This window comes from Spirosoma gilvum (assembly GCF_054776815.1).
Map to the genome: position 1 here is coordinate 1 of NZ_BAAHBH010000015.1, position 57671 is coordinate 57671.

Genomic DNA, 57671 nt, shown 5'->3' on the forward strand with positions numbered 1-57671 from the left:
TGGGGTTCTGAGACAGGCTGGTGTAGCTGTTGGGCCCACTCCAGCTGTAGCTGGTGCCTCCGCTGGCCGTCAGGTTGATGCTTGAGCCTTCACACACGGTGGTAGCTAACGCTCCCGCACTGGCTACCGGCAAGGCATTGCCAATGACTATCTGATCATCCGAGCTACTACAGTTACCACTGGTCACTGTCACCGAGTAGGTACTAGCCGTTGTCCCAGCGGTCACGCTTATGCTAGGTGTATTTGCCCCCGTACTCCACTGGTAAGTGGCGCCAGCTATAGATGGATTAACACTCAGGGTTACCTGACCGTCTACGCACACGCTTGTAGGGGAAGGTGTTATGTCAACTGCTAATTGATTAACATCAACGGAAACTACATTGGAGACTACAGAGGAACACCCTCCGCCAGGCGCACTGACTATAACTTGATAATAGACTGTTCCTACAGCATTAGTTGGAGCCGTGTAAGTAGCACTGGTGGCGCCTGTTATATTAGAGAATGGACCTGTTGGGGAAGTAGAGTTTTGCCATTGATAAGTATTATTACCATTTGATGAGACCGTTAAACTAGCTACCCCGTTTAAACAGACAGTTTGGCTTGTCGGCTGAGCGGCTATGCTTGGTGGAGCTGCTGCATCAATCACTACGCAGGCAGGTCCTTTACTATTTCCACAATTATCTACAATACTTGCACAAATCGTTACCGAGCTGGGTAATGTTCCAGGAGGATAATTTACTGTATAATCACCAGTAGTAGTATTAAACGACACGTTAGACGCCATGCCCGCTGGCAAGATGCTTATTCCGGTCGCTGAGTAACTTGAGGGAACTGCAGTCCCTGAAACTGGTTGTGTTACTTGATTGAAAAAATTAGCGGAATAACTATTAACTCCACTTAAGCATAAGCTAGCCTTAAAGTCTCTTAGATCAGGTAGTTCAAACGAAACTTGGCTTTGAGGGTCGTTTTGTTTATAAACCTGTTCGCTTTCACTTCCCTGCTCAACGTTACATTGTAGATAAGTAACATTATTATTATCTGTTCCAAATACATTAAATACTTCCCTTTGAAGCAGCTCATCATTAATGATCAAGCGCACAGTACCACTACATCCAGGATATATGAAACTAAATAATTTAACAGGTATGTTCGCAGGAAAGACAACCCCCTCATCGGTTTCCACACTACCATTAAAAGATAAAAAATGAAGGGCGATTCCGTTTAAAGCCGGTATAGCTCGTGGATGGCTACTGTCCAAAACCGTGTTTTCTTGCCAACTACTCGTTCCAATAATCCCTCCAACAAATGATAAATTTCTTATTTTTGTGTCAACTGCGGATGGATTTTGATCTGGCAGAATTATACCAATTCCAAATTGATTTAATCGGTGAACTCCCAGTCCAACAGAGGGTATATAATAAACGGAAATCCGTTTAGTTACTGGATCATAATCTAATTTTAGGTTAACTGTTAAAGATGAACTGAAGCATGGAGTAGTAGATTGCGCCCAACAACCTACATTTACCATTGTCGATACACCTAAAAATAAGAGTATGATTTTTAAGCCCTTAAGACTTTTAGATACAATAGATGTCGTTCTCATAAAAGTGTGCTTTTAAGGTGTAGGTAGCTGCTGAGGGTTTACGAAATTGGGAAAATTTTCATTTTTAGGATGGGCGATAAGCATATTTAAGATGTCGATTGAATCAGAATTTGTGCCGACATATATTGTCGTTCCACTCATATCTACATCCCCATCAAAGTAGCCTTTTAATACGTAGTTGCTTGCGTTATCGAGATTCGGGTTGGAGGTAAGAATAGGATTAATTTGATACCCTAATGGATTACTCACCATTGCAGCTACCCTCTGTGCATCACTCTGATTACCTACGTAAATGACATTTTTATCTGCATTCGCATTTCCCCCCCAAAGTGCGTAATAAGGAGAGTTGGGTATTCTATATCGCTCATTGTCTTTATATAAGGGGTGGTCTAAATCAAAGATGTCGGAAGGGGTGAGCGTACGAAAGTCAACTAATACCTGCCCATTCCCTAGGTTTCGCATGGTATTAGTCATGACACCCAAGTGATTCCGATGCCGGACGGCCACGTAATAATTACCGGGGGGCACATTTGAAAAATTTAGTCCGGGTTGCCCATCAGAGTCAATGACCGTACCATTTCTTCTAACAAGGCCTGACCTCGTGTATTGAACAATTTTAGATTCGTCTCGGAGCTCGACAAATACCCAGTCCACAACCGCTTCCTCGCCTGTAAATGCACTAGTAAACGATGAAGGAATTGTCTGGAATTCAGGGTTATTTATATGGTCAAATATGGACCCATAGTATGGGCTTTCATATGGGTCATTTAACGGAATAAGTTGCTTTACTCGTAGGTCGTCCCTCATTAAGGGCTCCCCAGACCCGTTAGTAGCCCCTAGGTTTTTTATAATTGCGCCCTGTAAATACACTTTCAAGGCGAGTCGGCCTACACCACAGTTTGTTTGGACCGTTATGGTTAGGCTAGTACTACTACTGCCCGCGCATTGGCTGTTCTTGACAGTAACCGTATAGGTGCTGGTAGCCGTAGGGCTTACCGTGATAGAACTGGCGGTGGAGCTAATGGGACCACCTGGCCCACTCCAGGTAAAGGTGTTGGTGCCAACACCACCCGTCACTACTGCCGTTAGGGTCACGCTCGTACCCGGACAGATCGTCGCCGATGGGCCAGCCGTAAGGGTAGCAGGTAGTGGGTTGTTAGGCGCATTGACCGTCGTAGAACCCGAAGCCGGACAGCTGACCGCACTCACGGCCGTCACCGAATAGGTCCCTCCAGCTAAGCCCGTCAAGGTAATCGTCCCCCCGTTACTGCTCTGCAAGCTGGAGGTGGAAACCGGACCACCGCTAATGCCATAACTAATGGTATACGACTGGGTATTGGCTAACCCATTGAGTAGAATCTGACCATCCGATACATTACAGAAACTCACAGGCGTCGGCGTCAACGATAACGAAAGGGGGCTGCCCACCGTCAGCGTTGTTGTGGCCGGACAGGCTCCACTGGCACTCACCGTATAGGTGAAAGAACCTGCCTGGGGTGTATTGACTACAACAGTACTGGTACTGGACGGCTGAATATTTTGCCCTGACCACGTGTAGGGACCACTGCCTCCACTCACCGTCAAACTCACGGGACTGCCCTGGCAGACCGTCGGAGGTGACGTAATCGTTAGTGATGGAGAGACCGTAATGGTCTGGCTAGTACTACTACTGCCCGCGCATTGGCTGTTCTTGACAGTAACCGTATAGGTGCTGGTAGCCGTAGGGCTTACCGTGATAGAACTGGCGGTGGAGCTAATGGGACCACCTGGCCCACTCCAGGTAAAGGTGTTGGTGCCAACACCACCCGTCACTACTGCCGTTAGGGTCACGCTCGTACCCGGACAGATCGTCGCCGATGGGCCAGCCGTAAGGGTAGCAGGTAGTGGGTTGTTAGGCGCATTGACCGTCGTAGAACCCGAAGCCGGACAGCTGACCGCACTCACGGCCGTCACCGAATAGGTCCCTCCAGCTAAGCCCGTCAAGGTAATCGTCCCCCCGTTACTGCTCTGCAAGCTGGAGGTGGAAACCGGACCACCGCTAATGCCATAACTAATGGTATACGACTGGGTATTGGCTAACCCATTGAGTAGAATCTGACCATCCGATACATTACAGAAACTCACAGGCGTCGGCGTCAACGATAACGAAAGGGGGCTGCCCACCGTCAGCGTTGTTGTGGCCGGACAGGCTCCACTGGCACTCACCGTATAGGTGAAAGAACCTGCCTGGGGTGTATTGACTACAACAGTACTGGTACTGGACGGCTGAATATTTTGCCCTGACCACGTGTAGGGACCACTGCCTCCACTCACCGTCAAACTCACGGGACTGCCCTGGCAGACCGTCGGAGGTGACGTAATCGTTAGTGATGGAGAGACCGTAATGGTCTGAGATTGTACAGCGCTACAACCATTTGCACTAAGTGCCGTAACTGAATAAATGCCAGGTGTTAAATTAGGGATCGTGAAGCTACTCTTGTTATTGGTAATGCTTCCACTACTAGGCCCACTATAGGCGATGGTGTAGTTCCCCCCTGGCGTGACTGTCCCTGTCAGTTGACCGCTACCAAACCCGCAGCTAGGTGTAGGTGGCGAAAGGGTTAAGGTAACCTGGTTGACCGTAATAGTAATGCTTTCGGCGGCAGTACACGCCCCTTGCCCAGCAGTTACTTCATATACGTAAGTACCTGATGAGGTCGGCGTTACGCTAATCATATTACCGCTAGTAGAAGGCGGAACGCCTGGCCCAGTCCAAAAATACGGCCCAGAACCCCCAGTGACCGATAAGGATACTGGGCTGCCAGCACAAACCGTTGTAGAGGGCGCGGCCGTGATCGTTAATGAACCCGGTTGGTCCTTAATTGTAACAGGCTTCATTGTACTACACCCCCCCGCGCTGGTGGCAGTCACCTGGTAATTTCCCGCCGCTAAGTTGGGAAATGAGAAAGTAGTACTAGTGGTGGCTATCCCCCCACTACTAGGCCCATTATAAGTGATTGTGTAGGCTCCCCCTGGTGTGACCGTGCCGGATATCTGGCCGGTAGATTGCCCACAAATAGGGGGTGGAGTAGATTCTACTAACAAAGACGGAACGTCAACTAAGGTGATGTTTGCCGAACCAGGCTCAGAAATGCACCCCCCGGCAGAACTAACTCGGATATTCGTATAAGACCCCGCAGCTAGCCCGGTTAATACAAGGGCCGCCGGACTCGCCGAAGTAGACGTAACGGCGGTGCTAACCGTAGAACCATTCAGTGTATACGAAACCGTGTAACTTGTGTTAGCCGTAAAACCGGTTGTCCCTCCCGTTATGGTTAAGCTTCCCCCCGAACTATTGGTACAAGAAACGGGGTTGGTCGCAATCAAAAGGTTTGTTTCGCAGCATGGTTTTTTAGTATAAAAATCTAAACCAGCTGCGGCACCTGCGAACTGACGGTCATGTGTATACGCATTTAAAATAACGGGCCCTGAAGTCAGTGAACCAGACCCACCAGGTGTACACGTAGGTGAGACTTCAGTAAATGAGCTAGCAACTGGAGAACTAGCCCGGGTAACAAAAGCTCGCGTATTATCAAAACCCGTTGACTGATCGGTTCCATTAGCATTATGTTGCAGTACAATCTTATCGTTGTTTGTTGCAGCACCCGTTCGTTTTATTTCCCATACCTTCTTTAGCCCCCTTACTGGCTCTGTCCCATTGAATGGTAGCACCCGAACATCACGTTTGAGATTAACTTCTTCCGGGATTGTTGTTGAAATCTTGGCGGGTGTGTAACTTAAGGGATTGTTTACATCACCAAATCCAACAGGAAATATCCACCCCCCCGGGCCGACTGGTATGGCTGTTTTGCTTACGTAGCCTGTATTATTGGTGATAAAAAAGGAATTATCATCAAAACCACTTTGCGTTGCCGACGCACTAAAGACTACGTTGTGTTGATTTAGCGTAACATGATTATTCGTAATTGATCCTCCTGTAGGATTCGTCGTATGCAATGAAGCAAAACTGAAATTTTTATTAATGTAGAAATCGGCAAAGCCATTTATGGTTATAGCCATTCCATAAGCCAAATCGACTAATTCGATTCCATTTGGATTTTCGTGGCTTATATTAACGTCAAAGGTAACTCTGTTTCCATCCAGTTGTGTGGGTTGGGAGGCGCCTCCTAACAAGTGGTTAACGGCCCCGATATGCAGCGTACCACTCCCCGTTATTTTTGCTTGGGGGTGGACGATAATCTTTTTCGCATATATCCACAAATCACCGTTGATTACGATATAGGGATTACCCGATACTGGATCAGGTCCAAAAATGACAGTCTCGGCGATGACTACTTCCCCGCTATGACTACCTCCCGTAATATTGATTGAAGCAGCTGGTTGTTGCGCAAAGGCCGCTTTGCCCCCAAAAAGGGCGCAAAACCAGATCAACCAACTAATAAGTTGAGTACATATCGTTTTCATAAAATACCAGTTAACAGAAACCTTAGCACATCAGCTTCTTAGGAGCAGGGAAGTAATTCAGCCGGTTCAGTCTTCGATTAGGTCAGTAGGGCTATTCTTTCATATTGCTCAACAGCCAACTTGTTTTGCTTTAATCTGCGGCAGGCGCTACTGAATGAAAAGTGGTTTTCCGAATTGCTTTGACGGCTACGGGTCTGGCGCGATTCGGCGGCCCGGGTTTAGCGTAAACGACTGCTTTTAACGCTTCCAGCTCTGATCGCAAGGAAGCAGTTTCAATGGCTTGTTGCTTGAGGATTTGGTTTTGGCTGCTTAAGCTACTAACCTGCTTTTTTAGCTCTTCTACTTCGGTGGCCAGCGCCTGAGTGGCACTCACGTTCAACATGGAAATCGCATCGTAGTCCACCGAGCGTACATCCTCGTGCTCTTTGCCATAGACAAATACTTTACCCTTGAAATCAGTGGTCGTGTTCACTGCAAACCGTTTATCGTCTATTCGTTCAGCTCGTTGGTAAAGTACTGTGCCATCTTGCAGAATCAATTCTATTTTGTCGTCGGTCTTTAAATTGTGAGGCTTGTCAAGGGTAATTACCTGGCTATTTGGCTGCTGTTTTTCAATTAGTGTGCTAAGACTATAAATATCCGGCAGGAAGCCTTTCGACTTCTTGACAGCCGTTGGAAGTACACGTTCAATTTGCTGAGCTATGACTTTTTTATGGACATCTGACCCATAAAGATCTTTATCTTTGTAGGTATAGTTTGTGATCTGAATCTGCTTTAGTAAATCTAAATCGTTATTAGCGTTTGATTGACTAATGACATTCTTAACACGCTCGTCAGAGGTGGTTTGAAAAGCCACATTAGCATACAAAGCTTGGGTTGCCACTATGTTGCCATTTGCATGAATGGCAACATTCAATGTAGTACTTGAAGGGCCTACTGCAATACCAGCTCCCGGATCAGGGCCGAATTTTGTACCTTGATTTAAAGTCCGGGCGCTAGTTGAAGCAATGTATAAACGGGCAGGAAATGGCTCTGCTGGTGGTCCGTCAGCTATTGATACGCTGCCATCCTCCGCTATAAATATTCCTTTGCTATTGCCGCTTACCTGCCATGCCGAACGTGATTCTAAAGTCGTTCCATTACCGCTATATTCCCAATAAATCCTTCCTAGCGGATTCATGCTAGAAGCCGTCTGTCCAAAAACACTAAAGCTTCCTAAGATATCATCTGCAGCTAAATTTGCGGGGGCAGTCAACGTTCCTCTTGAAGATCTCATTAGAAAAGCGGGGGCAGGCCCAATCCCATTGTTATAAGATATAATAGCAACATCGTCAGCCCCTTGGGGCTCATTATTTGTACCTCCAATACCTACATTATCATTAACTATACTCAGCCTAGGCGATATCACTTGTCCACCTGTAGGAGTAGCAATCGGAGAATTAATTGAAACGAACCCATCTTTAGATACCCGAATACGCTCCCGGTTATTTGTCCCTATTATAAAATCCTTATAATCAAACGTTCCAAGCCAATTGTTGCCCAAAGGAATAGCTGTTCCTGTACTACTCGTACTTCCAGGAGGAGTAGGAATGTTACCAGTTGAAGGGTTAGTGTTAATATTACCTCCAGTTAACCAATAACATTGCCAATTCGGATTTCCTGGGGTACCGATATTCATCGATAAACATTTCTTGAGATTATCATATACGATCAACCCAGTTGCTGGATTTGAAATACTTCCCGGATTGTCCATTCGTGGTACTAAGACCCCTCTGGTTGGAGACTCTACTTCTAACATAGCCGAGGCATCTGGAATTGGTGAAGCAGATAGCGAGCTGGGAGTAGCAATCTTTACTTGAGCAATCGATTCAAACGTATAAAAGACGGAAAAGACTAACACGCCCAAAGCCCAAGTAATTAGTTTTCGATATAGTAAAGAGTTATTCATAACTAATTATGATTTATTACTGCAAAGTAGGAGTAAAAATAACTTAAATAGAAAGATTGTTTTTTTTGAGTTGTATCAAATAAGTTAGTATAAATCGAAGCTATATAATTATTGGATATGGAAGCGACTAGTTAGCAAAAACTATTCCAAGTTAAAGTAGAAATATACAAATAGGTCTTTATCAATCAAAATAGAACTTTCTCTGAAATATTAACCATTAATCATATAAAAAATTAACTTTAAAATTATTCTACTATTACTCTATAGCAATAACTATTCCATTATCAAAGTACCAATACGCAAGAAAAATTTAATTTTAATTAAAAATTTATTTTTCGGTATAGTATCTCCTAATTAATATAGCATTTATTTACACAATACACTTGCAAGTTGCTGGAAAGTAATTTTTATATTTATTTACAAAATCAAACAACTTAAAACATCAAGTAGTATATATGATATATTTTTTATATATTTTCAATTAGTTTAATTAGGTAGTTTATAAGAATAAACTATTGTAAACTTATTATATATCATTTTTTATAATAAAGTAGGGCATTCCCATTTCATTTTTAATAGCATTGATAGAATAAGTCTTTGATTATCAGATTACTATGCGTCTTTAAATTTATTAATTCATAGCCTAAAAGCCTTCTTTTTTGATTTTCTAAAAATTAAAAAGCCTATATACGATCCTTCGTATATAGGCTTTTTGCTAGCTTGAAAAACACAACTGTAAATGTCATCTAGTTAATCAATAAAAAACCTAGCTATTATAGCTAGGTTTTTTATTGATTAACTAGATGACATTTATTTATTAAACAATTTAAATTTTACCCAAAAATCTACCACATAAAAAATTTAAAAAACATTTGCGACTAACTATATATTCAACAAATCTTTATTAGGCAATAACAACTAGTGGATTATATAGAAAACTACGTTTTTAATATATATTTTCTTTAAGGATAATCTTTTATCTAGAATTAGTGAGTGTTTCAATTTAAAAAATTCATCCTGGAAGCTAAATCTAGCATTGACATCAAAACAAACTAAATTAGGCCAGATTACTCACGACAATACCTGTATTAATTAATACCCTAACCGTCAATACAATCTGCATAGGAATGATATTAAAAGTCAAGTGTTTGTCTCTTTAAGAAGTTGTAGCAAGTAAAACCTGCTACAACTATCGATCTTTCCTCTTATATATAATCCTGCCTTAGCAGATTATACTTTACCTTGTTTGATATTGACCATATTCAAACTTAACTTATGAGCGTAGTTTGCCGCTCAGAAACGTTACAGAAGGGTATGTTTAGTTAACTGACAAGTAAATTTGTATGATTGAGCTGTTAAACAGAAAATGCTAACGTTTATAAGTACAAATGCGCTATTTAGACGTTAACTGTTTGAAAGTACGTTTAAATTAGTGGTCCTGAATTCCGTACAAAGCAGATCTCTAAGGCTAGTAACTGATTGAATTGCCATTAAGAGCCACTATCGACATCAGCCGTTTATTATTTTGCTCAAAATGGGTAGTTAATAGGTACATCGTTTACAATTCTATCAATAACTAGGTTAGGACCACCGATTCGGCAAGAGCATGTTGTCTACAAAAACAATCCTTGGAGTCTGCGTACTTACGATTGAACTGGCAGACCAGCGTTTTTCAGAGAAGGCGTACTGTTAAATGATAGTCAACAGGCCACGTCTGCCCGATATAGCTCCGGGGCCAGGTACTGGTAAAGCCCACATCTACTATCGAGTCGGCGACCATTGGAAATAGCGATATAGTGTAAAGGTCCAGCGTGGGATGGTGTACCTTTAAGCCCAAAGCTGGTGGTAATTTTGCCAGAAATACTTCACGGCAGTAGCTTCTTTAACCATCTAGCAAATCGTTGCGGGATAAACTTGATAAGCCGAACGGCCAATCTGCCTTATGTACGTTAAGTACCGGTTCACCACAGTGAATGGGTATGATCTGATCTAGGCTTTTGTGGCTGCATGTACTATTGATACTCTATGCGCTGTGCCAGCAATAAGCGCGTTACCCGGCGGGGAGAAAGCAACCATTCCACGATTGAAAAGTCAGAATGATCAACGAATTGAACTGATTTCTGTTGCTTAAAATCGGTGTTGTAGAACTCGACGTATTGTGGCTAAACTGATAGGGGAAGCCAAAATGGTTAGGCGCCACCAGTAGTGACCAATCCTGAAATTATCTGGTTAGAACCCATTCTGCTGAGCCGCACTTTCGGAAAAATAGGCCATCATGCCGCAGCGCTATGCGCTGCAGTCAACCCAGTCTGCACCCGGCTTTAATACCTACTCGGATGGGGTTAGCTAATACGTATCAATTGAGGGAAAGGAACTGATCAACCTATTGCCAATCAAACCACGCATGAGACTACTATTCCATAGTTATAAGGTATAGCCCCCTCGTGGCCGCTTGAAGGCGAAATAAGAGGACAGAAGACCATTCTTAAACTTGGAAGAGGCTTTACTGAGATCTTCAACAGAGACGCCTGATAACCTATTGACGTATATGCCATACGGTTGCGCAATCCTTGCCCCAGCAGCCTGGTCCTCCCTGGGTTATAAAACCCCATACAGTTTGATCGGACGGCCACCGCAAGCCTAAAAGCTAAAACTAGCCTATTCAATGTGGAGCTAATCTGGACATTGACCATCTTTGCTAATTATTCCCTTTCTGAACGGTTTAAAGGAAGAGGTATTGATAATCCCCAGAAAACAGGCAGCCCCTAAGTTAGTTCTGTTTCCATTCCGTCCCGTCATCCTGTTTTTGGATACGGTCGGACGAAATCCAAATAAATTTGAGCGATGAGGGACTACGACTGGGCAAGTAAATTGTAATTATACGATTAGCTACATGATACGTCCCCGTTGACAAAATATCATTGCCTAGTAAAACATCGGCCCGTTTATCGGGATAAAAGCGGACAAAATCATAACAATTCAGTTGTAACTGTTTTCTACATTCCACTTCGGATGCAAATTTTGCTCGCCGATACTGAGTTACTTCGTTAAATATAGAAAACTCGTCTTGGTTTCGACACTTGCAAAGGGTGAACCAACAAAGTAGCAGTAGGCTAAGCAGGAAACTTTTTTTAATATAAAAGAGAGGCTGGTTGGGTTGCATAACGATCATTATCTCACCTGATGGGCATAACTATATCCCTAGTTCTTACATTGACTGTAGGCTAATTAGTCGTTTTGTACAGATTGGCTAGTAAGGTTAAGGGTTTATTGAGATCCCCTGTCGTTTCAAAAAAGGCTCAAATGTTAGGTGGGCTTACATGAAGGGAATAACATGAAATTTTAAGGGCTGAATTACCTGGTGAGTAACTGCCGCTTGAGGTGATAAATCCAATACCTGCCATTGCATTTTTCAAATTTGAGTGCTATACACACTAACTCTATACCAGTATTGCCAATGAATGTACACGTCCGATTCATCGAGAGCCTATTCATGCAAGGTTATGGATTCGTTAGTTAACCCTCAGTTTGTTGATGATAAGGCTGATACAGACTAAAACTCGTACTTTATAATCCTTTCACCCAACCCATGTTCTCTTAACCATGTGAATTTCAGTTCTAACTGCTTTAAAGACAGCTAGCAATCTTTCAAGGAAGCCTGTGACCTTCAATAAGGTAGTCACTTATAAAATCACGAATTGAACAAGTGTAGTTTATTTATCGAATCGAAAGCTCGCTTCCGCAAAATTGATTAAGATAAGGTTTAAACAAAGGCTTAAGTGGGGGTCTATTGCGTAAATACCCATTTAAGCCTTTGTACCGGCACCGCTGCGAATGAACTACACCCTTTGTATTTGAATTATTTCCCCTTTAGGCGTAGTAATAACACTATATTTAACTTGATTAACTTCAATATAAAGCAGGTAACAAACTGTATATGAATAAACGGTTTGCTGATCACCTTTAATAAACTTCCAGTTTGGAAACTGTTGCGTTAAAGAAGTTGCTGTGAGGGGCAAGACTTGGCTAATTGCAACCGATTGGAAGTCAGGATGAAGAAAGGTGTAGGCATGTTGCAAAGTTCCTTCTTGACTAAAAATGAGTAAATAGTGCCCTCCCCTACCCGTTAACGTTAATTCGTATGTTTTTTGCCCACTATTACTTTTTTCTTCGATAGAGGATTTTACAGGACCAATGCTTATTTCTACTAAATCCGGGCGCTCAGCCAAGTACTGTTGAATTGTAAGTGGTAAGTCGGATCTAGAAATACGCTTTACGGATTCAACCTGATAGGGTTTCTGTTCAATAAACTGGCCTGAGCCGTCAAAATACGCTACTATTTTCATGTGACTTCTCGTCGTATCAATATCCGCAAGATCCACCCGGTAATTAGCCGGTCGCCCTGGAGTATTTTCTTGATAAATATGCCCAATGAGAAGATCGTTATGATTTGCTTTGGCCCACGCAATGATATCCTCCTGGGCAATTCCCGTTGGAGAAAGGGACATGTCCTGCAGTAGTTTGCCTCCTTTCTCAATTACCGCTAATTTTTGCTCGTGCTTGACGACAAAGCGGGCTTTCCAAAGTTGGTCCTTACTGAGCGTAGTAAATTCAATTTGACTAGCGTCCGGATAAGCCCTCCGAAGCGACTGCTGAACGGTTTGGGGCACTTCCTGCTCTAGTTCAATTGGTTCAATTGGCTGCTCAGAAGGTCGGCAGCAAATGCCGACAAACAACCAAAGAAGACATAACCCAAGACTAAGATTTTTTTTCATAGCGATTTGACGTTATTAGATGAATAGCTTCAAACGAGTAAAGATTAGTATCACTCTACCATGCATATTCTGCACGTATTAAAAATAAGTTGACGCTAATATGATGGCGGGCTTTTCTGACTGAATGTCCGTTTATATTCACCAAACGGTAACAAAGAATCACTCAGCGGTTTTAGCCAATGATTAAAATGCTCGATTACTTATTGCCAACAAACCTTTTTTAAACGGTAGGATTCATCAGTGGCTTGTCGGGAAAATCTACGAGAAGTCGAATGATTACGTTCCTATCTTAGACTGACACACAAGCCAGTACCGTTAAGCAGATTTGTACCTTTTCTGAATTGTTCAAAAACCCTAATCTGTATACAGAAGCGTACATCATCGTCATAAATCCAATTTGCCACTACCTGGGTTAGTCCAGAGCAGAAACCAATGTTCTGCAATTAAGCTGCATCATGGAATGGGTTAAGAGCAGGCATTGGTAGGGCCAACTGGTTGACAGATGTTAGTCTGTATCAGGGGCTTACTAAGTCAGACCTGCAGGTCTGACTTCAATTCCTGTCACGATCCCGTTGAGGTTGGATCGGCAATTTTACCAACGAATAAGATTGTACCCGATGTTTTTTCGTGAATGAGGAAGACAAATGGCCGGTTACAAATAACCGGTAAAGGGCCTGAGTTAAACTTTACAGCACCCGTAGTAACCGCAGCGGCTTCGGTTCCCTGCTCATCAATGGCTAGGAATGTATTTTGCTTCACAAAGTCAAGCATCAAGCCACCTTCAGCATTAATTTTTGTAAAATCAGCGGCACCGCTAAAGGCGGTAGGCATACCCAAGGCCGATAAGGCGTTGTTTAGCTTAATTTCATAGTTCATCGTAAACCTAGGGAGGCCAATGTCCATGGTCGCTTCCCTCATAAGCTGTTGGAGTTGCATCCATTCATCGTGACTTAGGCTATTGACTAATTCATCCACCGTAATGGTCTCTGCTGGTAGTAAGACTGTCATGGCAAATTTTTCGGAGCCGTATGGTAATTCAAACGCAGTATAGGTTGGCCGGTATGCGCGGTTGATTGCGGTATTGAGTCGCATCATGCGAACGGTTTTTGTACTGCCCGAAGAAAGTTTAAATGATTCATTGGTTGTTTTATCGGCATCGAATCTAGTTTTCCAATCGCCTTTGAAATACAGCGCGTTCAGCAGAAACATAATCTGGTTGGGCTGAATCTGGTTGAGCACTTTTGGAATTTTGCCATTTGTTTTTTGGCTGGCCCACCCATTGATCTTGCTCAGTGTGGCCGGATCATTGAAGTCTTGGGCTGACACTTCAGCTTGAAACGATTGGCTTATTAGATCCTGATATATGGGCTCGATTGAAAATGAGTTTTGATACCATACCGAGTTTGCCAAATTCAGCGTTACATTTTTATCAACGCCAGGCAAGTTTTCCATCAGGTTTCGGTAAGTTCTGTTCGTTTCCTCTAAAGATAACGTGTCCAAGCTGAGTGTCTTTTGTATTTCCCGTGCTGTTTGTCCATTCGCCCCGTTCAACATCATTCCCAATGCCATGTGCAGGCTGAGCGGAGAAATAAAAACGTTTTTATCCTGTCCTTCCTTCGGAACAACGTTTTTAAAAACATCAAATGCAAATTGCGTCGTTTGTTTCGCAAAAGCTGCCGGTACCCGAAAGTCACTGGCTACATTTCGCTCAAGGTTTACAGTGGCGTTTTTGCAACTAACACCCGTTACTAAAACGCCAATCAATACGGTCGCTACCATCGAGACAAGAGACGTTTTCATGTTTTTGGTTTTAAGCTTCAGAATAAGATAGTCCCATTCATATGTTTACCACACTCACATTCATTCACATTGGGTAAAGCCCCTGATGCTTCATAGCCAATCAGTAGGGTCTTAAATCCATTAATTAGTTTCCCCTTACCGTAATTAACCCTAATCTTAAGATCATCTATTTTATTAACCAGGCTGACTAGCTTACCCCGTGTCTGGCACGCTTCACTCTTCAATAAATCCATACGGTCAATAGCGATTAGAATGTCTTTATCTGGCAATTTGACGACTGGGTGATCATAAATTTTATGAATTTATGATCAATAAAAAGACGCAATCCTAAACCCTTTAACGCTATAAGTCTACTAATACGTATTCATTCCTAATAGGAACGTTTTTTAATCATGACCCCAGCAGTCTACAAACGGTTGGAAATCCATAAAAACTTTTTTCCCCTTTCAGAGTAGGTAATCTCAGATTTGTATGGATTGGCCCAGGAACAAACCTGGTCTTAACTGCAGAAAAAGCACCTACCACGGCGCAGGGTGGCCTTTTCAGAATATACAAAGCCCGTTTAAAAGTGTCATAACTTCCTAGTCTAAGGGTCTACTTTTCGCTGGCAATCAACGACTGGCAATACGTTCAAAATCAAACTTGGCCCTATGTTGGTGCGTTAAAATCGTTTGGCATACTGGCTTTGTTTAAGAAATTCAGTGGCCGATTGAATGTGAAGCATATCATATATAGCTTGCTGCTTATCCGTTAGTTGGTTATAATACGCCTCCGCAATGCGATAACCCACAAAATAGCCCATGTCAGTAGGGTAGTTATACTGGTTCGGTCTAGGGCCCTGATACAACCACTGGGTTATATCCTGCCCCATCATATCATTCTTAAAGCTGCCCCAGATAGCGGCTTCATACGCCATACCAAACGTATACACATAGGAGTTAGTGACTACCTTCCCAGTCGCTAACTTAGCTATAAACTCAGCAACACCTTCCTGGAGAGCAGCGTGCAGCAACGTTTTTTCAGCCCTATATTCTTGTTGTTGATGAGCCATTTCATGCGCTACAATTACGTCCAAATCGGATGGTTTATGCATGATATTAGCTGTATAGGGATTAATGCCATTGATAACCATGTTGTCATTGTTAGAAAATAGTTCTAGGCCGATATAGACGCCCTGAGGGTAGGCCTTTCCACCGCTACTGAACGCACCCACCCCAAAATACACAACTGGGAACTGGGCATCTTTGTATACGGTTTTTAAGCGGCGTAGACTGGCTAGTATTGCAGGTTGTTGCTGGATCACGGCTTGTTTTGCAGTTAGTCGAATTGACTCGTAGAAGGATCGAACTTGCGTCGTGGTTTGATTCAATCGATTCCCGTCAACCTTTCCGTCAGCAAATGCTCTTCGTAAGACGACACTACCTTTGTCTATATAGTGCTCCTGATAATATTCTGCTGGATTGCTGGTTGAAGGTGCTGTTTGAAACGTTTCCCAAAATAGGTCTGCATCATAAGTCGATAAATAAACGGCGTCTGGTTCATTTACTCGCCCTTCATAGGCTTCTCTTTGATCAGCTCTAATCAGAATGCGTTCGCAACTGAATACCCCAATCAGCAAGCTTAAGAATATATATAATTTGCACATATAGGTTAGAAAATAATACTAAACAGTATCCCGTTGAACGCTTGTTGTTGATACATCGGATTAGCACCTAACTGGGTAAACATCCATTGGTAGGTAAACGCCCAGTTCGGTTTGTGAGCCGAAGTTGTTTCTAGCGATAAAGTATTGGTCAGGGTCCGTAAGGTTAAGCCTACATACGGATCGGCCCCGCTGTAAGTGCCCCCAAGAGCGCCTGTCAATAGGGGAAGACTTACTTGCTCAGCAAATCGAAAAGAGCGGCCAAACAAAATGATAGGCCGGTGATAGTCCGCCACTGGCAAAACCTCAAGTAGCACATTGCCCCCCAAATGCTGACCTCGATTAGGAGTGAATTTGAACTGATCGTAGTGAATATGCAACCCGAATCGGGATTGCCAGCCAAGTTGGAAAGCAGGAGAAAGTGCGTAAAGTTTTTGGTAGGCGACTCTACCCTCAGTGACTCGCTGAAAAAATCGGCCAGCAGTTGGCAACTGGCCCCAACCTACCGTAATACTTAGCCTACTTATTTGGTTTTCAGTCCAGCCAAGCCGTTGGAACGAAACACCAGTCGCTGGGATCACGTATCGAAAATCTGACGTAGTCGGATCGCGAAAGGTAACAATACCAACGTAAGTGCCCGTATAAAAAACGCGACTCTGTGCCTGAGTGGCAAACGAAATAATAAATAATAGCTGTATGTGCCAGCGTCTAAGGAAGCAGGAGATATTAACAATAGAAGTAGATCGGTATACGAAATAGTCCATACCTAGGAAAGTCAGTATAAGCAGTATAAAATTGATATGGAAACTAGTATAGAGTTCATGTGAGAGCATTACCCCTACTTAGACATCCTCTGATCGAAGCTACACGTACACGACGAATCCAGTCCTTAAATAATTACCCTTATTTCTCAGTACTCAACAAGGGCAACTGACGAATCCGGTGGCCAGTCGCCGCAAAATAAGCGTTAGCTAAGGCCGGTGCGACTGGGGGGACTCCCGGCTCACCGATCCCTCTGGGAGGCTCCTTACTAGCCACCATAAACACGTTTATTTGGGGACTGTCCTTGATCCGTAACAGGGGATAATCGGCGAAGCTATGTTGTTGAACTTTTCCGTCGTCTACGGTAATTTTGGCTTTTAAGCCCACAGTAAGTCCATCCCAGATGGCCCCCTCCACCTGAGCACGTACCCGGCTGGGATTCACCACCAAGCCGCAATCTACAGCGCTGGTAACGGATACGACCTGGATAATTCCGGGCGAAGGAACGGCTATTTCAACAACTGTAGCGACGGGAACCTTGTAAGTAACGTGAAAAGCCAGTCCCCGATACAGTCCTCTCGAGGCTGGCTTATTCCAGTGTGCTTTCTCGGCCACTAGTTCCAGTACCGCTCGCAGGCGGGGATAACTTGCCAGCAGCTGCCAACGTAATTGATAAGGATCTAGGCCCATCGTCCAGGCGATCTCATCCAAAAAGCATTCATTCGCAAACGCATTTAAAGAATCGTAGGTACCTCGCCACCAAGAAATTGGGAGAGGGGTATTGCTCATGCAATAATCAACCCGAATGTGCTCAATAGCATAGGAAATATCACTAGCCCCTAACATAACCGTTTCGTCCAGGCCCGCTTGGTTGATCCAATCGGCATGCGATGTTCCCAGTTCGGCCCATCGTTGCTTGATAACGGAAGGTGCCACAACGCGGTGCCACCAACCCGTTATCGACTGTTGATCTCCAAGACTCGCTTGAAGGTGATGCAAACTACCTGGGCGGTAATAATCTTGTTGAAAATCATCCGATCGCGTCCATACTAACTGAATTGTGCCGCCAACCTGCTGGGCAATGGCAATTGCTTCTCGCGCATAATCAATTTCCAACCGTCGGCCGAAGCCTCCTCCCAGTAGCGTAACATTTACCTCAACGGCCTCGGGCCCTAACCCAGTCATAGCAACGGCGAGGGCATGAACTAACTGAGGATTTTGTGTGGGTACCCAAATTCGACAATGATCTGCCGCTAATTGGACTGTACAATTTTGAGGCTCCATTGTCGCATGGGCAACAAAGGCGACTTGGTAGGTCGCCTCAATCAATTTAGCCGGGGGCGCTAGCGCCCTAGTAATATCGCCCCGTTCCAAGGCCACTAACCCCGCGCCCTCCGCATCCCGGCGAAACTGGTCGAATATACCCGATGTAGTTAGCTGACTATGGGGGCCTGAGTCCCACTGTAGAGCCAGCTTTTCCCGACCTTGAATCGCGGCCCAGGTGGAATTGGCAATCACGGCCACGCCCCGCTCCACTGGTACGACGGCTTGCACCCCGGGGTAGTCCAATGCCAGTTTTGGGTCATACATCAGTAACTTACCCGCTAAAGTTGGTGAACGTGCGATCACGGCAAAACGCATCCCAGGTAGGCGAATGTCCAGTCCATAAACAGCCCGACCAGTACAAATGGCAGGCAAATCAGTTGAGGACAATGATTTCCCTATTAGAGTGAAGTCAGAATTGGCTTTCAAAACAACCGTGGGCGGAACGGGTAGTCGCGCAGCCCTCATAACCAATTGTCCATACGTTCGCATTCGCCCAGTGGCCGGATGACTAACCGAACTTTTCTGGGCCCGGCATTCGGCTGGATCTACCTGCCAAAGTTGAGCACCAGCAGCAATTAACATCGCTTTGGCGGTAGCTCCAGCCTGGCGTAACGGGAGCCAGGCCGTTCGCACGCTTGAGCTACCCCCTGTGCCTTGGTAACCATACGCCTCGTTGAAGGGTGCTTGTTGAATGTCTACCCTAGTCCAATCGGCCTCGAGTTCATCGGCTAATAGCATGGGTAAGGCCGTGCGAACCCCCTGCCCCATCTCCGCCTTATGAACCCATAAGGTGATCCGATTATCCGTCCCAATTTGAATAAATACATTTGGCGCAAAAACAGTCGTCGACGCTGGTTTCTCCAAGGGATATGCTTTGGCCGTAGCGTCAACGCCTAAGATTAGGCCGGCGGTGCTGGCACTAGTCAGTCGCAAAAACGTTCGTCGGTCAATTTTTTGAATGTTTGTCATTATTCTTTTCTTCGGTCAACATAAAGGTGTATTTTTCATGGTGCCGTTCGAATGAGGATTTCTGGAATTAAACGCATCTACATTTGAAACAGGCAACCCTAGTCAAAACTTGAATCTAACCAGCATGCGCTGGTTGCCATGATGCGGCATTGTCAGCACATGCTGGTAATTTATCCATCTTGAGCGATGAGGAGTTGCTACATTGAAAGCATTTAGCTTTACGATATACGCATCCGTTTATAAAATCTAATCCGCTGAAAATCGAAAGTATAGCAGCGTTTTTTTCGTATTCTTGCTGATGCAGCAACGTATTGCGTACGAGTCCCTAACCCTAATTGTCACGTTAGCCTAAGTACCATCGCCTAGCTTGTTCGTAAGTCCCGGAATGAATAAATCTAGGCTTGTGAAATTTGGGCAGATGAGCTTTCAAATTGTAAGGGTGTAAATCAGTCCTGAAGGGTATATTAACGTACTTGAGTAGGTTTACACAAACGATTAGGAAAGGGAACAATTTCCGACAAATAGTCTCTTCACGGCAACTGACACCCTCAGTGTCAGTTGCCAACTTTTTACTCTAGTCCCTCTGCTTGATCCGGTCAACTTGGTTTGAAAAATGCTCGCTTTACGGTTTGACGTCAAGTAAACAAAGGGACGGCCCACTGGTGCGGTGTGAATGGAGAGAAGCAGGCAGCCACTGCATCCATTTAGTAAATGGATTGTCACCGCTAGGTGTAGATGCCTGTAAAAGTCCTATAATTTCAGATACTACCAGCCGAACTGGTGAACTTTTCCGCCGCTGAGGGAAAGGCTTCACCGCAACTTAGAACCGGCATTGCTTGGTTAAAAGAGAGTCAAAGTAAATAGTGAATGTCAGGGGCACATACAGGTACTAGCTTACTCAAATCGTAGTAGTTAACTCCCAACTCAGCCAGTGGCATTTGTATCCTTTATGGGTATCGCCTTGTACAGATCAATAATTAATACGGTTTCTATGTTCTAGCTACCGAATCCTTTTTTCATCATGCCAGCAGCAGGTTGAGAATCGCTCTTCAGGATACGGCAACATCGCAGTAAGATCCATCTGCACTTCTAATTAGAGCACTGAATGGCGATTTGATCGGCTCGCTGAAGTCCTCATATTTAAGTGTATTTTATAACTAAAACACGCACAGTTTCCGTAGGGTCAGGCGATCCGGCTGCTATACAATCTTCTCCCCTAGGACGGCCGATACCGACAACTACAAGGGAACCGTGAGCCATAACTATTTCGGAACGGTTTGTACAAGGACCCCTGTGAATTGCAAACACCAACATTAGTGTCAAGCACAACTCAGTGATATTAATCAACTATCCAAGCCAAAATAAGAACTGTTGGGTTGATTGGTGGTGCCATGGCAGAGCTATTTTTCGTTTAGTAGCTATTAAAGTGATACACGTCTACCAACTTAATAACGATGAGAAAAGAAAGCTCCCTTGACTTAACTTTTTTGCTACTAAAACAGCCTTTTGAAGCAGAGCGGTGCTTTACTAGAAGCTTTTTTTAAACATGAATATACTCTTTGTCAATTGGTTATAGAAAAAATCGCTGGAAAATTAATAGTAAAACTTCCCCAAATAAGCCTGAGTTAGCGGGCGATCTCACGACGGCGGCAAAATAGTAAACCATAAACAACTGAGTTCTCATTGGAGGGCTACCCGCTTTTACATTACTACCAAGTATGGCAAATTAATCCTGAGGCGACTATCTGAATGAATGCTAATTATTTATATAACTGATTGTAAATATGTTCTATTTTCACAAAGACCGGGAACTTTATCACCAGCACCAAACCCTTACTACTAAATATTATGTAATTCCATTCATTGATGCGTATAAGCAAATTTTACCCGATATGCAGGTTTTGGAAGTGGGCTCTGGAGAGGGTGGCGTTTTGAAGGCTTTTATAGATAAAGGCTGTATTGGCGTGGGAGTTGAACCGGATACTCATAAAATTGAGTTAGCCTGTAAGATGATGGCTCCTGAAATTTATGACGGCCGAGCACAGTTTTTTGTTAACAACATCTATGATACAGCTATAAAAAGCGGCTTTCGATCTCGCTTTGATCTAATTGTCCTTAAAGATGTCATCGAACATATTTATGACCAAGAAAAATGTTTGGCTTTGCTGAAGACATTTTTGAAGCCAAATGGCCTTATTTACCTAGGATTCCCGCCCTGGCAAATGCCCTTCGGCGGTCATCAGCAAATCTGCCAGAGTAAGTTTTTGTCCCGGCTTCCTTATTTTCATCTCCTTCCAAGAGCTTGCTATGTTGGCATCCTTCAGGGGTTTGGTCAATCGCCCAAAGGATTACTAGAGATTCGGGATACGGGCCTTTCTATTGAACATTTTGAGCGAATCGTGTTTCAGTCGGGGTACGCCGTGACAGCCAAGCAATTTTTTTTTATTAACCCAATTTATGAGTTCAAATTCAACTTAAAACCGCGTCTCTTACACCCACTTTTAACTAAACTTCCATACCTACGCAACTTCGTTACAACCTGTGCTTATTACCTAATTGCACCTACGTAACTCTGTACAGTCAAGAAAAACTATCAGTTGCGTTACTACATATATCTTCCTAACTAAAGAAAGCCAGTTTTTCCGGTACAAACGGTCCTGATTAACGGTCGGTGATGCGTGCATTTGCGAAATAATACCTGTCAACGCAATTAGTCAAAACCTGCTCGACCGTATCCCAGGCGTTTGATTATCTTCAAGCGATTCACGTGCCCCTTTGTCTTCCCATTACTCCACTCTGAACTAAACGCTTGCTCGACGGCCACCTAATCTTAGCGCAAACCTCGGACATAATTCGTAAAGTAATGGTTTACAGGTGATCTTTTCGGGCAAGCTACTTCGGGCAGCACACACTCCATAAAGTTTAATTCCTGGAACGTGTTGTGAGCAAACTGTTAGTAACTACCACCCTGCTGAATTAACAACGATTAAAATTTACAGAGAAGGCCGTCTCGCTGAATCCAAATACCGATACGGTCTATTAGGCAATTAACTAACTGTTGACCAAGTTAGCTTCTCCAGTTGTACTTATGGGAATGCGCAATGGACCTCCTCCTAACTTACTGCTGGCGGCAATATTGATCCTGTCAATAAGCCCTTTGTGGATTCTTACTGGCCTCCTCCTAAAAGCTTTAGGCTTGAGCCTTTACTGGATAAGTACCTGCACATTGATCACAGTCGTGAGTTGTTTAAGTTGCCGTAGGATAATGATGGATTTGGCTTTTGAAAGGGGATATCCCTTATGGGTGGCCGTTCCCTTAATTGTATTAGGCACTTTGTCCGTCGAGATATTCTTATTGATACCAAGTGCGCTGTTATACATCGTAGTTGTCAGCTTTTGCAATTGGTTAATTTATCAAGTCTGCTTAGCTCAATTTGGCTTATCCCCTCCTACACTGCATCGAAACAAACTGGATTGGCCGTTGACGATTCGGACAATCCGTGTAGAAATGGGGATAACTTATGTTCACCTGCACCCTATTAGTTGGAAGGTGGTTGGCCCAGTCACAGGGAGGATTCATCAGGCGGGTAGGACCACGCATTAAACTTCTTAACCCATTCTGGGTCACCCTTGGCCATAACGAATGACCGCCTTCGGTCAACCTGTCGCCCTACTCAGAGCATAACGCTGCCTGTTAATCCGTCGCGGATTAACAGGCAGCGTTATAACTTTAATTTACCCACTATTGACTTCACCCCGCCAATGGGTTAGTAACCGCCCCGGGGGTCCCACCAGAAAGGGGAAGAAGACGAGGGTATTATCACGACTAGTACAACCAATAGGGGGTTAAGATAGATTAGAATGTATCTAAAAAAGGACAATTACCAACTACTAACCATATTTTGTTCATGAATACTCCTTGACGGTACCGGTTCTAAACGACTTGACGGTAAGTAATAATGCATCAGTTGCCTAGTCGATGCAACGTGAGAAGATACTAGTCATTCCCGTCAACTTTTAGGGAGTCCACCTGAGTTCACTACGTAGTCATGAGAAATCCCACCCTAAAAATGGTAAAGCAACGAACAATATTCCTGTGGTTTTCAATTGACTAACGCGCTAAATTTAGTGGGGCCGTCAGGGGTTTTGGACGGCTAGATTATTGACATTTAGTTCGGTTTGCGGAATGGGCCAGATATAGACCGAGGCCGTTACGGGTACAGCCTGTATCGTTCCTTTGGCAGGAAGCGGCTGGTTGGTACGCAGCAGATCGTTTGACCGGAACCCTTCGCCCAGCAATTCGATTCGTCGTTCGAGCAAAATTGCGTTTACCAGGCCCGCACTGTTGGCCAAGCCCGCTTCTGTATACACATCAGATCCAGTCGAGCGCCCGCGTACTGCATTCAGTAAGGCCAGCGCCTGCGCATCTACGCCTGCGGTTGTTAACCGAGCTTTGGCTTCGGCCAGATTCAGCAGCACTTCGGCGTAGCGGATAACGGGTACCCAGTCGGTATGCTGGGGACCGGTTGGGAACTTGGTTAGCCGTAAGCGTCCCTGATCACTGGCAAAGTCACTGCGAATCATACCTCGCCGGGCATCGGTAGCCGTAAAGGCGGCGTTACCGACAATTCCTGTCGGGTTGAGCCGATAATCACCGATACCAATTACGGCTAGATAGTAACTTGCCAGGCCATTCTGCACACCAGGCAGGTCGTTGCTGCTCATCGGAAGCGAAAAAATCGATTCAGTAGTGGTATAGGGCGTATTGAACACGGCGAGCACATTGGCCTGTAACTGGTGAGCGACACCCGTCGTTGCCCGGTACGGCGCTGTTGTCGATACAATTTTGTTGGCTTCCGTTACAACCTCGGCCCAGCGGCCCATGTTTAGATAGGCGCGGGTCTTCAGAGCGATCGCTGTATTTTTATGCGCCCGTGTGGTATTTAATGCGGCACTGGCGTAGGTTGCGGGTAGGTTTTGCTCAGCAAAGTTCAAATCTTCCAGCACCTGCGCATATACCTGGGCTACCGTTGCCCGTGCCAGATTATTGTTACCAATCGTGGTCTCTGCCTGTAAACGAAGGGGCAAACCCGGGCTGGCTCCCGCATCTTTGGTGAATGGCTGGGCAAATAACTGCACCAGTTGCAGGTACGTTAATCCCCGAAGTAACCGGGCCTCAGCCCGGTACTGAGTGGCCAGCGTTGCGTCGATCACACCGGGATTGGCATCCAGCCCTGCCATGAATAGGTTCATCCGGTTAACGGCTAAATAGGCCGCATTCCAGAGGTTGGTTGGCTCATTGGAGAGCGAGTTTTGCGTGTGGTTCCAGGCTCCCAGTGCCGTCACGCCGTTATTGGTTACGTTCAAAAATTCTTCGCCCCGCACGTCGATGTAAATCGGATAGCGTCCACCCAGAAATTGCCCCGCTTTAACACTCAGGTATAGCCCGTTAAGTTGAGCTACTATCCGTTCAGGCGTCTTAAACGCTTCTGTGTCAATCAATGCTGTAATGGGCTGTGGGTTTAGTAAGGCCTGCTCATCACAGGCCGTCAGCGCAATGCAAAGCATCGCTGTCGCTAAGGCCGATTTTAAGAGCCTCCGTCGGCTTGGTTGTTTATAGGGGAATGACAAAAAATGCATATTCTATCACTAGTTAAGAAAGTACACGGATCGGTTTAGAAATTTATACCGACGCCCACAGTATAAGTGCGCGCCTGCGGGGTTGAATTCCGGTCGACGCCCGGCGAAATATTCGTATCGCGGTTAGTCGAAATTTCCGGATCGGAGCCCGTGTAATTGGTAAGGATGAAAGCGTTCTGAACCTGGGCGTACAAACGTAGCGAGGTAATGTTTGCCCGGCGCAGCCAATCATTACGCAACGTATAGGCCAGTGACAGATTACGACCACGCAGGAAGTTTCCATTTTCAACATTTTCCGAAATTGGGTTAGCCGAACCGTTGGACACGTTGTCGTTCAGCACCGGACGCGGTATATTCGTTACGTCGCCCACTTTCTGCCAACGGTTCAGCATATCGGTATGGTTATTCCAGGGGCGCTGATCGCGCAGACCAGCTTTAGTACCGTTGTAAATCACGTTACCACCCGAATATTGTAGGAAGATACCTACCTCCAGATTGCCATATTTAAACGTATTGTCGAGACCACCGAACCAGGTGGGCAGGGCGTTGCCGATGACGACCCGGTCGCTACCCGTAATGGCCGGAGCTACGCCCCCGTCCGATACGTAGGTCCAACGCTGGGCCGGAGCTGCCGCATGATTATACTGCACTTCACGGCCGGCCGCATTGATAAAAATTCGTTGCCCATTGGCTGGATTCACACCGTTGGTCCGGATGGCGAAGATACTTCCGATGGATTCACCCACGCGGATGATATTCGAGCTTTCCAGTCCCCCCGTAAACCCAAAAATGTCGGCGTTGTTGTTGGCCAACGCTAATACAGTCGTGGAAGCCGTCGTCAAATTAAAGTTCGTCGTCCAGTTGAATTTTCCCTTCGTTATGTTGTTGGTGGTAATGGCAAGCTCAATACCTTTGCTTTCCAGGGCACCTACGTTGGTAGCGATGCTGTTACCTGGAATTCCGCGCGAAGGGGCCGTCGGTTCGGGTAATACCAAGTCGTTCAGATTTTTCTGAAAATAGGTGAATTCACCAGAAATGCGGTCCCCCCATAAGCCAAAGGCAAAGCCAAGGTCGAGGTTATTGCTGATTTCCCACCGTAAATTCGGATTGCCTGCCTGACCGAACGTAAAGGCAGATACGTCGCTGTACAAGCCCCCATTGTATAAGCTAAAGGAAGCAAAACTGCCAATCCCTGTGTTCCCTACCTGCCCATAACTGGCGCGTAGTTTAAATTCATTGACGACTTTGCCAAGTGATGACTTTTGCCAGAACGCTTCTTCCGAAAGTCGGTATCCAACCGAGCCTCCCAGAAAGTTCCCCCACTTGTTACCTGGCGCATAGGCCGAATAGCCGTCGCGACGGAAATTAAAGTTGAGCAGGTATTTTTTGTCGAAATCGTAGTTCAGCCGGGCGTAGTAGGAGGACAATCCTGCTTCCGTCTGGAAGTTTCCGGCCGGCGGGTTATTGGTGGTGAAGTTACCCTGATACGTAGCAAAGAAGGGGTCCGTTACGCCTTGCCGGGAACCACCCCAGCTATTAAAGGTAAATTTTTGCCGTTCAGTGCCCACAACAGTCTGGAACGAATGCTTACCAAAACCGAAGTCGTAGGTAAAGTAATTCTGCCAGTTGGCGAGTTGAATGTTGGAGTAAATATTGAAGGCCTGCCCGCCCGCGGTGCCGCCTTCTCCGTGAAGCCCGTTCCGAAAATCAATGTCTTCAACCGTCGTCCGATCCATGCCATAGGATGTACGGAACGTCAATCCTTTCAAGAGGAACACATCGGCAAATATGTTACCAATAATGTGGTTGTTCTCCGAGGTGAATTTGCTCAGATCCAGGTCAGGCAGCGGGTTGTAATACCCGCCCGGACCTTGCAGGTTTTTACCCAGACCGAGGTTATTGCTGGCCCGGTTAATATTGTAGGAACCGTCAGGATTATACGGCGATACGTTCGGAGCCAGTACTAGTGGCAAACGACCCAGACCGCCCGTGCTGAATGCTCCGGTCGTACCGGTGTTGGGTGAGCGGTTGAAACTGTTAGCGATGGTAATATTCGATCCCAGGCGAATCGCTTTATTCAACTGATGGGAAATGTTCATCCGACCCGTCATCCGCTGGAAATCGTTTTTCTTAATCATGCCCTGTTGGTTGGTATAGCCAACCGAGAATGCATAACGCGTATCCTTAGTACCTCCATTGACATTGAGGCTATGGTTCTGCTGGACGCCCGTCCGGTAGATGTAATCATACCAGTCGGTGTCCACAATGCTGCCATCGGAATTGATAGTTGGGAAAAACTGGTCGGCCAGCCCAGCGTTGCGGGCGGCTTCGTTTTTGATGTCCATAAACTGCTGGGCGTTCAGCATGTTGAACAACCGGAATGGCTGCGTAGCGCCCACCCAGCCGTCGTAGCTGACCTGGGCCTTGCCTTCTTTTCCTTTCTTGGTCGTAATCAGGATGACGCCCGCCGCCGCCCTAGACCCATAAATTGCAGTAGCGCCGGCATCTTTCAGGATTTCGAGCGATTCGATATCATTCGGGTTAATATCGCCCAGTGCATTACTCACCGTAAAACCACCCGATGATACGTTACCCGAGTTGATGGGCAATCCATCGATAACAATAAGTGGTGAAGATGAGCCGCTGATGGATGAAACGCCCCGGATTCGGATAACCGGTGCGTTGTTGAGTACGCCGTTGGGCGTTGTAATATTAACCCCAGCCGCCCGGCCCTGAAGTGCCTGGTCGAAGCTCTGTACGGGTTTGTTGGCAATATCCTGGCCTGATACCGACGAAACGGCACCTGTGATTGTTTTCTTGCTCTGGGAACCATACCCCACAACGACCACCTCGGAGAGGTCAGACGCACCGTTTTGGAGCTTTACGTTGAGCAACGTTCGATTGTCAATTGCTACTTCCTGCCTTGTAAAACCGATGAAACTAAATACCAGCGTACTAGTTGCCGATGCGCTTATCTGATAATTCCCGTTGACATCAGTGGTTGTACCACGCGTCGTTCCCTTTACCTGTACACTCACGCCCGGAAGCGGTGAGCCGTCGTCTGACGAAGTGACCCGGCCTTTTACGGCAATGTCCTGCGCTAAAACGGGTAAGCCGACCATTAGTAAAAGTAGCCAAATGCCTGATAAAGTTTTTCTCATTTGTAGGTTAAGAATTAGACGTTTTTAAGATTTATTTCCATTAACTTTTTGTTGAACACGGCTGAAAAGAACGGACGATGATTCGACGGCCAGTTTGCCCAATTTAGTTAGTAGCCAACTGATCATGAATTGGAGCTAGTTAACTCGCTATTGCCTGTTCGAATACGATACGTGATTAGCCAAGCAATAGCCCATGCTATTCAACAGCACGGCCTGAGCACGAGGGCTGCTGGCAATAGATGTTTTAGTTTTGCATAACCTAAAAACCAACCCTGACTCTAAGTGATCTAAGCCCAGTACCCGTTTAACACGCATTTAGCTGACTGGTCGTGCGTAGCCTGCAGTTCCAGCTCCCGAATGCCGACTCGAACTTTGTTGCTAGTAGCTCGGAGAGGAAACCAGGCCAGCATCCACTTTAGAAGATTGCTTTTTGGCTTCTCGTAAGGACAACTTAGTCACCCTACTAGCGGGTGTGGGTAAGCACGCTGAATCGACCAGTTCTCAAACGCCATTATCCAGTCGTAGCGCGTGTAATCAAGCTCATTTTTGGTTAGGCCCCAGCCTATATCCTTTTACCTACCGCATTCCTTACATTGCGAATAGCTAGTTTAGCTCAGTCAGCTTGTGGCTGACAAAACGGATTAACAAACAATTCGCTCTATTGCCAATCCATCGTGAAAGGAGCCTGGTTTAGGAAAGAAAAGTCAGCGTTACGATGAATCGTGTGAGGCACTCAACCCCATTGAGGTGGGGCGATATCTAGTTTTCGATTGTACCATTAACAGCGACTCACTTAGAAGTCCTCTTTTATTATCATAAAACAGATTTATTTATGGCTAAAAGACATGCTCTGCCTAAAGAATTAGTTGTAGAAACAACTGATTCTTAGGTAGTGAAGTAAATCAATGCGAAGTTCTTGGAAATGGATTTGGGCGTGAAAAGAGATTAATAGATACTGAGTGGGTAAATAACATGGTTGAGTGGGAGGAGCAACTATTAAGGGGAGAGAACTTCTAGGCAACTATCAACCAAAAACAGATTACTTAGGCTGGCCCGGTTTAGCCCAACCATCAGATCGAAATGTTTTGAGTTACCGGTCGAGAATTGATCGCATTTATCTCCGAGAGGCTAATGTTGCCCAGCAACGACCCGATCACCGAAGCAAGGCCGCCGCTTCCAATTACAATTGATCCAGCTGTATACGAACAATTCCGACTGAGCCCTTCTACGGAGTGAAATACGCTATTTACAAGGAGTTTGGCGCACAATTGCGACCAACAGGACTCTGCTCCGGTGGCCCGGCAGGAACGCATTGGCATAGGAATAGTCGGCCTGGCTTGTATATCAGCTGGGTCATACTTTGCTGAAGGTGATAGTCAGCTAAGGTTTGGCGGAACGCTTAGTCTATGTATGCCCGCCCCGCTCCGACCGGGTTGAGGGAGTAATGAACACTACCAACTAAGACGAATTGATTCAAGTTAATCGCATTACGTAACGTGCTATCAGCGGTTGGCCATACAGCACTCCTGATCAGACGCATGGCTGATGCATAAGCGTGTGAAAGGGGATAAAAAATACCGTTCGCGGTGCTATATGGCTAAGAAAAACGTGAGGATTGGGACAACTCACCGAGTACAGATATAACATTGCATACTCGGCGGATAATAAAAAAACTACCTGATAAACTTGCTCTACTAGTAATTGCAGCTGTTTATAGACTAACAATAGACTTATTGTGGCGGCTTAAAGTTGGAATATGAAACTTTAAATTACCGATTTGAAGACGGAGCACCAGTGGCGATCTACCCCTAGCTGAAAAACGAACAATAAACTACTGCTTGAAAAACCTATCTAGACTTATTTGATCCCTCCTTCGAGCAACGACAGGATGATTGTCCTCAGCAACCTTGCTTGAACGTCCTTTTTTAGATCTGCCGCAGTTTAGGCTGTCCGGCCTTGTTGAGTCGCTGAAATATTCCCGGTTGGGAACTTGGCGAAGCGCTTCGTTTTTACGGCTTCTTCCTACTTTCAGAAGCAGTTGGGTAAAGATTGTTTTTGGCCTGGATTCAGCTACGTTAAGCAACTCAACCGTTTGCCAAACCTGGACCATCGCCCCCTTCATTTTAATTCAATTACTCGTTAGATTTCCTTATCCTAGCGATGCGTCTCTTTACAGCCTACGTTTAACTCATTAGTAATCCAGACTACGTGAATTTTTGGACTATAGCGAGGAGCCAGGGCGATACTCCAGTTCATGTAGTAACAATGCTTGCTGCCTAAGGACGAAGAATTTTACTCATCTAACATGTATCCATTAAAAGTCAATCCTATCGAAAACCATAGCCTAGTGACATCCCAAACCAACTCGGTTGTAAGCCTTCACTGGTTATAAAAGGAGAATAATAGATGCGAAAATGAACACCTTTTTCCGTTGGTTTTAAGCGCATGCCCACATTGCCAACTCCGCCAAATAGGCCAATTCCTTTTATCGTTTGTCTGTCACCAGTTAGTGGGCTTGTACCGGTAACGGTAACGTAGACTGGGGTAAAGCCAATCCCGGCTTCAAAGGCGACCCGGTTACTACCCACCACATAGTTGATCATAACCGGGAAAGTCACCAGCCCGGCTGAGCCCACGTTACTCGATGCACGAATCCCACCAATCCCGGCCCGGATACCCAATCCCGTCAAACCTGGTTTAAAGCGGGTGTCGTAGTTTAGTGAAACGCCAAGTCCGCTTCCTAAGCCTTCTAGATAAATTGCTTTAGCTGCTTTGTCGATAGGGGCCTCCTGAGCCTTTATTTGCAGAGTGCCAATAAAAAATACACATAGTAAAAAAATCTTTTTCATGAGTTGTAATCATTTAATGTTAATACTTAATGGATCCCAAGGTTGCTCCTAGTTAATGAAGCCCGAATACAGATGTGCTCCCCTTGTCATTTCACCAAGAACCGATTTGGCCATAACTCTTCGAGCTTACAGTACCATAAGCCGAGGGTAGAAGGGTAGGGTGCCTCCAGGTTTTGCTTATTTATGGTGGACTTTCTAGCCAGGATAACATCAGGATTACACCATCCAATAGGCGAATGGTAATTATCCTATTGTTACCCGTTGGCTTAGGTCCCTCCTACAAGGTGAGAGCACCCGTACTACGCCAAATTTCTCTGTCATTAATCTAGGGGCTAAATTGCTTGGACTCTAGGCTTTAGCGTTAAAGGTTCCGTGGACAGCATGGAAGCTACAACCTATTGATAGGTTGTCTACTTTTTTCCCATTTGTCATTGAGTACTAGTATTAATGACAATCGATGAATACGATCGGGAGGCAGCATTGTTTTATCAATCTGACAGGGGCTCATGGCTAGTGGTAGGCATCCCGGCAGGGTGAATTGTTGACGCATTGCCGTTGAAGTTAAGTAGACTGATACGTCGGCGTATTGAGTGGCGCTTTGCTAAAAAACGATCCCCAGTTTCAGGCCCAAGGCAAGGCTAAGTCGAGGAAATGTGCTGCTTCGAATATAAAAAAAGCTGTTTGTTCCATTGGTATAATTACCATCGGGTAAGAGCACAGGATCGGCCAGAATCATTTGCCAACCAATTCCCGTAAACCAATCCAGGATGAAGCGCTCCCTGGTACCCAAAAGATGCTGATGACCAATTTTAAAGTGGCTTCCGTACCGAATGATAGGAATCGACACCGAAAACGGTCCGTAAGGATGGCAAATTTGGTTCAAACAGTTTTGGCCGCCGGTTGAACTTGATTTCTCCAAGAGTACGTGTTTATAAAATACGTCAATGGCTAGGTAGCCTCCCTTTAGCTGGGGATATGCCCGTTTGTAGTAGCGCCATTCTGCCTGGCTCAGCAGAACTTGCTGAGCATCGTATGATTTTCCCCCGTACCCCGCATTGAGTTGAATAGTTTGATGAGTTCCCAGCCTCCGTTCAACGGCCAATTGATAGAATAAAGACCCAGGAAAAGGGGACGTACGGATTGGAAGGGTGGTCTTTAGTGCCCAGTGTCGCTCTAGTTGACTATAGGGGGGTCTACTAGCCGTTGAATTAGTCAGGAGACTCTGAGCTTGGCCAATCAGCCTTCCAGAAGCCAACAGGACAACAAACCACATCTTCCAAAAATTAGTTACTAGACCCAGCATCCCTTTTCAAAAGTTAGTTACTCTTGGCTGAAATAATCCGAAGTATTCACCATATTGAATAAGACTTTACCTATTTTTTTAGTGCGAGAAAACTAACACGCTCTCCATACTCATTAAATGTATCTATGGTAAGCTGACGGCCATCTGCCGTACCTACCTGAGTGGAACCCTCCCACAACGTGAGGGCATTGCCACTGCCTCGCACTTCCAATTCCTCGTAGGTTGATACATCATCGGGCTCACCAGTAATTTGTAAAATAAAAGTCAAATCCACCCGTTGAGGACGCGTGGAGCGCCTGACTTTAAGATCCATCGAAACTTTTTCTCCACTAGCATTGGTAATGGGCAACAAAACTACTTGATTTGACTGTTCCCATCGGTTGACCGCGTAAGTGCCGATCACATCATTTGTCGAATCATAAGGCTGAACATCATTTTCCTTCTTACAGGCCGTCAGGGCTACTAGTAGGAACCAAAGCAGAGCAACTTGTTTTTTCATGGCTGTTGAGTTTTAGTATCACGTAGTTTTATGTATTACTCCCTAAACCAAGATTGGATATAAGGGGGTTATACCTAAATACTCAATAGTCAAAATTTATAGCTGATACGTTGATTTTTGTAACTGAATGGTATTCGCTCTTTTTAAACTTGAATCGGTGAAACCAATCTATAAAGCCTCACTATAAATCGATTGGAGTGGTTCAACCAAGCCTATACGCTTAGTAAAGCAGGGTGGTTCCAATAGCTAAATCACTCAAACCAAACACTCTCTTGTATAAACATACGCCGTTTTAATTGACTCGTAAAGCCCTGTTCACTACACTACACCAATCAGTTGGATTCGTCCTATTGATCGTGAGCACATGAGACCAGGCAAGTGATGCTGAGTAGTACTTTAATCATAAGTTTTCTTCCCCTACAATTCACCACCTTGTCCAATCGTAATGACAATGTTATGCATCGGTTGACTGCAGGACTACAATCCCCTACTGCTGGCTTTTTTACCCCCAATACAATACCCTTTCATAGCATTATATAGCCGTTAACTTAATTTTTTACGCGTTCTTGCTAGGAATCCACTTTTTTTAACGGGGAAAAGGACAGCTTAAAACCAGGTCCTAGAGTCTGTGGACATTCATAGTAACAATATCATGCTTGAAGCCAAATAGACCATTGCTAAAAAACTGTCGGCTGTCTTTTCGTACCGAGTTGCCACTCGGCGATACTGTTTCAACTTATTGAAATAGCGTTCTACCTTGTTGCGATCAGCATACAAATTCCCATCGATTTGGCGTTGCGCCACCCGATTAAGTTTTGAGGGAATGATCGCATCACAACCGTTATGGGCCAAGCCTTCCAGCAACCAATCTGCATCATATGCCTTATCTGCAATCACACCAAAGGTCTCACAATCAGCCAGTAGGGTGGCGGCATACGGTGCATCACCGGCTTGTCCAGGACTTAGCTCAATGCGTATCGGATTGCCCAATGCATCCACCAGGGCATGAATTTTGGTGGTCAAGCCAGCTCTTGAGCGGCCTAATGCTTGCTGCTCAGGGCTACTTTTTTTTGCCCGGCGGCCTGTTGATGGGCTCGCACCGTCGTCGAGTCGATCATCACCCAATCCAGGTCAGGCTCTTGCAGAGCGTCAAAGACCTGTTTCCACACCCCACCTTGCGCCCAGCGACGAAATCGCCGGTAGTTGCTGTTCCAATTGCCGAAGCGTTCAGGCAAGTCCCGCCAGGGCGCACCGGAACGGGCGATCCATAGCACGGCATTGATAAACAGACGATTATCGGCTGCTTTTCGACCCGCCGAGCCAGCTTGTGCCGGTAAAAAAGGAGCGATTTTGGCCCATTCCTGATCAGTCATCTCATAGCGTCTCATGCCACAAAGATCGTACGATTGGGTAAGTTTATCCTAATTGTCCACAGACTCTAGAAATCTTTTGATTCCGATTGAAATCAGTAGTAACCTCCAGACTTGATTTTACCTAGTTTGTCAGCATTCGGAATTGAGTCGTTGAGTTACCTTAATCCAAAGTTAGACATTCCCTAGTTGCCAGTTTATCAACATCTCAATTACGGTTAACCTCAGTAGGTAATGATTGTAAAGAATAATAACCCGGTTGCACCTCAAGCTACCCATTCGGGTCTTCAATTTGAACGCATTATTTTCTTTAGCGATGCCGTCTTTGCTATTGCCATTACGCTCTTAGTCATTGAAATTAAAGTGCCAGAAATCGGTCAACACACGCATTCTACGGGCTTTGCTTCAAACGGTGAACTTCAACAACACTGGCCACAGGAATTAAGAAAATTAGCGCCTAAACTGATTGGCTTCATTTCTAGCTTTTTAGTGATTGGCCAATACTGGCTAAATCACCATCGTAATTTTGGTTTTATTAATCGGTTCGATCGGGGGCTTCTATGGTTGAATCTACTTTTACTGATGGGAATCGCGTTTATTCCGTTTACTACCGGCTTATATTCAGAATACCCTTATTGGCCTATCTCCTCAATGTGGTATACGGCCAATATTTCGATCGTAGGGATAGCCCAGTGGATTTTATGGCGTTACGCTATAAAAAATAATCGCTTGATCGACCCTTCAACGAACCCTCATTTAGTAGCACAAATTTCATTGGGCCATTTAGGTGTCCCCATCGCTTTTTCATTAGCCTTTTTGGGGGGGGTAGCGGGTATTTCCTTTTCGATAGGCTATACTTGGTTTATCATACCGCTATTGATCCGGTATGCTCGCAGGCGTTATGACCGGAAAACCAAGGAACCATACTTTGCCGCTTAATCGTAGTTCAAGTAACGCTAGGGAACTTAATAAAGGGGTGGGCTAATTTCCTTACTGCATCCAAAGCATACGGCTTGTTTGATTATTGTCGTAAAAGCGTCCCAGATGACTAGTTTTTGCATGAAGAATCAACGGAATCCCAGGGTCAACAATGCCATTTTAGGACCGGCAGGCCAATGCGGATTACCCGTAAACTCCAGTATAGAAGCCGGATCACTTGGAACCGGCCACTCCTAAATCCCTTAACCTGTACGGCTAATTTTACTTTACTCCAATACGAATTTCAACTAATTTGAGTTGGGGTAAGACTTTGAGCAGGGGCAGCGTGGCCAATCGATACGGTTAAGGGTTAACCAACTCTCAAATTGCTTTTTGAATCCGTTTGGCTTTTTACAAAACCATGTTTCGTTTGTGATGGCTTGCGTTGATCAATAAAAGTTCATTTTGATTTTCTAGTCAAAAGTCAATCCATGCCTTCCGCCCTCGTCCCGGTTTACTAAGTAAGCCGGGGATGCCCTGGATGTTGTATCCGGAAAGCCGCCTATGGACGATCACCTCACTTAAGTTAATAAGTCCTGCGCTTTCTTTGGACTTACGTCCTGGGCGTTTACTAATACCAGTTGGCAGCGCCTGAGTATCGCCTGTTTTTTTGATTCAAAAATATTTTACTGATTCCGCTTTTGCATTATTATCCAATCGGGGTGTATTTACTCCTACCTTTTAGCCAGTCTGTAAAAAACCCAATAGTGTCAGTCAGCACTAAAAAGTTGCATCACCCTCGATTTAACCGTCCGTAAGTTCATTTGCAAGGTGGTTATAAGTCGATTTTACCAGCTGCTGTAATTGCTCTGCCAGCAGTTGAGCCGCTTCTTTTCGCGGCTTTAACTGTTTTGTACACAAATTTGTAAGAAATGCAGCGACCTGCTGATCGATTGGTTTTGTGGTGGAAATTAAAAAGCTGGCCTCCTGTAATAGCCCATAACAGTCACTATCAGGCAGTCCACAGAATAGTATGGGTGAACCGGAGCAAATGGCACTAACCGCTTTGGAAGGAACGGCAATGTGCGTCCATTGGGGAAGTAGGGTTACTAATTGCAAGTCCAGATAATGCAATTGGTTACGCGGAATTTGCTTCAGTAGGGTGATGCCAACCCGGCCCGTTGCCAGACGAATGATCTCATCCGCTTTTTGCCCGTATAGGGCTAATATTAATTGTTGACGACTAGGATCAAAGTGGTTTATGACGCTTTTTAAAAAATCAGCGGAATGAGGTTGGCCGACATTACCCGCGTAGCCAATATAAATACAATTAGCCCTTTCTCGCCAAGGTGGCAAATGGGGGTCTCGTTCCTGATGCATAAAGACGCCACACGGTAAAAGGAGCGTAGGTAAATTGGGTTGCTGATACAGCTGACGAACGTGATAAGCCTGACTAGGACCCAGTGAAATTAATAACGCAGGGGCATACCGATACGTTTGTTGGATAACCATTCGGTAAATCGGGTGCTCATGTTTTATTTTCCCTTCAGCGGCAAACCCTTCAGGGAATAAATCCATTGACCATAACCAATAGGGTATGCGCTTCCGCCGAAGTAGCCAAGATACCCAGAACGGTAGCAGGGGAGGACTAGTCATGAACAGTAAGGGTCCCTGCCGGACCTGAAGGGCTTTTCGTACGAGTAAATACCCCTCCCCAAAACCAGCCACGAGTCTTAAAATCTTATTTTTGCCCGTATAAATTGCTTTAACGGGGTAAGTATGGCCGACTGGTCGACGAAGTGCCCCGCCCCCATCAGAAGTCCGGTCAATGTGCACAATTTGCACCGGTAATTGGCAGTCATTAATCAGATAGTTCGCTAAATCCCAAGCAGATTCCCCTGTTATACCGGGATTCGGCGGATAATGGCGGTTGATAATGGTGAGTATCATGGAAGAAGCGGCTGAGTCTTTAATACAGCTATGCATTTTGCCTAAGATAAGCGTCACGCAGAGCCCGGTTCTTGCTGAATCAAGCGACGAAATGTAACCAGGCGGGTAAGCTATACCTTTTAGAAAAAGCAAGTATCCATTTGAGCCCGAATCGAACATGCCAGCGTATGAAGGGAGTAAATACGTAGACTATTCACGCGAACCAGTGGCTCAAGTTGAAGTAAATCGATTGCGGTTTGCCCCTAAAGTAAGTAAGGGGTTGCCGGTCCGACAGCTAACCCGCTGGTAAGCAATTAATAAAGTGGTAAAAGACTTTGAAATCAAGTCGCCACGAGCGCAATTCACCGGAGGAAGAAGCACAAAATTTAGAGAGGTTTTACTGACTCAATTGCTTAAAATTGAGTGACAACGAGTAAATACTTATAGCTTTTTTAACCGGAAGGGCTAATTTAATGGATCAAAGGTGGAATTCGACGTTGAGCGTCCTTGCTTTCATCTAAACGTTACCCTACTTGAGTTGATGTGCTTTTTCATACGTATTGACTACTAAGGTTTACTACCTTTTTTTAACTCACCGACCGAAAACCCATTCCTAAGTAGTCAGCGCAGCAGGCCAATCCTTAGCCCAAACCGTTACACTAGTTTTCTACTGAACGAATTAGGGAAAATCGCTAGGTGCATGTCTCTGATGAGATGCACCTAGCGATTTTCCCTATCGCCTAAGTTGGTGGCCAATCAACGTGCCAAAGTGCCATTACGATCGGTTCGTAAACGGCTTTGGGTTATAGCTATACTGCGACAATGGGCTTGCATACTCGTAGGATTCCCGAGTCGAGGTGCCAAAAGGCCTCTCCTCAACCGTCATTGATTAAACCAGGTAGATCGATCTTTGGGCCAAGGTGTAACTGCTGTTGACTAGAAACTAGCGCCGTAGAAACTTGATAGTAATCCTTATGAGCCTGTAGGCGTCAGATCGAAAGCCTATATACACGGCCATACCCTTTATCTGCCATTAAAAAGCTAGTAGCAACCGGCCTTACCCTTCAGGCGAGATTGCGGCCTGTTTAGTAGCAAGCTACCTCCCTTCAGTCATATTTACAGGAGGGCTCTTACCGTTTGATGCATCTTTAAGGCAGAGAAGGTGTACTTACAACGAGTTTGTAAGTTATGAATTGTACAAATCCAGCCATCGTAATGGCTGGATTTTGTTTAATTCATGGTTTGGGCAGATACGTTTATCTTTTCCTCGATTTGCTCTTTGTCCGTTTAACGGTATTCTCAGGCCCTGGTAAAACTATCCGCGCAAGAAGGCCATAACTTGTTAGACGGACAAGTTTGCCTAAATGAACTTAAGCATTTAGAGTCTTAGTAATTCCGATCGGCTCCATGGTTGTCCTCACCTTTCGACTGCAACGTCCCGTAGTGGCCAAGGAAATTTCGTTTAAGGGCAATTACGTCACTAAACGGTGACCACCGCCGTTTATGCCCGTTCACACTCTGGTTTTACCGGTCGACACGCTGTCGTATCACTGCAATACCTACCCAGATCCAACTGAATTGTAGCCCGTTTTAGCCGTTACCCTAAATAAAGTTGTTAACCAGTCCCCTACAATTAATCAACTCATTCAGTCGACAAAGCCTTATAAACTGATCTCCGGCATCGGATTACCGGGTCTTACACGTCTGTATCCGTTGAGATAGTCACCGGGTTTAGCGCCGCTACCAATTTCTGGACCAGCCGGTTGCGCCTAACAACAGACGCCAGGCCGTTTGATTCCAAGCCATCTGGGCACCCAATTTTTTTAGAAAATGTCACTAATGAAAAAAGCTGGTACTAGCAGCACCAGCTTTTATTATCTACTATACTCACGTGTATATAGGATCTCTACTCAATCGTATAATTGATTATGCAAACTTTATTTTTCTCGAACAGACGACCAAAAAAACTAGGGGAACGGCTGTAAAATTCACTCTTAACAGAATTATCTAGTAAACTTCGGCCCAGGTTGTCCATCGACTAGCATGCGAATACACTGGCAGTAAGGGTAGTCAAAGAAGTTTCCCCTATTCCATCCAAGTACTTTTTTACGCACGATTTAGCTCAAGTTATCGATCAACAAGCCTTACCTATGACCGCTGAGTACATAAACGGAGCAGCGTTCATTGGGTTTTAATCCTAAAATCACAACGTTCCAGTAACCTAGTTTCGATAGCCAACTAAAGGGACATCCATAAGGGCTTTAAAAGGTCATAAGCAAAAGTCATTTACCTACTATTGATTAGGTCATTAGTAGGAAGAAACGCCATGTAACGTACCACGTTGTGATTTGGTAGAAAATACTAGGTTAGCGGATGAACGAGATTATTAAGCTCATTCATTTAGGGGCTCGCTCCCAGGCTTGGTTTATTTCGGATACTGGATACTGCCTAAGCACTTCTCAATGGATGAGATCAGCGACATAGAGTTGAACAATCAACCAGACGTAAGCCAAAATGATATATTTTTTTACGAGCATGTAAACCACTAATGCGCCCAGGAATCGCACCCAATCGTTTTTAAACGTTAACCCAAAGAATTGCCCGTATGCTCTAGCTAAAATGACAAGATCAGCTAGGTTTGTGTAGAGCGGGGCGTATTGTTTTTGAAAATCGATCCAAAGCGCATGATCAACCCAAAAGCCGGGTACCAAGCTAATGACTCGTATCATCAAAATGACAAAATGACAATACATAGACAGAATAACATATTCCGTCAAGTTGTAGCTATATTTCCAGGAAAAACAACTGAATACACTAATCACAATCGCCAGGATCCCTAATGAAAAGGACCAATTACTGTAGGTTTGAATGATGGCAGTAATTTTTAAGGTATTGGTTGAGGTTGACGTCAAATAATTCGTTTTTGTGATCACAACTGCCAGTAAAGCAATGGACAACACCAATAGCTTACCAGGATGATAATTGGTTTTTCGCTTGCCGGCAATATATTCCTTCGCCACGATACCTGGCTGAGTTGCCAAACGCCAAGCGGAGTGTAGTGCTTGCGTTTCGAACAGGCGTATTGCTTCCCAAAGCTCTTGCCATAGAAAGGCCATCGACAGGCGTTCAGCCTTTTTTTGACCACAGCTTTGACAGTAGTCCCCAAACCGCGGCATCCCACAGTTTCGACAGGTAGCCTCGTTAAAAGCACTCGTTTCCAAAGACGGGATTTGGAAACGAGTCGGCTTAATAAACCTCCTACTCTCAGTTTCTTGACGCTCGCCTTTAATTGACTTTTCAGGTGTTGGCATGTTGAATTACTAACGGAAATCGTCTACCGTTGTACCGGTATAAAGCAACGGTCACCCTGATTGTTAAGTGGGCCGTATTGAATGGAAGAAATCCGGGCTTGAATCTGAAAAAAATTGCCCCCAATCGAAAAAAAATGAAAAGGGTTTGCCTCCCCTTTATCATTACTAGTTAGCTAAACACGCTATAAAATCCATCCATGGGGAGCTCATCACCCTTATCGGGTAAGTCAAAAGGTAGCCAAGCCAGCTAAAATGAAAAAAATAGTTGGTTAGTTCTGCCAACACCATCGCTTGGTAGCCATCCAATTAACGTTTAATGGCTGGGGAAGCGACAAAAATGAATCCGATCGAAGTTAACTAGAATAGAACCAGGATAGGCAGGGCGAAACTTTTACCTATACCCCAGATTATTCTGGTTCCCCTCCGTAATGGTGCCCTTGCCCCTAAATACCATCACCAACTACTCGTAAGCCAACGCATTGCTGAACACATCCCCGGTTGGATACAAATCTTTTTCAACGCTCGCTTGACCCGTTCAATACGAAAAGGGTGCAGTTCAATCTACTACTCTCGCCGCTCAGTCCAGCGTGGATAACAAGCAGCAATTCAGTCTGTTTTCTAAAAAAAGAATTCACTATGCCAATTATATCCTATCGACATTGGTGGTTAGCGCTGTGCTGGCTTTCCGTAGCTGGCTGTAGCTCAAGTTCAGAAAATACAACTCAAACAGGTTCATCCGACCAAGTCATTGGGGAGATTGCAAGCTCGCTGCAAGCATGCTCCTACGACGGGTCTCCGCTGACCATGGCCGTTAAGTCGATCTCCTTCACCTCAAGTGAGGAGGCGACTGATGTTGTTAATCAGATCATGCGGTACACAGGTCTTCCCCAAAACTTTGAGGTGATCGAGGCGAACGTACCCAATGCCGCAGCTGTTATCTTATTAGGTCAAGATAGTTTACCCCACCGGGTGATTGCTTACAATAAAGATTTCATGAATTTGGTGCGTCAAGCCACTCAGGCTAATAACTGGGCACCGATCAGTGTACTGGCCCATGAAATAGGGCATCATCTCTGCGGACACACAATTATGCCAGGTGGCAGCCAGCCACCGACGGAATTAGAGGCCGATAAATTCAGTGGCTATGTCTTGTATAAAATGGGGGCTTTATTAGCCGATGCCCAAAAAGCGATTCAAACGTTAGTGCCCGACCAGGACAGCCAAACCCATCCCGCCCGTTCTAAGCGCTTACTGGCTATCGAAGAAGGTTGGAAGCAGGCCTGCTCCCAGCAGTCACTTGAATGTAACGGTCTGGTTGCAGCCAAACCGATGGAAACAAAGCTGCCAGCTTCAGGTCCAACCCCCACCGACTCATCCACCACTGAGGGTAGACTGGAACCCGGAGTGGGCAACCCGAAGAATCAAGTAGCGACTATCCCCACTGTCAGCACAGAAAGTATTCCTACCAAGTTCGACCGCTTTGTGATCGATGAGCTGGGGGGAATGCATCCCGATGTAAAAAAACGGCTATCGGCGAATTTATTTAAGTTTGCTAACGAAAAGAATGTTGAAATTGTCGTTTTGGTGGCTAAAGACTTACAAGGTTTAAGCGCCGACGCATTTGCATTTCGCATGTTGCGTCAGCTACGTATCGGCAAGCTGGAGGTTGGCAACGGGGCTTGTTTGGTGATTGCTCCTAACCAGAGGGAGGTAGGAGTAGGTTTACTGCCGGGCTTACAGGTAGAAGTCGATGAGAACATGGTCAACTCGATCAAGAACTCCCTAACTTGGTTTGTGGACCACTACAAGGAGTATCCCCAAAATCCTAGTGCCAGTGAATTTATCGAATTAGCCTGTCGGCGGATTACGGATGCGAGCAAACATTGGGACTGGGTGATCCGGTTTCAGAGTTTAATCCAGATGCAACAGGTTTATGATGAGCAATTCGAGAAAGATTCACAGAGATCTAATGGGGTAGACCGGGATCCAATGCAGTCGCTAACCTGGCGTAAATTGGTGCGCACCACGGGCGTATTGACGTCAACAAACGGGATCAAACATAGTAAATTTAATATCCCTTCAGCCATACCCGCTGGGGGCCGTCAGATGGAAATAAAAACGGAGGATGGCCGCTACGCGGTTTTGTACGTAACTAAAGGAATTGAAGACATCATGCCGGTGAAACTGGAGGAAAACAAACGTTATTCGTTTGTGCTGCGGGAGACTGCCTTTCACTCCTTAGAATTTCAACTGATTAGCTACGATCTGCTGGAGTAAGCTCGAATTTCTAGGGCTGTATTGGGCAATAGAACGCCTGATCAGAGGCTTTGATTGACACCATCACTATGGCTACAGTACCTGGCGCCAATCGCTAAGCTTCTTGTTAATATTGGCTGTTAAGCAAGCGGTACACGGAGTTAATGTTGGTTTACTGTATGGTGCTCTCAACTGTCGCCAGTCGTCAGTGCCTTCGTATCTTTCAATCTGAACGAGCAGATGCAAGAGGTTCGTATAGATTAAATTCGGATCACCAAATTGATCCGCGACACTGTACGGTGTCCGATCTGATTCATCCCGTGAAACAACCCGGCCTGTTGCCAGGCGAATGATCTTATCCGGACGGTAAAACGCATCAAATCCGCACCACGAAAAAACTTGAAGGCGCCACGGTTACCCTAAACTACATAGCGTAAAGAGTTATTCTCCGAGCTCCTAAGTCGCAGACTTACCCCCGCCCGCACATGCATTCATAGGATATACGCTCAAGGTAAACGGGCGGTTGAAAGGTTTTATTGACTACTTTTTAGTCATTGAACGCTACATCGGGTGGGTAGAAAGTTTCAAGGCAAGCATCAATAGCAAAAACTTTTTAGATGAAACAGGGCCTTCTCCGTTGTATTGCTCATAACATTGCCGATTCGTTGGCTAGTGGCATCGGATTACTCATTGGTCTGTGCCATACTGATGTGTATGGTGAAGCAGGCCGCAGTTCAGAAGAGTTTATGAACGTGGATTTTTTAACGGGAACCACCATCAGCGGAAGACCTTTTGCTCTCCTCGCCAAATCCATTCGTTGTTATCGCGATGCGTTACCTGACTTGTAGAGAAGGCATAAAACGAATGTCGCCATTTTAAGAAACTTTCCGCGCAGTATTCGACTGATCTGCTGTATGGAAGACGGGGGGGTGATCAGGGTTGAAGACAGGAAGTGTCACCGGTCAATTGATGACTATGTTAGATTTCCGCTTAGACATGTAAAAATTTTAAAAACTGTCTGAAACCCTTTGGTAAAAGAAAATGGCATCCTATAAACAAAGACGCTCGCATAAAACTACATAAAATATACCCGACTACTTAATCTTTCAGCAACATCCAGAAGGTAAATGAACCATGCATTCGCTTCCATACAAAATGAAGCCACGACCCACGTCCTTTCCCTAAATCCGTTTAAAGCCGTAAACGAGCAGTTAATCTATATTTCACAAAAAGAGCTGGTGATTTATGTTTTTTATATGTTATTACTCGCTCCTCTTTTTGTTTTTCTGATCGTCTGGCACTATTTAATGCGAACAAGGCGGCTCATGGCAAAGGGCCATCAGGCGCAAGGTCTCGTGGTTGGATTTAAACCATTCTCAACATCACCTTGGGCAACTACCCAGGCGCCAATTGTTGAATTTACTACCTCGGCCGGACAGCTAATCACATTTACCTCTAAGATTTACAGATATCCTTCCAGCTACCAGTTACACCAACAGGTAACCGTGTGGTATCGAGTCGACGACCCTCAGGAAGTAACCTTAGACATTCGCAACGAATTACAGATAACTTGTATGATTACCGGTACCGTGTTTATTGTATGGATCATGGCTTGTTTGTGGTTAACGCTTGCCTGGCTAACTTAACATAAGGCAGACCACAATTAAATGTTCACCTGAGTAGAATTGCACTAATATAGTGGAGGATTTTAGTAGCAGTCAGTGAGTTGGTTAAAATATGGTGTTCCCCTTCAACTGGGCAGCCAGGATAAGCGGATGAATTTAGTAGCCGGTTTAAATTGGACAAGAGATAGCTTCGCCACTGTCGAACAAACCCGCCCAGGCATCCCACGAGCGAAAGCGGATGAACTGGTCCGGCCTGTTAGGCTGACTAGTAAGGAGATGGCTCGCATTCTAAATCTCTCAGAACGTTCCTTGCATGGACTTCGCCCCGAGACCCACCTGGATAGTAATGCCGCTGAACACTTAGTCGTACTGGAGATATGGATAAAACATGGCTTGGCTGGTTTCGATGGGCGGGCTGAAGTGCTGGGACGCTGGCGAGATGAGGCTGAATTCAGCGGTAATCATCACTTTCTGGCTCCTTTGCTGATTCAGCCTGATGCGTTTTTAGTCGGGGTACCTTCGGCTGTATTGCCAGATTCGTTCAAGTAGTTGGTGCATCCTCAGCATCCGCTCTTTGGCCAGGTTCAGATTGTTCGATATTTGTGGTTGATCTATAACTGCGGACAGTCTAGTAGGGTTATCGGTGCTAGTTCTTTCCCGCCCCTAGAAATCCTATTGCCATCACGACCTTACCCACTATTGATCATCAATTAGTTCGAAACGTTGCGCCGATAAGCTCCTACTATAGGACCGCTCAATGATTGCGTATCAAACGTTGTTGAAATTCCGGGGTTGCAATAGGGCTCAAGTACGAAAACCTGGTCTCAGTAAACAAAGCGGTTACCACTTGACAAGAGCACGTACCACCTTTTTTAAGATCATCGTTCACCCGAGCCAACGAGCTGACCTGGTGAACGAGTCAATGTCCCCAATGAGAAGAGACCCGATCAGTAGGCCAATTGGTTTGGTAAGTCTGTTGCCACTTCGGTGATCTAGCCTTGGCTAGTAGCCTGCCCTACCTACGGAGGTTGCATCGATTAGGACCTGTTTACTTTTCAATCTCACCAGTTAACCCTTCAATTTACGTCTCCTACCTTTCAACCAGGTTTGCTCAACAACACTGTAGCGATATGGTTTTCCTGGCAACCGAGCTAACTAATTTTTTGCTAGTACTTGGTTTCGGGAAGGATTCATTTCGTTAGCGCAATTTCCAGCAAAGTATGACACGTTTAGAAACCTTTCGGCATTCCACTTACCTTACGGGCTTAACCTTAAGTCTATGGGCTTGTAATGTGGGTTCCAGCAGTGACCAAGCGAATCAGGCTGACCAATCAAATCAAGTTGTTCAACAAATCGCCACCTCGCTCCAGGCCTGCTCGTATGATGGGGCTCGTCTGGCACTAGCCCCTGATAAACTGGCGCTCAACTCAAGTGCTGATGCCGATGAGGTAGTACGTGAGATTATGCGCTATACCGGTTTACCCCAAAATTTCGACGTGCTTCAAGCACAGGTGCCAAACGCTGCGGCCATCATTCTGATGGGACAAGATAGCCTGCCTCACCGGGTGATTGCTTATAACAAAACGTTTATGGATCAAGTCCGACTCGCTACCCAGCAGAATAACTGGGCACCGATCAGTGTACTGGCCCATGAGATTGGGCATCACCTTTGCGGACATACCATCATGCCAGGCGGCAGCCAACCTCCTACCGAATTAGAGGCCGATAAATTCAGTGGGTTTGTACTCTATAAAATGGGGGCCCTGCTAGCCGACGCCCAAAAAGCGATTCAAACGTTGGTACCTGACCAGGACAGCCAAACCCATCCGGCCCGCTCTAAGCGCTTACTGGCTATCGAGGAAGGTTGGAAGCAGGCCTGCTCCCAACAGTCGTCCGAGTGCAGTGGATTAGTAGCAGCCAGCCCAACTCGTCAGCCAGATTCACAACCGCTTAGTTCCTCAACCGTAACGGATAAGGCGTCTGGTAGGCCAGTTACCCCTCGTGATCCGACTGAGGATCCTACCGCTTCTTCACCAGCGAAAGCAGATATTTTGGCATCAGTAAATTTAGAAAATATTCCCACTAAGTTTGATCAGTTTGTCATTGATGAGCCCGGCCTAATCGAACCCACTGTCAAGCAGCGGTTAAGTTCTAAGCTCTATCAATTTACGAAGCAGAACAAGGTAGAAATTGTATTAATTATAGCTAAAGACCTACAGGGGCTAAGTGGTGATGCGTACGCGTTTAGAATGCTTCGGCAACTGCGGATCGGCAAATTAGACGTAGGGAATGGGGCCTGTTTAGTGGTTGCCCCCAACCAGAACCAGGTAGGACTTGCGATTGAGGCAGGTTTACAAACTCAGTTGGACCAGCAGGTGCGAACTGAAGAATCGATGAGAGAAAATTTAGAAGGTTTTTTGAAAAATTATCAGCGACATATTCTTTCCGATCAAACCATAAGTGGATTTTTGGAAACCGCTTGTAACTACCTTATGGATGCAAGTAGCCAATTGGACTGGACGATTCGTTTTCAAAGCTATAACGAAATAAAGCAGGAACATGACGCCCAGTTCAAAACAAACACGCCTTCACAAAAAGATCGAAATCCTTATAAATCAACCTATCACAAGTTGGTTCGTAGCCAGGGACTACTAGTTTCCAAGAATGGGTTTTCCCCCGTTGGCTATGAACTGCCGACCCCACCCAACGGGATGATAGGCATGGAGTTTAAAACCAAGGAAGGCCAAATTATTCGCTTGTATGTATCTAAAAATACGGAACAACTGATGACTTCAACGCTTGAGGAAGGTAAAACCTATTCTTTTGTGATGCGCGAAAATGTGATCGCTTTAGAATTATTCGATCTAATTAGCTATGATCGGTTAAATCCGTAAGGCCGTTGGCTGACAGGTTGAGCTAGTCAGTCCCGTCTTGTCTATGGCATAGGCGTATTTCTGCTCACCTTCCAGTAAAGCTATGGACAACCCTTCGTGACTAAACATATACGTGATGATCTTACCAATCTGGTGTAACGAAAGGTTCCAACCAGGCATGTGGCTAGAAAAACTCAGTCCTAAACCTAAATGCCTGGTCTTATTAGCGGAATTTCTTTTTTTAGCGTAATAACCTAAGTACGTTGACTGCATTTGTAGCAATTGACAAGCTATACCTACTCAAACTTGATGTAGGAGTGCTTAAAACTTATCGTCATTTGCGCAAACTGGTTTAGTAAATCCTGGCCCAGATTTCCGTAATAAACCGAACCATTTGTATCCAGAGGTTCTAGGGAAACCTCAACGTTTGAAAAAACGGGGTTCGCATTAAGCAACTGGAACGTTAAGGATGGCACCTTGAGCGCTCGTATCTTCTTTTCCCCCCCGGCCCCTCCTTGATGGATGAATGTTTCTTTACCCTCCTTTTGCAGAGCGTCTTGGTGAAGATGGTAAAAATTATCGCTAAAAATAGAAGTAGTTGCGCCGGTATCGAACGTAAACGGAAGTTCTTCTCCCTTGAAGGTTAAGTAGAGTATCGGCTTTAATAAATCCAGCGTCATATTCGCCTTATAAGCGAGAGCAGAGGCCTGCTTAGGAATGATCAGTTGTTTTTTTGTGAGGGTAAATTCCTCAAACTCTTTAATAATCGGGAAACCAATGATACCGTCAATTTTGTAGGCTCCGTTACCGAAAGACAAGGCGCTATCGGGAAAAACTAAGAATAGAGCGTTTTTCACGTGGACATTACCAATGGTTAAATGGTCATAAATGCCTAATTGAACCTCAGTAGGTGTACCCGTGATGCCCCCTTTAATGGAAACTTTTGAATCGGGAAGAATCGTAACGTTCAGGCGTTTTGCCAGGCTTGTCGTCAGGCAGGATATGCCTGCCCCCGTATCAAATACAAACGACAAAGACGTATCTTTTAGCTGAACAGGAATGCGCCAAAGTCCGGCTTTGTCTTTGGCAATGGAAAGGTGGGTGTCCCTTTGTTTGGTTAGATATTGTTTCGGTTGGTTAGCCAAAGCCTGCCAAATTGTAAACTCCTGGCTCATTCCCTCAACGTCGCTGGGGGAAAGGTAAGCGTTGAACGTGGTGATTAATTCATGAGCCGTTTTGGCTGCCCTGGCATAGGCAAAGGTTTTGACGTAGTTATCATGTTCAATCCGTTTTAATTGATATCCCAGTGAGTCAACGGTTGTCAAAAAAGGGGTAAGTTTCGCTAGCGCCTTCTGAGATAGCTTGCTTTTTCCTACCGCATTAGCCCAGAAAGCGACCACCAATTGTTTATCAAGGCGGCTAGCCGTGCTGCCTTCCACTTGGCTGGGTAGGGCTAAGTACCGTTTTTGGTTGATCAACGCAAGGATCTCTTTGTGCTGGCAGAATGCACCATTATAACCCACAAAAAAAAGGAGAAGAAAGCTAACTAAGCGCATAATAAAGCGTTTGGTCTTAATGGTAAAACCTTTTTTAAATGGTAAGCCGTTACGTGGTTGAATGGAATCTTACTTGGTTGTAAGGGACATAGTAACCGCTGAACAGATCGCCTAACCTAAATCAGTATTAGCCAGAAACGATGGGTTACTCATGAGTTGTCACCAGCTCCTTCCATCTCAGAGGCATAGAGGGATTATTTAGTGCCGCAGACGGACGGTGGCCCTACCCATAGCCTCATTCAGCAAACAGGCGAATGGGGTGATTGACTCAGAGCGAAAAGCAGCAAATTCATCCGTATCTCCGCGCTGAATTAATCATCGGCCGTACTCTTCGCACTGATAAATAATCCGGGACGCTTTTTTATAAATAGCTAAAAAACAAATCACGCATAATCTGCCCAACGGATAAGTCAGTAGGATACTCACTATTGAATTTTTGTTGAATCCAGGTGAATTGGCTACCTTCTTGAAAAACCTGCCGGAGCGTATCCACAGTATGTTTGTGTTTTTCAGCGATATAGTCGCGGTCAGCATCAGGGACCAAGATGATCTTTAAAAGGCAGAAGACCGTCTTGGTCCCTGATAAGCTGACCACAGGGCAGAGGTACTCAAACAGGAATCTAGATCGTGTACTCCGGGACTGTTTTAATGTTGATAAAGAGGCCTTTTTAGTAACCAGGGTTTTGCTTAAGGTTGGGATTCAATGAAAGCTGATCGTTTGGGATTGGGTATACATAATAGTGTTTGTCTAGGTCTTGCCCTTTAAACCGCTTAGGGCTGCCGAAGGTACCAAATCGTATCTGATCCTGACGACGGTGTAATTCCCCAGCCAGCTCACGGCCGCGCTCCGCCAGAATATCTTCAGCGGTCAGGGTTGCGAAGTTTGGCATACCAGCCCGGGCTCGAATAACGTTTATATCGGCTAAAGCACCAGCTAAATTACCTAACCGAAACCTAGCCTCCCCCCGCATCAGATAAACGTCACCCAACCGGAAAATAAGGAAGTCGTTATCCTGCTCGGTAAAGCTGTTATTCTTCTGGATTTCATATTTCTGATAACGAGCCCCTTGCAGGCGGCCCTCAGCACCAGCCGCCAGTACAAACGATTTGATTTCCGGGGTGATGACCATGGGCAACGCATCATCTTGTAAGGGGGTCCCGTCAGCTTTGTACTGCTGCCCAACAAGCCACATCTTTTTCCGAACATCCTTATCATCAAACGAATTATAGAATTCCGTAACGGCGGCAAAACCATTCCAAGGAGCCGCCCCAAGGTTATAGGTCAGTTGGTTGAGGTAGTGTAGCGTCTGCATCTGTGGGTGGAATCCACCGCGCTTCGACTTATCGAATGGGGTCGCCAGGATGATCTCCGGCGAACCTTGATTCTGAACACTAAAGTTGCTGAAGAAATCATTGGTCAATCTAAATTTACCTGAGTTGATAAGCGTATCACAACGCGTAATGGCGTCCTGCCAGCGAGGGCTTCCCGTATAAACCTGGGCGTTCAAGTACATTTTGGCCAGGATCATATCGGCCACGTACTTGTTCATCCGTCCGTAGTAAGCCCCACCAACCGTACTACTTAAATTCGGGCGAACGGCTAGTAGTTCTTTCTCAATAAAGTTGAACACGTCGGACCGTGTACTTTGCTTTGGTATTCCACTACTCACCTGATCGGCAATGATGACATTGCCAAACATATCCATAGCTTCGTAATGAAAAAATGCCCGTAACGCCCGCAATTCCGCTTTAGTCGCCTCATCTTTAATGGTTCCAAGTTGCTGGTTGATCGAGGTAATATTGTTATAACACCAGTTCCAGGGACCATTAAACTGTCCGTTATCCGTAACCGGGCTCCAGGTATGGGTGTACAAACGCAACCAGTTGTCACCGTCTTTCCAGTCCCCCCCGCGCGTTGGAACAATCATCTCGTCAGTAGTCGCATTCAGGTTCACTTTGTTACCCCAGTATTCGCCTAAACCAGTATAAATGGGGCCAATCAGGGCAGCGGCCTGCCCAGGTGTGCTTCCGAAAGTACCACTGGTCGGAATAACGTCATAGGTTGTTTCAGTAAGATCGGTACAGGCTTGGCCTGCTATCACCAAGGCTGAACAAACCAGAAATAATTTTATAGGTACTTTTTTCATAAAATCTTCAGTTAATGAGTTTCTGTACTTTGCCGATGAGTATGACCAACTAACGACTATCCATTAGAAGGTCAAATTCAAACCCGCCTGGAACGTACGCGTCTTGGGATAAATACCAATGTTGTTGTAGTCCAGCCCGAGGTTATTAGGGGCTTGCGCAATCCGTCCGTTATCGGTTTGCAAATCGCCTCTTACCTGTAATTCGGGGTCTACGCCTTTGTAGCTAGTGATCACAAACAGGTTGTTGCCCCCGACGTAGACCCGGGCATTGGTGAAATATTTACTGGCAGCCAGGGGGATGTTGTAACCGATCTGCCAGTTATCAAAGCGTACAAATGAACCGCTCTCCAGGTAATTTGTCGACAGTACGTTCACCCCGTAGTTGGGGGGAAAATCAGTAACCCCTTTCAGCATGTTGGTTTCTAGGATGGAACCTGGAATCAGCAAGTTAGACCGGGTATTGTTTAGAATCTTGTTGCCAAACACGCCCCGAAGCTGGAAGTTCAAGTCGACATTTTTGTAACGAAGGGTATTGATAAATGAACCCGTCAGGAAGGGCTGCGGGTTACCCTGTTTGATATAGGTACCATTGGCAATAGCAACGGCCGCGTCCGAGTTTTTATAGTCCGTTACCGGGGTATCGCCGGTACCTGGCTTAAGTAACACTAATCCATTTGCATTGTAGCCAGCGAAGGTGGGAACGTTGTTAAACTCACCCAGTGGCTGACCTGGTACCAGATAAGAGGCAAATACATCGGACAGGCCGCGGCCACCGAAGGGGTTAAACCGAACTTGACCATTACTAAACTGATCATTCGACAGGCTAACGATCTCGTTTTTGTTATAAGCCGTTACCAGCCGCGCATTCCAGTTGAAGTTTGCTTTTTGGATCACGTCCCCACCGAACGATAACTCAACCCCACTGTTGCGCATGGATCCTACGTTAGCCAGGATTACATTCGTGAAGTAGGTTACCCCATCTGCGGGAACAGAATAGGGGTACAACATGTCTTTAGTGAGCTTAGTATAGTACTCAACCGTCCCCGAAAAGCGGCCACCCAGTACCTGAACGTCTAAACCGACGTTTGTTGTCGTTAAGACTTCCCACTTCAGATTGGGATTCGCATTCTGAGTGATACCGTAGCCAGGTAAGAAGTCGCCCAACGACCCATCGTAGTAGGTGCCATTTTGCCCATATAACTGGATCGAGTTATAGGCGGCAATACCTTCCTGGTTACCCGTTTGTCCCCAGCCAAGGCGAAGCTTTAAGAGAGTAAGCCCATTACCCTTAGGGAAGAACGATTCGTTGGAAACTGTCCAGCCGGCACCGATCGATGGGAAAAGGCCCCACTTGTTGTTAGCCCCGAATTTTGAACTCCCATCCCTGCGCATTGTCGCCGTCAGATTATACCGATCGTTCATATTTAAGGTAGCCCGGCCAAAGAATGAAATCAGCTTTGACTGGTTGCGGTACGAGGTAGCGTAGTTATTACCGGGCAAGACCAACGTACCCGCCCCAAGGCCCAGGTTACTAAAGTTGATATCGCTGGTGACGAAGCCCGAGTTAGCCGCCCCGAATCCGTCATTATCAAATTGCTGGAAGGAATAGCCGGCTAATAACGCGAAGTTACTTTGGGTACCAACCTCTTTCCTGTAATTGGTGGTCACCTCCACTAATTTATTGTCTGATTCAATGTAGTTGCGGCTTGCGCGACCGTTATTTGCCGAATACGCTTTAATGGATGGATTCGTAAATAAGTTATTGACCGTGTTATCCCGTTGAATCTGTCCATTGACGCCGATGGTCAAGCCATCCAACACTTCATAGCGCAAGTTGATGCCTCCCTGGGTATATTTCTGAACCCCGGTATTAATCGCTCCTTCAATCATGGCCACCGGATTGAATAAGTCAAAGGCCCCTCCAACTTCGGCATAGTCCCCATTGGCATTACGCACCGGCAAGGTTGGCAAAAATGTTAAGGCCCGGTAAACAATCAGATCATTCGAGTACTTCCGGTTGGTCTCTGAATAAGACAGGTTATACTGAATACTTAACCGGTTGTCGAGCGCTTTTTGATCGAGATTAATTCGGCCGGTCAGCCGATCAAGTCCCGTATTTTTCACGATACCGTTCTGATTGATATAGCTCAGCGAGCCCCGGTAGCTAAACGACTGGGATCCCCCTGAAATGGCTAGGTCATGGTTGTTGATGGCCGCGTTCCGGGTTATCTCTTTCATCCAGTCAGTATTGTAATTACCGGCTGGAAATCGCTGCGCGTCATTAAGTGCTGCTGCTCCCTTGATCTTAGTAACTGCGTCCCGATAGCCGGGACCATCCAGCAAGTCGAGCGTATTCGAAATGGTTGATACGCCAATATAGTTGTTAAAGGACACCGTGGTTTTACCCGCTTTACCGCGCTTAGTGGTCACCTGGATGACGCCATTCGCCGCCCGTGAACCATAAATAGCAGCGGCTGAGGCGTCTTTCAAGACGTCCATTGATTCGATGTCCTGTGGCGCAATGGTCTGGATTGGAACGCCAATCATACCGTCAACTACGTACAATGGGTCAGATCCACCAGCTAAGGAGGTGTACCCTCGTAACCGCACCGTCGGCGTCTGGTTTGGATCACCTGATGGCTGCGTGATCACTAAGCCAGCTACTTTTCCTTGAATCGCCTGCAGCGGGTTAGGGTTTACCCCCGCATTAAAATCTTTTGCGCTTACCTGGGCGACCGAGCCAGTGAGGTCTTTCCGCTTAGCCGTACCGTACCCAACGACTACGACTTCATCAAGCGCTTTGGTATCGTCGGTGAGTTTAATATCTAGTCTGGAGCGGTTCCCAACGGTGACCTCCTGCGAGCTATAGCCAATAAAACTAAATATCAGCGTGGCATTGGTAGGCACATCGGCCAAGGAAAACTTCCCTTCTGCATCCGTGTTGGTTCCTCGCTGGGTACCTTTTAGCTGTACACTCACGCCCGGTATCGCCGACCCAGCCGCATCCGTCACGATACCGGTAACCGTACGGTCCTGGGCCCAGGCAGTTGAACTGTTTAACAGCAGTAGCATGGCCAGTAGTGGTAGGAAGCACATTAGCGCATTTTGCCTACCTGTTCGGGATTGGGTTGTCTTACCTTGGACTACGTTTCCACTAGACTGGTAAATCGCGTAGGAATGGTTTAGCATACGTGTACTAGAAAAAATAAAAAAGAACATGAAGTGTAAATTTTAAATGGTTGATCAAGTCCCTGAAACCCATTTAACCCTAGGATTGACTTGATAATCAGGCACCTTCACCGACTTAGTTTCCCACTCAACGAGATCGTCTTGTTGTTGGCTATACTATTATTCAGCCGTTTGCTCTGTAAAGGCTAAGCCGGGTTGGCTTAAAAAGTGGGCAGATCGCCCGCATCAAGTTGACCCGTGCTTAGGCTTCACTTTCAGAGTTAGGCACCCACAGGTGGAGCTTATTCCCACTGAGCGGGGCGTGCAGCCAGATGCGGGTCGACAACCGGTCATCACTTAAGCGCCTGGACAGGCCGACCGCTAACCAACAGCCCAAAAGGCGAATGCAGTAGATTCGTACGCGCTTCATGTAGGGTCAGCTGCTGAAACTTGGGTCAACAAATTGTTGGCAATGGTGCAACCTTTGCCAACAGGAATTTTTTTTTTTTTACTCAATCTCCTAATTTTCTGATTCAACCGTCGCTTTTGTTGACAGAATGGCCGGCCTAAGAGCGAAGGGCGTGGTCTAATTCGAAGAGGAGGCCCCTGCTGTTGGTTGATAGGAATAACCTGTTGATTGGAGAAAGTCACGAGAGGTGAATGAAACCAGCAGCGTTGCTGATTTTCCTCCGGGTTGGTGGCCTTAAGAAAGTTAGGGGCTTCCTAGCTAGGGAGTTGGCGATGCAGCCCAGTGTAGTAGAGCGCTTAGTCGAGGTCGAATGATTGGGGATGCTGGCCCCGGCGGCTTAAACTTAGTTGGTTCTGAACCAGGCTGTACCAGATGCTTAAGTCAGGCTCCTATGAAAATAGAGCTAGGTCTAAGGATTTCTTAACACCATCTTTTTGAGTCAGGTTAGGCAGGCGCTTGTGCGCTCAATGTAGCTAGGCGGGTAAAAGGTTTGATTTTGTGCACTCACAGCGGATAATTTGACCCGCTCATCAACTTACTTGCCAACGACAATCTGATGGCTATGTGCAATACAGGCCTGATTTGTTCCCTGTGCAGGTACGTGCTTATCGCCAATTTAGGAATTCGTTACATTCGCTAGCTTTGGATGGCGGGCCATTCACCTGAAGCTAACCCAGCTCGTCCTCACCCTTTCTACTAACCAGCCCCCAGGGCCAAAGCAGATAAACGATGGCAACCCAGGTAGTGCTTTATTGGCTTCCTCTGACTCAGAAAAAGGTGGACTACTTTGAAAAACTACACCTTATAGGCTGGTTGGCCGATAGAACTGCCAAATCTGGCGCTACGTCAGAAATAACTACCTTGGTTCGTACTGATCAACTGTATGCTATGGGAATAATCCAAGGGACCATTAGTCATCAATCAGGTACAGGCGTTATATACCTCCTAAAAATGGTGCCAAATTGGCACCATTTTTAGGAGGTATATAACGCCTGTACCTGATTGATCATCGTAATAAGCTCATGGCATCTAGCCGGGAAGTCGGTTCGATCCGGATCCAATTCACTGGCAATCCGAATAATCTGCTCTACGTTTGATTTTAACGTAAAGTATTTACTTGAACCAGATGGGGTAGACGGTTGTCTGGTCCTAACCTGCTTTACCTGAGCCAAGGATAACGGAGCAGAACCTGGTGGGACCGTTCGTCCGATTACCCGGACAACTTCCTTGGGCAATTTGGTGCTCCCTTTTAATACATTTTGTTTAAGCTCCGGGTCAAGCCGATCGATACCCTCCGAAAATTCTTTGTCCCGGATAATGGTACGAGGCGATACATTAAATTCCTTCGCCAGCTTCTCCCGGGTTCTTTGCCCCTTCTCACTAGACTCACTGGCGTCGCTATCGGCCAGTGTTGGACGCCCGGTGGCTTGACGTTCATTGCGGTATTTTAAGCCACGTAGGTAAGCCAACTGTTCAGGAGTAAGATTACGGCGGCCTAACTGGTTGTCAATCATAAATTCCCTCACGGCTTGCAGGCCCGGGAATTCCCGTAAGCTTACCTTAAAATCAAGGCTGTTCTGCTGACAGATTTGGTACCGATTATGGCCATCAATCAGTACATTGATCGGCGTATCCTCCGAGGTTCCTTCCACGACTCCTTTGGAGGTTTGCCAAATCAGTAGCGGTTCCCGACAGCCCTCGTTGCGTATATTGCGACTCAATTGTTCATATTCAGTGGTTTGTAGGGGAGGAATGAGGGCCTGCAATTCGTCTAGAATGGTAATGGTTGCCTTAACTTCGTCAAGCATGCTCTGCATGAGATTAGCCGTATTCCGGTGTAATACAGGCTTCTCACCGGTTACCGTTAGAAATTTTTTCATGGTGATTAAGCGGAATACTTGGCTAGAAATTCGTCAGCGAGTGATTGGTAATCGGTAGCACCATTCGAATCAGGTTGGTAGTCGAATATATCCTGACCGGCGTATTGCGATTCAGCTAAGGCTACATTTTGGCGGATTTCGGTCGAGAAAATAGGGTGTCCAGCCAAGTCGGCTCTAACCCGGCTCATTAGTTCTCGGTGTAGGACCAGTTTACTAACGCGGGCCATAACAATACCCGCTATGCTGAGCCGGGCGTTGAAAGATTCTTTAATATCCTGAATTAATTCGAGCAGGTTGTACATGCCCTTCACCGCTGAGGATTCAGGTTCTAAGACAATCAACGCTAAGGTGGAAGCGACCAGCGCGGAGTAGGTAAAAATATTCAAAGAAGGTGGGCAGTCGATCAGAATATAATCATATTGAGTAAGTTGAGCAGCCAGCGCATTCCGAAAGCGCAGCACCCCACTTGGGGTTTTGACTAACTCAGCTTCAGCCCGGGCTAATTCAAGATCACTGGGAATCAGGTGATAATTTTCCTTAATCGGTTTAATGGGTAAGGGCTCCTGTTGAATCAGTGCATGAAAGAGCTGACGTTCTGGATTGTGTACGCCTAAACTCTGAGAAAGATTTCCCTGCGAATCCATATCAATTAACAAGACAGATCGCCCACGCTTGGCTAACCCACGCCCCAGATTAATGGTTGTAGTCGTTTTACCCACCCCACCTTTATGATTGACCACGGCTAAAACTACGGCTCGTCGGGCCAAAAATTCATCAAGGCCATATTGACGTAAGACGGGCTCGAGTGCCTTTAGGTGGTCTTCATTCAAAAGCCGCTGGCCACTCATGGCTTTGGTTAAGGTCCCCGTTGGTAAGGCTGCTTCCTTATTTAATCCTGTTTTAGATAGGGTAGTTCGTTTTCTCAGGAATTTGATAACTTCTTCATGAGTAATCATATACGTTCAACTAGTTCCGCCCTAAATTTATACCAAATAAAGCTTTCTAACCAAAAAAAGGTATAGAAATAGACCAACTGATCATTAAATTCGCAGTAGTGGGTACCTTGACTAAGATCCATTTTAAGCCTGTAGCATAGCCGGCGCATTATATTGCCCAAGGAAGTTGTCCGGGAAACTGGCCGAAGCGTATCAGATTCTTTTCCGTCTTTATCTTAATCTGGTTGACCAGCGGGTATTCCAAACGAAGTCAATATTTGCTAAGAACCAAATCAGACTATTGTTCTAAAGAGATAGCGTAGCAGATTATGCAGATCGCTGTTAAGATTGACCAACTTCACAGTTAATTAACCTAGACATATTAGCTTGTAAAACAGGTACATTCCCCTCTTTTATCTACCAAGAAATGGTGCCAATTTGGCACCATTTCTTGGTAGATAAAAGAGGGTTGTAGATCATCAATCAAAACAGG

Annotated in this window: 30 protein-coding genes and 1 pseudogene; 8 read left to right on the forward strand and 23 right to left on the reverse strand. The window is 45.6% G+C overall.

What is annotated here, in order from left to right; translation table 11 throughout:
- The 8 genes and pseudogenes from ACYVFD_RS30375 to ACYVFD_RS30410 form a co-directional block, all read right to left on the reverse strand.
- Nucleotides 1–1603: pseudogene (locus ACYVFD_RS30375) on the reverse strand (hypothetical protein); the annotation flags it as partial.
- 12 nt (nt 1604–1615) lie between these two features.
- Nucleotides 1616–6067, reverse strand: coding sequence for a beta strand repeat-containing protein (locus ACYVFD_RS30380; protein WP_461094376.1), 4452 nt, complete (start codon nt 6065–6067; stop codon nt 1616–1618).
- A 130-nt stretch (nt 6068–6197) separates the two neighbouring features.
- Nucleotides 6198–8015: a tail fiber domain-containing protein gene (locus ACYVFD_RS30385; protein WP_461094377.1), complete on the reverse strand. Its 1818-nt coding sequence runs from the start codon at nt 8013–8015 to the stop codon at nt 6198–6200.
- Between the two features lie 3839 nt (nt 8016–11854).
- Nucleotides 11855–12790, reverse strand: coding sequence for a hypothetical protein (locus tag ACYVFD_RS30390; protein ID WP_461094378.1), 936 nt, complete (start codon nt 12788–12790; stop codon nt 11855–11857).
- Between the two features lie 561 nt (nt 12791–13351).
- Nucleotides 13352–14590, reverse strand: coding sequence for a serpin family protein (locus ACYVFD_RS30395; RefSeq protein WP_461094379.1), 1239 nt, complete (start codon nt 14588–14590; stop codon nt 13352–13354).
- 661 nt (nt 14591–15251) lie between these two features.
- Nucleotides 15252–16235, reverse strand: a complete 984-nt coding sequence (locus ACYVFD_RS30400) for a gliding motility protein GldB-related protein (RefSeq protein ID WP_461094380.1) — start codon at nt 16233–16235, stop codon at nt 15252–15254.
- Between the two features lie 5 nt (nt 16236–16240).
- On the reverse strand, nt 16241–16996 hold the full coding sequence (locus ACYVFD_RS30405; protein ID WP_461094381.1) for a hypothetical protein: 756 nt from the start codon (nt 16994–16996) through the stop codon (nt 16241–16243).
- A 139-nt stretch (nt 16997–17135) separates the two neighbouring features.
- Nucleotides 17136–19289, reverse strand: a complete 2154-nt coding sequence (locus tag ACYVFD_RS30410; protein ID WP_461094382.1) for a xanthine dehydrogenase family protein molybdopterin-binding subunit — start codon at nt 19287–19289, stop codon at nt 17136–17138.
- Nucleotides 19290–21073: 1784 nt separating this feature from the next.
- Between ACYVFD_RS30410 and ACYVFD_RS30415 the strand changes: the two genes are divergently transcribed.
- Nucleotides 21074–21859 (forward strand): class I SAM-dependent methyltransferase, encoded by a 786-nt coding sequence (locus ACYVFD_RS30415; protein ID WP_461094383.1) that lies wholly within the window; start codon nt 21074–21076, stop codon nt 21857–21859.
- 634 nt (nt 21860–22493) lie between these two features.
- Here ACYVFD_RS30415 and ACYVFD_RS30420 read toward each other — a convergent pair.
- The 7 genes from ACYVFD_RS30420 to ACYVFD_RS30450 all read right to left on the reverse strand — a co-directional run bounded on the left by ACYVFD_RS30420 (nt 22494) and on the right by ACYVFD_RS30450 (nt 34129).
- Nucleotides 22494–22670, reverse strand: a complete 177-nt coding sequence (locus ACYVFD_RS30420; protein ID WP_461094384.1) for a hypothetical protein — start codon at nt 22668–22670, stop codon at nt 22494–22496.
- Nucleotides 22671–23426: 756 nt separating this feature from the next.
- Nucleotides 23427–24929, reverse strand: coding sequence for a RagB/SusD family nutrient uptake outer membrane protein (locus tag ACYVFD_RS30425; RefSeq protein WP_461094385.1), 1503 nt, complete (start codon nt 24927–24929; stop codon nt 23427–23429).
- A 35-nt stretch (nt 24930–24964) separates the two neighbouring features.
- Nucleotides 24965–28090 carry a SusC/RagA family TonB-linked outer membrane protein gene (locus ACYVFD_RS30430; RefSeq protein ID WP_461094386.1) on the reverse strand — a complete coding sequence of 1042 codons (3126 nt, stop codon included), beginning with the start codon at nt 28088–28090 and terminating at the stop codon, nt 24965–24967.
- A 2327-nt stretch (nt 28091–30417) separates the two neighbouring features.
- Entirely contained in the window at nt 30418–30939 is a 522-nt protein-coding gene (locus ACYVFD_RS30435) for a hypothetical protein (RefSeq protein ID WP_461094387.1), read from the reverse strand.
- Between the two features lie 601 nt (nt 30940–31540).
- Nucleotides 31541–32212 carry a hypothetical protein gene (locus ACYVFD_RS30440; RefSeq protein WP_461094388.1) on the reverse strand — a complete coding sequence of 224 codons (672 nt, stop codon included), beginning with the start codon at nt 32210–32212 and terminating at the stop codon, nt 31541–31543.
- 100 nt (nt 32213–32312) lie between these two features.
- Nucleotides 32313–32741, reverse strand: coding sequence for a hypothetical protein (locus tag ACYVFD_RS30445; protein WP_461094389.1), 429 nt, complete (start codon nt 32739–32741; stop codon nt 32313–32315).
- Between the two features lie 636 nt (nt 32742–33377).
- A protein-coding gene (locus ACYVFD_RS30450) for an IS5 family transposase (protein WP_461094390.1) occupies nt 33378–34129 on the reverse strand; the annotation gives its coding sequence in 2 pieces (ribosomal slippage) (nt 33378–33814 and nt 33814–34129; 753 coding nt in all).
- 216 nt (nt 34130–34345) lie between these two features.
- Here ACYVFD_RS30450 and ACYVFD_RS30455 point away from each other — a divergent pair.
- Nucleotides 34346–35050, forward strand: coding sequence for a TMEM175 family protein (locus ACYVFD_RS30455; protein WP_461094391.1), 705 nt, complete (start codon nt 34346–34348; stop codon nt 35048–35050).
- A gap of 783 nt (nt 35051–35833) precedes the next feature.
- On the opposite strand, the gene ACYVFD_RS30460 is transcribed toward ACYVFD_RS30455, so the two are convergent.
- Nucleotides 35834–37015 (reverse strand): glycosyltransferase family protein, encoded by a 1182-nt coding sequence (locus tag ACYVFD_RS30460; protein WP_461094392.1) that lies wholly within the window; start codon nt 37013–37015, stop codon nt 35834–35836.
- Nucleotides 37016–37136: 121 nt separating this feature from the next.
- Here ACYVFD_RS30460 and ACYVFD_RS30465 point away from each other — a divergent pair, with 121 nt between their 5' ends.
- Entirely contained in the window at nt 37137–37268 is a 132-nt protein-coding gene (locus ACYVFD_RS30465) for a hypothetical protein (protein ID WP_461094393.1), read from the forward strand.
- A 2149-nt stretch (nt 37269–39417) separates the two neighbouring features.
- Here the strand turns inward: ACYVFD_RS30465 and ACYVFD_RS30470 are convergent.
- Complete coding sequence (locus tag ACYVFD_RS30470) at nt 39418–40269, reverse strand: DUF3667 domain-containing protein (protein WP_461094394.1); 852 nt, start codon at nt 40267–40269, stop codon at nt 39418–39420.
- Nucleotides 40270–40767: 498 nt separating this feature from the next.
- On the opposite strand from ACYVFD_RS30470, the gene ACYVFD_RS30475 reads away from it, so the two are divergent.
- The 5 genes from ACYVFD_RS30475 (at nt 40768) to ACYVFD_RS30495 (ending at nt 47044) form a co-directional block, all read left to right on the forward strand.
- Nucleotides 40768–42546 (forward strand): TPM domain-containing protein, encoded by a 1779-nt coding sequence (locus tag ACYVFD_RS30475; RefSeq protein ID WP_461094395.1) that lies wholly within the window; start codon nt 40768–40770, stop codon nt 42544–42546.
- A gap of 596 nt (nt 42547–43142) precedes the next feature.
- Nucleotides 43143–43373 carry a hypothetical protein gene (locus ACYVFD_RS30480; RefSeq protein ID WP_461094396.1) on the forward strand — a complete coding sequence of 77 codons (231 nt, stop codon included), beginning with the start codon at nt 43143–43145 and terminating at the stop codon, nt 43371–43373.
- Nucleotides 43374–43652: 279 nt separating this feature from the next.
- A complete protein-coding gene (locus ACYVFD_RS30485) occupies nt 43653–44171 on the forward strand; it encodes a DUF3592 domain-containing protein (RefSeq protein ID WP_461094397.1) in 519 nt (172 codons plus the stop codon).
- A 75-nt stretch (nt 44172–44246) separates the two neighbouring features.
- Nucleotides 44247–44699, forward strand: a complete 453-nt coding sequence (locus ACYVFD_RS30490; protein WP_461094398.1) for a hypothetical protein — start codon at nt 44247–44249, stop codon at nt 44697–44699.
- Nucleotides 44700–45370: 671 nt separating this feature from the next.
- A complete protein-coding gene (locus tag ACYVFD_RS30495; protein WP_461094399.1) occupies nt 45371–47044 on the forward strand; it encodes a TPM domain-containing protein in 1674 nt (557 codons plus the stop codon).
- On the opposite strand, the gene ACYVFD_RS30500 is transcribed toward ACYVFD_RS30495, so the two are convergent.
- The 6 genes from ACYVFD_RS30500 to ACYVFD_RS30525 form a co-directional block, all read right to left on the reverse strand.
- Nucleotides 47033–47203: a hypothetical protein gene (locus tag ACYVFD_RS30500; protein ID WP_461094400.1), complete on the reverse strand. Its 171-nt coding sequence runs from the start codon at nt 47201–47203 to the stop codon at nt 47033–47035. The genes ACYVFD_RS30495 and ACYVFD_RS30500 overlap by 12 nt on opposite strands.
- Before the next feature lie 116 nt (nt 47204–47319).
- Nucleotides 47320–48579, reverse strand: a complete 1260-nt coding sequence (locus ACYVFD_RS30505; protein ID WP_461094401.1) for an aspartyl protease family protein — start codon at nt 48577–48579, stop codon at nt 47320–47322.
- A 668-nt stretch (nt 48580–49247) separates the two neighbouring features.
- The gene (locus tag ACYVFD_RS30510) at nt 49248–50726 is read right to left on the reverse strand and encodes a RagB/SusD family nutrient uptake outer membrane protein (protein ID WP_461094402.1); all 1479 of its coding nucleotides are present in this window, start codon (nt 50724–50726) and stop codon (nt 49248–49250) included.
- Between the two features lie 63 nt (nt 50727–50789).
- Complete coding sequence (locus ACYVFD_RS30515) at nt 50790–53915, reverse strand: SusC/RagA family TonB-linked outer membrane protein (RefSeq protein ID WP_461094403.1); 3126 nt, start codon at nt 53913–53915, stop codon at nt 50790–50792.
- A 1422-nt stretch (nt 53916–55337) separates the two neighbouring features.
- A complete protein-coding gene (locus ACYVFD_RS30520; RefSeq protein ID WP_461094404.1) occupies nt 55338–56243 on the reverse strand; it encodes a hypothetical protein in 906 nt (301 codons plus the stop codon).
- A gap of 5 nt (nt 56244–56248) precedes the next feature.
- Nucleotides 56249–57199, reverse strand: a complete 951-nt coding sequence (locus tag ACYVFD_RS30525) for a ParA family protein (RefSeq protein ID WP_461094405.1) — start codon at nt 57197–57199, stop codon at nt 56249–56251.
- Nucleotides 57200–57671 lie beyond the last annotated feature (472 nt).

Bases quoted from the DNA above. Each gene is read 5' to 3' on its own strand.
- ACYVFD_RS30380 (WP_461094376.1), bottom strand. From the start codon at position 6,067: ATGAAAACGATATGTACTCAACTTATTAGTTGGTTGATCTGGTTTTGC.
- ACYVFD_RS30385 (WP_461094377.1), bottom strand. From the start codon at position 8,015: ATGAATAACTCTTTACTATATCGAAAACTAATTACTTGGGCTTTGGGC.
- ACYVFD_RS30390 (WP_461094378.1), bottom strand. From the start codon at position 12,790: ATGAAAAAAAATCTTAGTCTTGGGTTATGTCTTCTTTGGTTGTTTGTC.
- ACYVFD_RS30395 (WP_461094379.1), bottom strand. From the start codon at position 14,590: ATGAAAACGTCTCTTGTCTCGATGGTAGCGACCGTATTGATTGGCGTT.
- ACYVFD_RS30400 (WP_461094380.1), bottom strand. From the start codon at position 16,235: ATGTGCAAATTATATATATTCTTAAGCTTGCTGATTGGGGTATTCAGT.
- ACYVFD_RS30405 (WP_461094381.1), bottom strand. From the start codon at position 16,996: ATGGACTATTTCGTATACCGATCTACTTCTATTGTTAATATCTCCTGC.
- ACYVFD_RS30410 (WP_461094382.1), bottom strand. From the start codon at position 19,289: ATGACAAACATTCAAAAAATTGACCGACGAACGTTTTTGCGACTGACT.
- ACYVFD_RS30415 (WP_461094383.1), top strand. From the start codon at position 21,074: ATGTTCTATTTTCACAAAGACCGGGAACTTTATCACCAGCACCAAACC.
- ACYVFD_RS30420 (WP_461094384.1), bottom strand. From the start codon at position 22,670: ATGTATAACAGCGCACTTGGTATCAATAAGAATATCTCGACGGACAAA.
- ACYVFD_RS30425 (WP_461094385.1), bottom strand. From the start codon at position 24,929: ATGCATTTTTTGTCATTCCCCTATAAACAACCAAGCCGACGGAGGCTC.
- ACYVFD_RS30430 (WP_461094386.1), bottom strand. From the start codon at position 28,090: ATGAGAAAAACTTTATCAGGCATTTGGCTACTTTTACTAATGGTCGGC.
- ACYVFD_RS30435 (WP_461094387.1), bottom strand. From the start codon at position 30,939: ATGAAAAAGATTTTTTTACTATGTGTATTTTTTATTGGCACTCTGCAA.
- ACYVFD_RS30440 (WP_461094388.1), bottom strand. From the start codon at position 32,212: ATGTGGTTTGTTGTCCTGTTGGCTTCTGGAAGGCTGATTGGCCAAGCT.
- ACYVFD_RS30445 (WP_461094389.1), bottom strand. From the start codon at position 32,741: ATGAAAAAACAAGTTGCTCTGCTTTGGTTCCTACTAGTAGCCCTGACG.
- ACYVFD_RS30455 (WP_461094391.1), top strand. From the start codon at position 34,346: ATGATTGTAAAGAATAATAACCCGGTTGCACCTCAAGCTACCCATTCG.
- ACYVFD_RS30460 (WP_461094392.1), bottom strand. From the start codon at position 37,015: ATGCATAGCTGTATTAAAGACTCAGCCGCTTCTTCCATGATACTCACC.
- ACYVFD_RS30465 (WP_461094393.1), top strand. From the start codon at position 37,137: ATGCCAGCGTATGAAGGGAGTAAATACGTAGACTATTCACGCGAACCA.
- ACYVFD_RS30470 (WP_461094394.1), bottom strand. From the start codon at position 40,269: ATGCCAACACCTGAAAAGTCAATTAAAGGCGAGCGTCAAGAAACTGAG.
- ACYVFD_RS30480 (WP_461094396.1), top strand. From the start codon at position 43,143: ATGAAACAGGGCCTTCTCCGTTGTATTGCTCATAACATTGCCGATTCG.
- ACYVFD_RS30485 (WP_461094397.1), top strand. From the start codon at position 43,653: ATGAACCATGCATTCGCTTCCATACAAAATGAAGCCACGACCCACGTC.
- ACYVFD_RS30495 (WP_461094399.1), top strand. From the start codon at position 45,371: ATGACACGTTTAGAAACCTTTCGGCATTCCACTTACCTTACGGGCTTA.
- ACYVFD_RS30500 (WP_461094400.1), bottom strand. From the start codon at position 47,203: ATGCCTGGTTGGAACCTTTCGTTACACCAGATTGGTAAGATCATCACG.
- ACYVFD_RS30505 (WP_461094401.1), bottom strand. From the start codon at position 48,579: ATGCGCTTAGTTAGCTTTCTTCTCCTTTTTTTTGTGGGTTATAATGGT.
- ACYVFD_RS30510 (WP_461094402.1), bottom strand. From the start codon at position 50,726: ATGAAAAAAGTACCTATAAAATTATTTCTGGTTTGTTCAGCCTTGGTG.
- ACYVFD_RS30515 (WP_461094403.1), bottom strand. From the start codon at position 53,915: ATGCTAAACCATTCCTACGCGATTTACCAGTCTAGTGGAAACGTAGTC.
- ACYVFD_RS30520 (WP_461094404.1), bottom strand. From the start codon at position 56,243: ATGAAAAAATTTCTAACGGTAACCGGTGAGAAGCCTGTATTACACCGG.
- ACYVFD_RS30525 (WP_461094405.1), bottom strand. From the start codon at position 57,199: ATGATTACTCATGAAGAAGTTATCAAATTCCTGAGAAAACGAACTACC.